This window comes from Massilia sp. PWRC2 (genome assembly GCF_049896725.1).
Lineage (GTDB): Bacteria > Pseudomonadota > Gammaproteobacteria > Burkholderiales > Burkholderiaceae_D > JAFCUW01.
Genome location: NZ_JAFCUW010000010.1, coordinates 57,672 through 114,519, shown reverse-complemented (window position 1 = coordinate 114,519; position 56,848 = coordinate 57,672). Strand labels below are relative to the sequence as shown.

Below are 56,848 nucleotides of genomic sequence, written 5' to 3'. Positions count from 1 at the left end.
TCCGGCCGTCGCCGATGCCGATGCCCACTGGTGGATCGTCCAGCCGGCGCACATCGAAATCGCCCGCACCCACCTGTTGATGAGCGACGCGCGCCGCCTCGGCCTGGCCGAGTCGCATGCGCGCGCGCTGTTCGACAGCGCCCGTCCCTACTTTGAAGAGCTGGGCCACACGCTGGTCTACGGCGACGCCGGCACCTGGTTCATGCGCGCCGACGCCTGGGCCGGGCTGGACACCGCCAGCCCGGACGCCACCGGCGGCATGAACCTGACCGACGCCATGCCGGTGGGCGCCGCCGCGCTGGCCTACCGCAAGCTGCAAAACGAAGTGCAGATGCTGTGGCACAGCCATCCCGCCAATGGCGAACGGGAAGCACGCGGCCTGCCCGTCATCAATGGCTTCTGGCCGTGGGCTGGCGCGAGTGCAGGCAGCGCCGGCAGCGTTGCTTCGCGTGCGCTGGCCAGCGCCAACGCGCCGCCGTGGATGGCGGCCCTGGGCAGCGTCGTCCACGGCAGTGTCGCCGACTGGCTGCAGGCGCCCGAGCGGCCCACCACCTTGGTCGAGGCCAGCCTGATCGGCCCGGCCCTTGGCACCGACTGGGCCGACTGGCTGCAGCAGCTGGCGCGCATCGACCGCGAAGTGCTGGCGCCGACGCTGGCCGCCGTCAAGGGTGGCCTCAAGCTGCAGCTGGTGCTCAGCCACCGCAGCGCGCTACTCGAAGTGGGGGTGAGCGCCCTGTCGCAGCGCCGTTTCTGGCGCCGTCACAGCCTCGACCGGCTGCTGGGCTGAACGCAGCGGCACCATCGGCACATTCCGCACAATCGAAGCACCACCTTTATTTCACTGTCCCTTCACCCGAGCTGCCATGACCCGCATTGCCACCCGTCCCTGTTCTTTCCGCGATTCCGAAATGCTGCGCCAGGGCGGCGTGCACCCGGTGCTGGCGCGCCTGTATGCGGCGCGCGGCCTGCGCGATGCCCGTGAACTGTCGAGTGAATTGTCCGCCCTGATGGCGCCATCCGGACTGCTGCACATCGACGCCGCCGCCGTCTTTCTGGCTGACGCCATCGCGGCCCGTAAAAACATGGTGATCGTCGCCGACTACGACTGCGACGGCGCCACCGCCTGCGCCGTCGCCCTGCGCGGCTTGCGGGCGATGGGCGCCAGCGTCGACTTCATCGTCCCCAACCGCTTCGAATACGGCTATGGCCTGACGCCCGAGATCGTCGCGCTGACCGCGCGCGAAAAAAACCCCGACATCATCATCACCGTCGACAACGGCATCGCCAGCATCGATGGCGTGTTAGAAGCGAACCGGCGCGGCATCGAAGTGGTGGTCACCGACCACCACCTGCCCAGCGACACCCTGCCGGCCGCGCGCGTGATCGTCAACCCGAACCAGCCCGAATGCGGCTTCCCCAGCAAAAACCTGGCGGGCGTCGGCGTGGTATTTTATGTGCTGCTGGCGCTGCGCGCCGAATTGCGCCGCCGCGGCGTGTTCGACGCCGCCAGCCAGCCCAAACTCGACAGCCTGCTCGACCTGGTGGCACTGGGCACGGTGGCCGACGTCGTCAAGCTCGACTCGAATAACCGCATCCTGGTGGCCCAGGGCATCAAGCGCATGCGCGCCGGCCGCATGCACGCAGGGGTGGCGGCGCTGTTCCGGGTGGCCGGCCGCGCGCCGATCAGCGCCTCGCCGTTCGACCTCGGTTTCGCCCTCGGACCGCGCCTGAACGCCGCTGGCCGCCTCGACGACATGTCGCTGGGGATCGAGTGCCTGGTCACCGATGACGAAGGGCGCGCCTGGGCGATCGCCCAGCAGCTCAATGAAATCAACCTCAAGCGCCGCGAAATCGAAGCGGACATGCAGGACACCGCCCTGCTGCACCTCGATGCCTTCGAACCGGCCGACAGCAGCACCATCAGCGTGTTCGATCCCGGCTGGCACCAGGGGGTGATCGGCATCGTCGCCTCGCGCCTGAAAGAAAAATACTTCCGTCCCACCATCACCTTCGCCCCCGGTGTCGACGGCTTTATCAAAGGCTCGGGCCGCTCGATCCCCGGCTTTCACCTGCGCGACGCCCTCGACCTGGTGTCCAAGCGCGCGCCCACGCTGATCGATAAATTTGGCGGCCACGCCATGGCCGCCGGCCTGACCCTGCGCGCCGACGCCTTTGATGCCTTCGCTGCCGCATTCGAGGCGGTCGGCAAGGCATGGCTGACCACCGCCCAGCTTGAACGCGTGATCGAAACCGACGGCCCGCTCGAAGACGCCTATTACACCACCGCCTTCATCGCGCTGATGGATGGCGAAGTGTGGGGCCAGGGCTTTGCGCCGCCCATCTTTTGCGACGAATTCCGGGTCGTCAGCCAGCGCATCTTGAAGGAGCGCCACCTCAAGCTGCTCCTCGAGCGCAACGGCCAGCGTTTCGATGCCATCTGGTTCGGCCATACGGCCGCCGTCAGCGAGCGCGCGCGGGTAGCGTTTCGGCTCGACGCCAATGAATACAATGGCGTGACCAAGGTGCAATTACTGGTCGAACACGCGGAACCGGCCTAAGGACCCGCACCACAGGGGCTTGCAAGCATTTCGATTCAGGAGTATAAATACTCCATTACTGGAGTCATCATGAATCTCGCCTACGCCTATCCGAAGAGCCGTTACGAACCTGCCGTGCTGGTCGACCTCAACAACCGCGCCGAGCGCGAGCGCTTGTCGAAGTCGGCGCTGACCGGCTTTTTCAAGCTGATCGCCGCCTGGCGCCTGCGCGACGAAGACGCCCGCGAGCTGCTCGGCGGGCTGTCATCGTCGACCTTTTACGAGTGGAAAAAAAACCCCGGGCGCGTGCTCGAGGTGGACCGCATCACCCGCATTTCTTACCTGCTGGGCATTTACAAGGCCCTGCACATCCTCTACGGCGACGTGCTGGCCGACGAGTGGCTGACGCTGCCGAACAGCAATCCCGTGTTTGGCGGGCGCACGCCGCTGTCGCAGATGCTCGCCGGCGGCTTGCTGGCCATGCAAACGGTGCGCAAGCTGCTCGACGCCCGCCGCGGAGGTTTGTGATCTTGGCGCTGCCACCGCTGCCCCCCTTGACCCTGCTGCGCCAGCTCGACACTTGCCGCCTGATCCCGTCACGCTTTGCCGACCTCGAAGACTCGGTGCTGGCGCCCTTGTCGAGCGACGACAAGGAGCTGGCCGACCTGTTCGAACTCGATAACGCCACCAATGAACGCCTGCGCGGCGAGTACGGCAGCCTGCCTGGGATCGGCGTCGACGAACTGGTGTTCGGGGTGCCGAATTTCCGCATCGTCAATGCGGCGTACACCTATCCGCGCCCGGAGGGCAGCCGCTTCAATGATGGTGAACGGGGCGCCTGGTACTGCGCCTTCGAGATCGCGACGGCGCTGGCCGAGATCGTGTTTCATAAAACCGTTGAATACCAGGAAATTGGCCGTTTTAATGACAGCGTCAGCTACCAGGTCATGCTGTCGGACTTTAGCGGCACCTTTCACGACCTGCGCGCCGACGCCGCCGCTTTTGCCGCCGCGCTGGCGCCGGACAGCTATATCGCCTCGCAGGCGCTGGCGGCGCAGCTGCTCGAATTGGGCTCGATGGGTATCATCTTCCCCAGTGTGCGGCGATCTGGCGGCACCAACCTGGCCTGCTTTCGGCCAGCCCTGGTGGGCAATGCACGCAAGGGTGGCGCCTACCGTTTAACCTGGAGCGGCGCGCCCGCGCCCCTTATTGAACCACTCTGACTGACTCAAAAAACGCACCATGCTCAATCCCGACAAAGACACTGAACTGCACCACAAGATCAACAGCGAAACGGCGCGCCTGCTGTGGGCCGAGCTGCAGCGCCATTTCGCCCAGGGCACGGTGATTTTTGTCAGCCCCGCGCTCGACCTGATCGACGTCGCCGTGCGCATCTCGCACGACGACAAGGCCAGCATTGCCGCCTGGCTGGCCGCCGGCACCATCGGCAAGGTCAGTGACGAACAGGCGCAGGCCTGGAGCGAGTCCGGCAGCGCGCTGTGGACGTCGATCGTGCACCCGTTTATTTTGGTTCAGCAGGAAAAAGCCCGGCTCAATTGAAGCAGGGCGACTGGCACGCGCAGCGCGGCGCCTGTGGCAACTTTTTACAAGCGCACACTGCGCCTTATCGCCAGCCTGGGGACAGGTGCCGATCCGCACGGCCAATCGCACCAGTCACCCTGCGCACCAGTGCCCTGCCTAACGCGACAAATCAACGCCATACAGGGCAAAGCCGCGGCCAGCACCATCATCGAGCTGCAGCTGCGTCACATTGCTGATCCCCGCCGCCTGCGCCAGCGCCAGTTTGCCGGGCGGCGCGTGAAACACCACCGGTCCGCTGGTTGCCACCCTGGCGAACTGCCAGCTGCGCCGGGCGCCGTCGGCAGCCTTCAGGTGCCCGGCCGCCCTGATCGCAGCAATGAGTACATCGCGGTTGGCGTCGGGCGAGGCCAGCACGGTCTTGCTGCCATCGAGCCCCGGAAAGCCGCCGCCACCGCTGGCGCGGTAATTATTGGTGGCGACGATGAAGCGGTCGTCCGCAGCGACGGCTTTACCCAGGTAGCGCAGGTGAACGATGCGCTGGCCCGGCGGGCGCGTCACATCAATCTCGTAGCGCACGTCGCTACTGGTGAGCATATCGAAGTTATAGCTGGGGAAGGCTGGATTGACCAGCTCCTGCGCCGTCGTGCGCGCCGGGTCGATGGTATTAAAACGGCCAGCCGCATGCTCGAGCCAGGCCAGCAGTCCAGCGCCATCGACCTGCACCGCATACAAGGTGTTCGGATACAGGTACAGGTCGGCCGCATTGTTCAGCGCCAGCGGACCGGCGGCGACATCGGTATAGTCGCCCACCCCCGCCGCGCCGCTCTTGAAGGCCGAGGCCATCGATAGCACCGGCAGCGCCCCGTACTGCGGCAAATTGGCCTTCACATAACGGCTGACGTAATCGCCCTGTGCCAGGTTGACGGCAGCAAGCGCGCTGACGTCGCCGACATCGGCAAAATAGCTCGACATGCGAAACTCGCTCGCACCAATCGGCGTCTTGACGTAAGCGATGGTGGCCGCATGCTCGGCCGCGACCAGCGCCACAACGCCCGCATCGGCGGCCACAAACGATTGGTCGGCGCGCTGGGCGGCGCGCGCTTCGACCGTGGTGCGTGACTTGTCGATCTGCCAGTGGGCGCCGTCCCAGCGCAGCTGCAGGCCGATCACGCCGACATGCTTGCCCCACAGGTTGGCCATGGTGGTGGGTACACCGTGCACCGTGCCGGCCACCTTGTCGACCCCCGGCAGGTTGAACTGCGCCACCGTGCTGGCCGTCTGCGGGAACAGCTGGTGCGAGTGGCCGATCAGCATGGCGTCGATGCCAGCCACCTGCGCCAGGTACCAGTTGGCGTTTTCCATCGACGGCGCATACGGACTGTTATCGAGCCCGCCGTGCGAGATGGCGATGACGATATCGGCGCCGGCGGCGCGCATCTGCGGCACATAGCGGTTGGCCGTTTCGACCACCCCCTCGGTGTACACCTTGCCATCGAGCCAGCGCTTGTCCCACTCGACGATGGTGGGCGGCGCAAAGCCGATGATGCCGACCTTGAGCACCGCGCTGACCGCCTTGCCATCGGCGCCGATGGCGTCGATGCGCTTGTCGATGATGTTGTACGGCGCGAACAGCGGCCGCCGCGTCTTGCTGCTATAAACATTGGCCAGTACCTGCGGGAAGGCGGGCCCGGCGCAGCGCGGCGCGCTACTGTCGACGCCATCGACCTCGAAGTGGCTGCCGGTGACCTGGTTGAGGTAGGCCAGGCCATAATTGAACTCATGGTTGCCGATGCCGCCCCCTTCCATGCCCAAGTGGTTCAAGACCTTGTAGACAGCCAGGGTGTCGCTGCAGGCGAGCGGCTTGACCAGCGCCTGGTAGTCGGCCAGCGCGGTGCCCTGGATGGTGTCGCCATCGTCGAGCAGCAAGGTGTTGGGGAATTCGGCGCGGGCGCTGGCGATCAGGGTGGCGGCGCGATCCAGACCAAACGACTGGTCTTCGGCCAGCTTGTAATAATCGTAACCGACGACGTTGGCATGAACGTCGGTGGTCTCCAGGACAGCCAGGGTGGCGCTGGCGCCGGCCGCCAGCGGCGCCGGTGCGCGCGGCCCGGCGCAGCCGGCCAGCAGCAGGGCCAGCGTCATTGAGGGCAGCCGGGGCAGCCGGGCCGGCGACGGCAGCTGGCAAGTCAAAGCAGTCATGGCAGGGTTCCGCACATTGAAGAAAGCGCTCATCATAAGGCAGCGCCGCCACCCTGGCGAGACTGCCGCAACTATCAGGCAACGCCACCCGCGCTCCGGTATAATGGCATGCTCAATTCATACTACGCAAAGACACCAAGATCATGGAAGCTGAACGCATCAACGCCCTCTCCGCCCTGCTCAACGACCTGACCGGTCGCGAAGCCGAACTTCGGAGGTATCTTTGACTTCGATAAAAAGTCAGAGAAACTAGAGCAAGTCAACGAAGAGCTGGAAGACCCCACCGTCTGGAATGATCCCAAGCGGGCGCAGGATCTCGGCAAAGAGAAAAAAGCCCTCGAGGGCGTGGTGGACACGCTGATCCGCGCCGACGCCGATCTGAAGGATGCACACGACCTGTTCGCCATGGCGCGTGAAGAAGCCGACGACGACACGCTCGAATCGGTGATCGCCGACGCCGATGCGATCCTCAAAATCATCGAAGGCATGGAGTTCCGCCGCATGTTCAGTGGCCAGCTCGACGCCAATAACTGCTTCATCGACATCCAGGCCGGCGCCGGCGGTACCGAAGCGCAGGACTGGGCTTCGATGCTGCTGCGCCAGTACCTGCGCTACTGCGAGCGCAAGGGTTTTAAGGTCGAGATCCTTGAACAGTCCGACGGTGAAGTGGCCGGCATCAAGACCGCCACCCTGAAAGTCGAGGGCGAATACGCCTACGGTCACCTGCGCACCGAAACGGGCGTGCACCGCCTGGTACGCAAGTCGCCGTTCGACTCGGCCAATGGCCGCCATACCTCGTTCACCAGCCTGTTCGTCTATCCGGAAGTGGATGACTCGATCCAGATCGACGTCAACCCGGCCGATATCCGTGTCGATACCTACCGCGCCTCGGGCGCAGGCGGCCAGCACATCAACAAGACCGATTCGGCCGTGCGCATGACGCACGCCCCCACCGGTATCGTGGTGCAGTGCCAGAACGACCGCAGTCAGCACCGCAACCGCGCCGAGGCCATGGAAATGCTCAAGGCCAAGCTGTACGAGCACGAAATGCGCAAGCGCATGAGCGAGCAGCAAAAGCTGGAAGACTCGAAAACCGACGTCGGCTGGGGTCACCAGATCCGCTCCTACGTACTGGACCAGTCGCGCATCAAGGACTTGCGCACCAACTTCGAGACCGGAAACACCAAGGGCGTGCTCGATGGCGACCTTGATGATTTCATCTCGGCGTCCCTCAAGCAGGGCGTCTGATGGCTGCCACTCACGCCACCGACGCCACCGACGCCACTCATGCCTTCATCTTCGACATGGACGGCACCATCGTCGACAACATGGCCTACCACACGCGCTCGTGGATCAGCTTTTTCGAGCAGCGTGGCATGGCCATCGATGGCGAGGCGTTTTTCTGTGCCACGGCCGGTCGCCAGGGCAAGGAGATCATCCGCAGCCACCTCGGTGAACACTTGACCGACGCTGCCGTCACGGCGCTCAACGGCGAAAAAGAAGGTGTCTACCGCGCCCTGTATGGCCCGCACCGGAAAACCGTCGCCGGCTTTGACGCCCTGATCGCGCGCGCGCAGGCCGCCGGCATCAAGCTGGCCGTGGCCACTGCGGCGCCCGTGGCGAATATCGAATTTACCCTCGATGGCCTCGACCTGCGGCGCCATTTCGACGCCGTCGTCGGCGCTGCCGATGTCGCCCGTGGCAAGCCCCATCCGGACGGCTTTTTGCTGGCCGCCGAACGGCTCGGCGTCGCCGCCGGGCACTGCATCGTGTTCGAAGACGCGCCGCTGGGCGTGGAAGCGGCGCGCAACGCCGGCATGCGCTGCGTGGTGCTCACCACCACCCTGCCGGCAGCGGCGTTTGCCGCCTATGACAACGTCATCGCCATTGCCAGCGATTTTGCGGCGCTCGATATGGACGCCCTGTTTTCACTCACACTAAAAAAACCATGACCACGGAACTCCAGGACCAGGCCGCCTCTCCGGCTGACGAAAACAAGATCATCGGCGAGCGCCGCGCCAAGCTGGCCGCCATCCGCGCCAAGGGCATCGCCTTCCCCAACGACTTCCGCCCGCAGCACAAGGCCGCCGCGCTGGCCGCCGAATACGGCAGCCGCACGCGCGAAGAACTCGAAGCGACCCCGGTCGAGGTGGTCGTCGCCGGCCGCATGATGTTAAAACGCGAAGCGGGCAAAAAGGCCGCGTTTGCCACCTTGCAGGACGCTTCCGGCGCGCGCGCCGACGGCCGTATCCAGATTTACGCCACGCTCGACCTGACCGGTGCCGAGGCGATGGAAGCGCTGCACCACTACGACCTCGGCGACATCCTCGGTGTCGAAGGCACGCTGTTTAAAACCAAGACCGATGAACTGACCATCAAGGTGCGCAGCCTGCGCCTGATCACCAAGTCGCTGCGCCCGCTGCCGGACAAATTCCACGGCCTGTCGGACCAGGAAACCAAGTACCGCCAGCGTTACGTCGACATGATCATGAGCGAAGAGACGCGCCGCACCTTCAAGGCGCGCACCGCTGCGCTGTCGTCGATCCGCCGCTTCATGGAAAAGAACGACTTCATGGAAGTGGAAACGCCGATGCTGCACAGCATTCCTGGTGGCGCCGCGGCCAAGCCTTTTATTACGCACCACAATGCGCTCGACATGCAGATGTTCCTGCGCATCGCCCCTGAGCTGTACTTGAAGCGCCTGGTGGTGGGCGGCTTTGACCGCGTGTTCGAAGTGAACCGGAATTTCCGCAATGAGGGTGTGTCGCCGCGCCACAATCCGGAATTTACCATGATGGAGTTTTACGCCGCCTACACGGACTACCAGTGGATCATGAACTTTACGGAAGCGGTGATCCGCCAGGCCGCCGTCGATGCCCACGGCACCGCCGAGCTGACCTACGGCGGCCGCGCGCTCGACCTGTCCAAACCGTTCCACCGCATGACCATCGTCGAGGCGATCAACAAGTACGCCCCCGCCTACAGCAACGAACAACTGCACGACCTTGAATTTTTGAAGGCGGAACTGCTCAAATTTGGCGTCAAGCCGTTTTCAACCTCGGGCCTGGGCGCGCTGCAACTGGCGCTGTTCGAAGAAACCGCCGAAGCGCAGCTGTGGGAACCGACCTTCATCGTCGACTACCCGGCCGAAGTGTCGCCACTGGCACGCGCTTCCGATACGGTGGCCGGCGTCACCGAGCGTTTTGAACTGTTCATCGTCGGCCGCGAAATCGCCAACGGTTTTTCGGAGCTGAACGACGCTGAAGACCAGTCGGCACGCTTTTTGGCGCAGGTCGCGGCCAAGGATGCAGGCGACGAAGAGGCGATGTTTTACGACGCTGATTACATCCGCGCGCTTGAATACGGCATGCCGCCAGCCGGTGGCTGCGGTATCGGCATCGATCGCCTGATCATGCTGATCACCGATTCGCCGAATATTCGTGATGTGATTCTGTTCCCGCACCTGCGCCGCGAAGAGTAACAGTAAGGGGGCAGCTTGCACCTGCGGTGCCAGCGCCCCCATTCAAATCCTGCTGCTTATTGAATTACCTTGTAGCACGGGATGTATTCCTTGCCCGGCAGCTTCATCCGGCTTTGCGCAACGAACGACGCCAGCAGCGCGTCCATCGGCCCCATGATGGCGGCGTCGCCGTGGATCTCGAAGTGGCCGTGCTGTTCGATCGCCCGAATCCCCTCGTCTTTCACATTGCCCGCCACCACGCCGGAAAACGCCCGCCGCAAATTCGCCGCCAGCAGGTGCGTCGGCTGGTCCTTGTGCAGGCTGAGCGAACGCATGTTCGCGTGGTTGGGCTTGAACGGCCGCTGGAATTCTTCGTCGATCTTGAGCAGCCAGTTGAAATAATAGGCGTCGCTGCGCGACTTGCGGAACTCGCGGACTTCCTTGATCGCCGTCTGCATGGTCTGCGCCACCAGCTCCGGATCGTCGACGATGATCTGGTAGCGCTCCTGCGCCGCTTCGCCCAGCGTGGTGCCAATAAAAGCATCGATCTGTCTGAAGTAGTCGCGCGACGATTCGGGCCCGGTGAAAATCAGCGGAAACGGTATCGATGCATTCTCCGGGTGGAGCAGGATGCCGAGGATGTATAAAATCTCTTCGGCCGTACCTGCGCCGCCCGGGAACACGACGATGCCGTGGCCGGTGCGCACGAACGCCTCGAGGCGCTTTTCGATGTCCGGCATGATCACCAGGTCATTAACGATGGGGTTGGGCGATTCAGCAGCGATGATGCCCGGTTCGGAAATGCCCAGGTAGCGGCCATTGCTCAGGCGCTGCTTGGCGTGGCCAATGGTGGCGCCCTTCATCGGCCCCTTCATGGCGCCGGGGCCGCAACCGGTGCAGATGTCGAGGTCGCGCAGGCCCATCTGGTAGCCCACCTCTTTCGAATAGTTGTACTCGACCCGGTTAATCGAATGGCCACCCCAGCACACCACCAGGTTGGGATTGCGCATGGGCCGCAGCACATTGGCGTTGCGCAGGATGTGAAAGACCGCATCGGTGATGCCATCCGAGCGGCTCATGTCGAAACTGGGGCTGTCGGTGATTTCATTGCTGATAAAGACGATATCGCGCAGCACCGCAAACAGGTGCTCGTGGATACCCTTGATCATCTTGCCGTCAACAAAAGCGATCGCCGGCGCCCCCTTGATATCGAGCTTGATGCCGCGCTCGCGCTGGACGATGTGGATATCAAACGATTGATACCGTTCCAGCAGTTCCTTGCCATCGTCGATGGAACTGCCGCAGTTCAGTACCGCCAGCGCGCAGCTGCGGAAGATCTCATACAGGCCGCCCTTGCTGGTATCGAGCAGCTTGGCCACTTCGGCCTTGGAGAGGACTTCGAGCCGGCCGTCCGGCGAAATGAGGGTATCGACAACGTCGTAGTCCATGGGGCCTTCCTTTTTTAATCCTGGTACGGGGCCTCAATATACGATAAATTTTAGGGCCCCGTGGAGGGTTCGTGCGAATGGTGCGTTGCGACAAATATGCGCTATTTAGCACAGTGGCCAAAAGTTCGCTGGCGCTATCGAATTTACATTAGAATGCAGCCGGTATCGAATCTGGGTGGCGGGCGTCATGCTTACCGGCGTGGCCATGCTGCTTTTTTCATATGATTTATCCATTCATAATTTTAAATATTTTGGGGGAACCCCGCATGAGCGGTGCAGCTACATCCGACCAGCCAGTCGTCGTCCCGGAGTTCAAGCAGATCTTGGGTCATCCAAGTCCGCTGTGGATGTTATTCATGACCGAATTCTGGGAGCGCTTCGCGTTCTACGGCATCCGCTGGGCCCTGGTGCTCTACATCGTCACCCAGTTCTATGGTGGCGCTGCAGTCGGCGAAGCCGATGCCAACCTCACTTACGGTTCTTACCTGGCGCTGGTGTATGCAGGCGCCGTCTTCGGCGGCTACGTTGCCGACCGCGTGATCGGTTACCAGCGCTCGATCCTGATCGGCGCCGCCTTCATGGCCGCCGGCCTGTTCGCCATTACCATTCCCGACCCGAATGTGTTCAAGCTGGGCCTGGCCACCATCATCGTTGGTAACGGCCTGTTCAAACCGAACATCTCGACCATGGTCGGCAAGCTGTATGCGATCAATGACACCCGTCGCGATTCCGGCTTTACCATTTTCTACATGGGGATCAATGCGGGCGCCTTTATCTCGCCGATCCTGACCCAGATTCTGGCCCAGCGTTATTTCAACGTCGGCGATGTCCCAGCCTATAAAGTGGTGTTCTTCGCTTCCGGCGTCGGCATGCTCATCAGCCTGGTGTGGTTCGCCATTGGCCGCCGCACCCTCAAGGGCATCGGCGCCCCCGTCGGCGCTGCCCAGAACCCCATGCGCATGCTGATGGTGGTGATCGGCGCCGTGTGCGTGATCCCCGTCATGTACGGTTTGCTCAAGGCCGGTGCCGGCAACCTGCAAATCGTGCTGTCGATCCTGTTCGTGATTTTGGCTGGCATGCTGATGGTCGAAGGTATCCGCGACGGCAAGGTGGCGCGCGACAAGACCATCGCCATGATGATCATCTTCGCTTTCAATATCCTGTTCTGGATGTTCTTCGAGCAGGCGGGCAGCTCGTTCACCTTCCTGGCCGAAAATATCGTCAACCGCGACCTGGGCTTCATGCAGTTTCCCACCGCCTGGTTCCAGAGCGTGAACTCGATCGCCATCATCGCCTGCGCACCGATCGTCGCCTGGGTCTGGGTGGCGCTGGGCCGGCGCAATGCCAACCCCTCGATTCCGCGCAAATTCGGCCTTGGCATCATCTTCAATGCGCTCGCCTTCGGCCTGCTGATCTACGCCCTGTCGGTGCTGGTCGGCGCCGATAACAAGATCCCGTTCTGGACCCTGTTTGCCGTCTACTGCATCCAGTCGGTCGGTGAACTGTGCCTGTCGCCGATCGGCCTGTCGATGGTGACCAAGCTGGCGCCGACCCGCCTGGTCGGCCTGGGCATGGGCGGCTGGTTCCTCTCGACCGGTATCGGCAACAACCTGTCCGGCATTTTTGCCAGCCATGTCAGCGGCGAATCAGGCATGTCGGTGGCGTCGGCGCTGTCGGGTTACACCTTCGGCTTCTGGTCGCTGCTGGCCGGCGGCGTGATTCTACTGGCGCTGGCGCCACTGATCCAGAAGCTGATGCACGGCGTGAAGTAAGCGGACGGCGTCACCATACCAGCAGTAAAAAGAAAAGCAGGCCTGCGAGCCTGCTTTTTTTCGTCCTGGTGTTCGTCCTGGTGTTTTATAGCGATGCCGCCGGTAGCAGTGGGCGCCACGATGGCGTCAACACTTGCCGGCGCGGCGCGCGGCCGTTAAGGTTCGGTTCATTGAGCGCGCCGTATAATCCTCCCCGCTTTCACTTCGCGAGAGACCGTTTTGACCAGATTGCCATCCGCACGACCCGTCCGCCCTGCCCGCCCTGCCGGCTTCATCATCATCGCCGTCCTGCTCGTCGTCGCCATCGTCGCCGCCGTCATCGGCACCGCCGTCGTCCTGTGGTCGAATGTGCCATCGATCGAGGCCGTCACCGACTACCAGCCGAAAATTCCGCTGCGCGTCTACACTGCCGACCATGTCCTGATCGGCGAATTCGGCGAAGAGCACCGCGACTTCGTGGCGGTGGCGAAGATGCCGCCGCTGATGGTCAAGGCGCTGCTGGCCATCGAAGACAAGCGTTTTTTTGACCACGGCGGCATCGACTGGCGGCGCGCGCTGGGCGCCGCCCGCGCCAACCTGCGCGGCGGCTTTCGCCAGGGCGGCTCGACCATCACCATGCAGGTGGCGCGCAATTTCTTCCTCTCGAGCGACAAGCTAATCGCCCGCAAGGCCACCGAAGTGGCGCTGGCCTACAAGATCGAAAGCGCCCTCACCAAAGAGCAGATCCTCGAGCTGTACATGAACCAGATGTACCTAGGCCAGCGTGTCTTCGGCTTTTCCAGCGCCGCCCGCATCTACTTTGGCAAGTCACTCGACCAGCTGTCGGTCGGCGAAATCGCCATGCTCGCCGGCCTGCCGCAAAATCCGGCGCGCCACAATCCGGTGGTCAACCCCAGGGGCGCGCGTGCGCGCCAGCAGGTGGTATTAAAAGCCATGCGCGAGCAGGACATCATCAGCGAGACCGACTATCAAACGGCGCTGGCGGAAAACCTGCACGTCAATGCGAAAGGCCAGCAATTTGACAGCCACGCCGAATATGTCGCCGAACTGGCGCGCCAGACAGTCTACGAACAGTTCAAGGAAGACGCTTACACGCGCGGCTTTGTGGTCACCACCACCATCGTCAGCGCCGACCAGGACGCCGCCTACCGTTCGCTGCGCCGCAACGTGCTGGCGTACGACCAGCGCCACGGCTACCGCGGGCCGGAAGCGCTGCTCGAGTTGCCCGACAATGCCGAGCAGCGCGACGACGCCATCGACGAAGCGCTACAAAAACGGCGCTCGAGCGACGGCCTGCTGCCGGCGGTGGTGCTGGCCGCCTCGCCGAAGCTGGTGCAAGCCATCACGGTCGATGGCGAGACGGTGGAGATCAGCGGCGCCGGCCTGAAATTCGCCGCTGCCGGCCTGGCAGCCAATGCCAGGTCCAGCCTGCGGCTCACGCGCGGCGCGGTGATCCGCGTCAGCCGCGACAATCAAGAAAATCGTAAAGAAAACCTTCAAGAAAGCCGTCACGATAGCCGCGACAACAAAGGCTGGGCCATCGTCCAGCTGCCGCAGGTGGCGGCCGCCTTTGTCGCCATCGATGGCAGCAGCGGCGCCTACCGCGCGCTGGTGGGCGGCTTCGATTTCAATCTGCAGAAATTCAACCACGTCACCCAGGCCTGGCGCCAGCCCGGCTCCGCCTTCAAACCCTTCCTGTACTCGGCCAGCCTGGAACAGGGCTGGTCGCCTGCCACCCAGATTCTCGATGCGCCGCTCGACATGCCGGGCGAGGACGCTGGCAAGACCTGGTCGCCGCAAAACGATGACGGCGTCTTTGATGGCGTCGTCAGCATGCGGCGCGCGCTGGCACTGTCGAAGAACGTGCCCTCGGTGCGGCTGTTACGCACCCTCGGCGTGCCGTATGTACACGACAGCCTGGCCAAATTCGGCTTCGATGCAGCACGCCATCCCAGCAACCTGACGCTGGCACTGGGCACCGGCGCCGTCACCCCGCTGCAGATGGCGGCGGCGTATGCGGTGTTTGCCAACGGCGGCTACCGCGTGCAGCCCTACCTGATCAGCAAGATCGTCGATGGTCGCGGCGCCGTCATTGCCGAAACCGCGCCAGCGGCGCCGGCGCAGCGCGTCATCGATGAGCGCAACGCATTCATCACCGACTCGATGCTGCGCGACGTCACCCGCTACGGTACCGGCGCCGACGCCACCCGCAAACTCGAACGGCGCGATATCGCCGGCAAAACCGGCACCACCAGCGACTCGCTCGACGGCTGGTTTGCCGGCTACGGCGCCAACGTGGTGGCGGTGGCGTGGATGGGCTACGACGATCCCCGTTCGCTGGGCGGGCGTGAATTCGGCGCCACCGTCGCCATGCCGATCTGGATCGACTACATGCGGGTGGCGCTCTCTGGCCGGCCGCAGGAAGAACGGCGCGAGCCGGAAGGGGTGATGCGCCAGGACGACGACTGGATCTACGCCGAATATGCCGGTTCCGAGCAGTTCAAGGGGATTGATCTGGAACTGGCGCCGCCGCCAGCGCCCGCCGCGCCCGACCTGGCGCCCCCGCCAGTGCCACCGGCGCCGCTCGCCCCTGCCGTGCAAAATTGACGTGCTACCAATGCTATTCATTTTGCAGCATGGCGGTTATGATGGAGCCGGCCCGATGTTGAGCGCCTAACAAAATCTCCATGACCGCGTTGCCCCGGCTTGCTGTCAAGACGTACTGTCTTCGCCGCCGCGCCTTGTCCTGAAGGTTTTGTTAGGCGCTCTTGGCTTGCGTGAAAAGCAAGCCGTACGGCCCCTCAATCAACCCTTCATTGGAGCGCTGCGGATGGCGACGGTAAAAACTGCTGGACCGGTGGCGTCGAGCCATACAGCCAGCCTGGCTGACCCTCAAGAAATCACGGTGCGCGGCATCATCCTCGGGGTATTAATCACCCTGGTATTTACCGCCGCCCAGGTCTATCTGGGCTTGAAGGTCGGCCTGACCTTTGCCACCTCGATCCCGGCCGCCGTCATTTCGATGGCCCTGCTGTCGGCCTTCAAGAGCGCCACCATCCAGGAAAACAATATCGTTCAAACCATTGCCTCGGCGGCCGGCACCCTGGCGTCGGTGATTTTTGTGCTGCCCGGCCTGTTGATGATCGGCTGGTGGGCGCACGTACCGTTCTGGCCCACCTTTGGCTGTTGCGCCATCGGCGGTGTGCTCGGCGTGATGTACACCATGCCGCTGCGGCGCGCGCTGGTGTCGCAATCGGATCTGCCTTACCCGGAAGGGGTGGCGGCCGCCGAAGTGCTGAAAGTCGGCATGGCTTCGCGCAGCGGCGCCGCCGAAGGCAAGGCTGGCCTGTGGGCGGTGATCTGGGGCAGCCTGGCGTCCGCGCTGTTTGCCCTGTTTGCCGCCGCCAAGCTGATGGCCGCTGAAGTGTCGATCTACTTTCGCACCGGCGCCGGTGCCACCGGCATAGGCGCATCGAGCTCGCTGGCGCTGATCGGCGCCGGCCACCTGATGGGCATCACGGTCGGTATCGCCATGCTGGCCGGCCTGCTGATCGCCTGGGGCATCCTGGTACCATGGGTGAGCGCCGGGATTCCGGTGGCCGACACCGTCAGCGCTGCCGACCAGGCGCTCGGCGTGTGGAGCCGCCAGGTGCGCATGATGGGCGCCGGCGTGATCGGCGCGGCCGCCATCATCACCCTGGCCAGCCTGGCCAAACCGGTCATCGGCGGCCTGCGCTCGGCGATGGCGGCCGCGCGCCATTCGACCAGCCTCGATGGCGCCCTGCCCCGCTCCGAGCGCGATCTGCCGATCTTCCTGGTTGGCCTGGTCACCCTGATTTCGATGGTGCCGGCGGGCTGGCTGCTGTCCGAATTCCTGCAGGGCGGTCCGCTGGCGACGCTGTCGGTGCCGCTGGTGGCCGTCGGTGTCGGCTACATCCTGATCGCCGGCATGTTCGCCGCCGCTGTCTGCGGTTACATGGCGGGCTTGATCGGCTCGTCCAACTCGCCCGTCTCCGGCATCGCCATTCTGACCATCCTCGGCGCCTCGCTGTCGGTCGGCATGGTCGGCCGGCACCTGATCGGTCCCGATGTGGCGCAGGCGCTGGTGGCGTTCGCCCTGTTCGTCACCACCGTGGTGCTGGCGGTGGCGGTGATCGGCAACGACAATCTGCAAGATCTGAAAACCGGCCAGCTGGTCGACGCCACCCCGTGGAAGCAGCAGGTTGGCCTGATCATCGGCGTGTTTGCCGGTTCGGCGGTGGTGCCACCGGTGCTTGAACTGCTCAACCGCGCCAACGGCTTTGCCGGCGCGCCGAATATCGGCGCCATTTCGGCCACCCCGCTGGCGGCGCCGCAGGCGACCCTGATCTCGACGCTGGCCAAGGGCGTCATCGGTGGCGACCTGCCGTGGTATCTGCTCGGTTACGGCGCGGCCATTGGCATTGCGCTGGTGCTGTTTGACTACCTGCTGAAAAAATTCAGCGCCGGTAAATACAGCCTGCCACCGCTGGGCGTCGGCCTGGCCATCTATCTGCCCAGCGCGGTGACCTTGCCGGTGGTGGTGGGGGCGGTCGGCGGCTACCTGTTCGAGCGCGCCGTCTCCAGCCACAGCTGGGGCGAAGCGGCCAAGCGCATGGGCGTGCTGGTAATGTCCGGCTTTATCGTCGGCGAGAGCCTGTTCAATGTGGGCCTGGCGGCCCTCATCGTTTCCTCCGGCAAGGGCGAACCGCTGGCGATTGCCAATGGCATGAGCGAACACCAGGGCATGCTGGTGGCGCTGCTGCTGGGCGCCGCGCTGGTCGGTGGCCTGTACCGCTGGTCGGCCACCAGCGCCCGCCGCGTCGAACTGTAAGGGCGGCCAGCTGCGCCTGCGCGACCAGCATGGCCTGCCCCTCAATGCATTTTTTTCACGGTTTGTCTCGATGATCAACTGGCTACGCCGATGGTTCAAGGCTGACGAAGGGGCCGCACCGCGGCCGCGCGAGCCGCTGGCCCGGCCGGCCGCGGTGGCGGCGGGGGACGCGCGCACGGCGGTGGCCGCCGCCTTGCCCGCCGCTGTGCCCGCCGCTGTGCCCGCCGCTGTGCCCACCGCTGTGCCCAACCTCTCGCTGCTGTTTTACCAGTGGATCGCAGGCGATCCGGTCGAGCCGGTGCCGGCCGCCACCGAGCGCCGCATGCTCGACGAGCTGGCGCGCCTGATCGAAGCGCCCGGTGACGGCGCCGCGCTGGTGCCGCGCGTGCCCGAAGTTATTCCGCAGCTGCTCAAAAGCCTGCGCGACGACAGCATGTCGGGCGCCGAACTGTCACGCCAGCTGGCGCAGGACGTGGTGCTGGTGGCGGCCGTCATCGGCGAAGCGAACAGCCCGTATTACAGCCCCAGCGCGCCGCTGCGCACCATCGAGTCGGCCGCCATGCTGCTCGGTACCAATGGCATGCGCATGCTGCTGGCGCGGGTCGCTTTCCGCCCCATCATCAATGCCAACAGCGGCCGTTTCGCCCAGTACGGCGCGCCGCTGGTGTGGCGCCAGTCCGAACTGTGCGCGCTGGCAGCGAGTGCGCTGGCGCCGGCTGTCGGCGTCAACCGCTTCGAAGCCTACCTGGCCGGCCTGCTGCACAACATCGGCCTGGTGGTGGCGCTGCGCCTGTTCGACCGCGTCTACAGCGGCGCGGCGCTGCCGCCGTCGGCGCAGTTCTACGCCGAGCTGCGTGCCGACGCGCGCTGCCTGTCGGCGCGCATCGCCACCCAGTGGGACTTCCCGCCGGGCGTGGCCAGCGCCATCCTGGCCGCCGGCGACGCCGCCAACGATGACACGGCGATGGCGCAGGTGCTGGCCAGCGCCGAGCGGCTGGCCATGCTGTGCGTGTTGTTCGATGCCGGCCAGCTCGACCCCGCCAGCGTCGACGCCTTCATTGCCAGCGTCGCCCCCACCGCCATCGAGCGCACCGTACTCGAGCGCCTGCTGGACGACCAACAGAAACGGCGTGCCTGATGGCTTTCGATATCAGCCAGAAGCTGGTGATCGGGGTGGCCTCGTCGGCGCTGTTCGACCTGGCCGGCTCGCACCAGGTGTACCTCGAGCAGGGCGCCGAGCAATACCGCAATTACCAGGAGCAGCACCTCGACGTCCTGCTGGAAAAAGGCGTGGCATTTCCGTTTATCCGGCGCCTGCTCAACATCAACCGCCACTTCCCCCGCCAAAGCCCGGTCGAAGTGGTGCTGTTTTCCCGTAATTCGCCGGAGACGGGCTTGCGCGTGATGCGCTCGATTGCCCATTATGGCCTCGATATTTCGCGCGCCGCCTTCATGACCGGCGCCGCGCCCTACCCTTATCTGGCAGCGTTTAATACGGCGCTGTTCTTGAGCGCCAACGAGGACGACGTCCGTCACGCCATCGCCGCCGGCCACGCGGCCGGGCTGGTGCTGCCGTCGAAGACCGACGACGACGACAGCGACGCCGAGTTGCGGGTGGCCTTCGATTTCGACGGCGTCATCGCCGACGACGAATCGGAGACTGTTTTCAAGCAGGGCGGCCTGGACCAGTTCCACGCTCACGAGACGCTGCACATCGGCCGCCCCCATCAACCGGGTCCGCTGGCGATCCTGTTCCAGCGCCTCGCGCTGATGCAGCGCATGGAAGAGCGCATGCAGCGCAAGGACCCGCATTATCGCAAGCTGCTGCGCATCGCCATCATCACCGCCCGCAGCGCGCCCTCGCACGAGCGGGTGGTGACGACGCTGAAAAGCTGGGGGGTATCGGCCAACGAGACGTTCTTCCTGGGCGGTATGGACAAGGCGCGCGTGCTGTCGGTGTTCAAGCCACATCTGTTTTTCGACGACCAGCTCAGTCACCTGCGCTCTACCCCGGGCGGCACCATCCCCATGGTCCATGTCCCGTTTGGCATCGCCAACCGCGCCGCTGGCCCTGCGAACTGAATGACCCGGGTCAGGGGCGGTTCGCTGCGCGTCAAGCCTGAGCGCTGGCGCGCGGGCGCCCGCCGAATCGGACTATAATGGCAGGCTCTTTCCTCCCAGTAGACGCGCATCCCGCATGCCTTTCGAGCTCTCCACATCCCTGCCGAAACCGGGCAGCCGCTTCGCCCTTCCCACCCTGTATGGTTCCGCCGATGCTTACGCCCTGGCGGTGGCGGCGCTGGCCCTGAAAAAACAACAACGCATGCTCACCGTGGTGGTGGCCAGCGCCAGCGACGGCCAGCGTTTGCTGGGCGAACTGCCATGGTTTGCCAGTGGCCTGGCCTGTCACCTGCTGCCGGACTGGGAAACCCTGCCCTACGATGCCTTTTCGCCGCACCAGGACCTGGTCTCGGAACGACTGGCGACCCTGCACGAAATCCGTAACGGCCACTGCGATGTGTTGATCGTGCCGGCCACCACCGCGCTGGTGCGGCTGGCGCCGCCGTCGTTCCTGGCCGCTTACACCTTCTTTTTCAAGCAGGGCGAAAAGCTCGACGAAGCAGCCCTCAAGGCGCAACTGACGCTGGCCGGCTACAGCCACGTCAGCCAGGTGATGTCGCCCGGCGAATACTCGGTGCGCGGCGGCCTGATCGACCTGTTCCCGATGGGCTCTGCGCTACCTTACCGGCTCGACCTGTTTGGCAACGAGATCGAAACCATCCGCACCTTTGATGCCGACACCCAGCGCTCGCTCTATCCGGTGCGCGAAGTGCGGCTGCTGCCGGGCCGCGAATTTCCCATGGATGAACCGTCGCGCACCAGTTTTAGAAGCCGCTGGCGCGAGCGCTTCGAGGGCGATCCCAGTCGCTCGGTGGTCTACAAGGACATCGGCAGCGGCATCGCCTCGGCCGGCATCGAATACTATCTGCCACTGTTTTTCGAGCAGACCGCCACCCTGTTCGACTACCTGCCCGCGCACACCACGCTGGCCCTGGTGGGCGACATCGACGCCGCCATCAAGCGCTTCTGGAGCGACACACAGTCGCGCTACCGCTTTCTCAAGTCCGACCGCGAGCGGCCGATTCTGCCGCCGGACGAACTGTTCCTCAGCGACGAAGCGTTTTTTACGCTGGCCAAACCGTTGCCGCGCTGGGTCATCAACCGCGAGGGCGACGGCAGCGCGCCGTCGGAACTGTCGGCGCCGATGCCAAATATCGCCGTCAACCGCCGTCTCGACGATCCGCTGACCAATTTGCGGGCGTATCTGCTGGGCCAGCGCGGCCGCGTGATGATTTGCGCCGAATCGAACGGCCGCCGCGAAACGCTGCAGCAGTATTTTAATGAATATGCGCTGACGCTGGTGGCGGTCGAGGGCTTCGAGGGCTTTATGCAATCGTCGGCCAGGCTGTCGCTGGGGGTGGCGCCGCTGCAGGCGGGCTTCGAGCTGTTCGGCCAGGGCGAACAGCAAGAGACGCTGGTGTTCATCACCGAGACCGAACTGTATGCCGGTTCCGGCCGGCGCGTCGGCCACAAGAAGCAGGAGGGCGTGACCCAGGTCGAGTCGATGGTGCGCGACCTGTCGGAGCTGAAAATCGGCGACCCGGTGGTGCACATCAACCATGGCATCGGCCGCTACATGGGCTTGACCAGCATGGACCTGGGCGAAGGCGAGACCGAGTTCCTGCACCTCGAATATGCCAAGGACACCAAGCTGTATGTGCCGGTGTCGCAGCTGCATGTGATCGCCCGCTATTCGGGCGCTTCGCCGGAAGACGCACCACTGCACGCACTCGGCTCGGGCAACTGGGAAAAAGCCAAGCGGCGCGCCGCCGAACAGGTGCGCGACACCGCCGCCGAGCTGCTCAATCTGTACGCCCGCCGCGCCCTGCGCCAGGGCCACGCCTTCGAATATTCGTCGCACGATTACCAGAATTTCGCCGAAAGTTTTGGCTTTGAAGAGACGCCCGACCAGGCCGAGGCGATCACCAACGTCATCAAGGATATGACCAGCGGTAAGCCGATGGACCGCCTGGTGTGCGGCGACGTCGGCTTCGGCAAGACCGAAGTGGCGCTGCGCGCCGCCTTTATCGCGGTCATGGGTGGCAAACAGGTGGCGATCCTGGCGCCCACCACCCTGCTGGCCGAGCAGCACGCGCAGACGTTCGCTGACCGCTTTGCCGACTGGCCGGTACGCATCGCCGAGCTGTCGCGTTTTCGCACCGGTAAAGAGATCAACAACGCCATCAAGGGCATGGCCGACGGCACCCTCGACATCGTCATCGGCACCCACAAGCTGCTGTCGGCCGATGTCCAGTTCACCCGCCTGGGGCTGGTGATCATCGACGAAGAACACCGTTTTGGCGTGCGCCAAAAGGAAGCCTTGAAAGCCCTGCGGGCCGAAGTCGATGTGCTCACCCTGACCGCCACGCCAATCCCGCGCACGCTGGGCATGGCGCTCGAAGGCTTGCGCGATTTTTCCATCATCGCCACCGCGCCGCAAAAGCGGCTGGCGATTAAAACCTTTGTGCGCAGCGAAGATGGTTCGGTGATCCGCGAAGCCTGCCTGCGTGAACTCAAGCGCGGCGGCCAGATCTACTTTTTGCACAACGAAGTCGAGACCATCGGCAATCGCATGGCCATGCTCAGCGAACTGCTGCCGGAAGCGCGCATCGGCATTGCCCACGGCCAGATGCACGAGCGCGAGCTGGAAACGGTGATGCGCGATTTCGTCGCCCAGCGCTACAACATCCTGCTGTGCACCACCATCATCGAGACCGGCATCGACGTGCCGACGGCGAACACCATCATCATGCACCGCGCCGACAAGTTCGGCCTGGCCCAGCTGCACCAGCTGCGCGGCCGCGTCGGCCGTTCGCACCACCAGGCTTATGCCTACCTGCTGGTGCATGACGTCGCGGTGCTGACCAAGCAGGCGCAGCGCCGGTTAGATGCGATCCAGCAGATGGAAGAACTGGGCTCGGGCTTTTTCCTTGCCATGCACGACCTGGAAATTCGCGGCGCCGGCGAAGTGCTCGGCGAGAACCAGTCGGGCGAAATGCTCGAAGTGGGTTTTCAGATGTACTCGGACATGCTGCAGGAGGCAATCCGCTCGCTCAAGGCAGGCAAGGAGCCGGATCTGGCGGCGCCGCTGGCGACCACCACTGAAATCAACCTGCATGTGCCGGCACTGCTGCCGGTCGACTTTTGCGGCGACGTCAACGAGCGCCTGTCGATCTACAAGCGGCTGGCCAATTGCGCCACCCTGGAAAAGGTCGACGACATGCAGGAAGAGTTGATCGACCGCTTCGGCAAACTGCCCGACCCGGTCAAGGCCCTGATCGAAACGCACCGCCTGCGCATTGTTGCCAAGTCGGTCGGCATCGTCAAGATCGACGCCCATGGCGAAGCGGCCAGCCTGCAGTTCATGGTCAACCCGCCGATTGATTCGCTGCGCATCATCACCCTGATCCAGAAGAACCGCCACATCAAGCTGGCCGGCCAGGACAAGCTGCGCATCACCGCCAGCATGCCCGACCTGGCGGCACGCGTCACCCAGGTCAAACAGACCATCAAACAACTGCTGGCTTAAGCTGAAGGGACAATGACGATGACGATGAAACTGGTGTTACAGGGTCCGCAAGCCTCGCTCGGGCTGTTGCACACGATCGCCGCCCTGGCCGCGCCGCACAGCGTGCACGTGCTGTCGGCACACGCGCTGCGCTGCGCTAACGTGACCTGCGACAGCGCCACCCGCGCAGCGGTGCAGCAGGCGGCGCAGGCGGCCTGCGTTGACGCCACCTTCATCGATAGCGCCGCCACCCTGCGTGACTACAGCCTGCTGGCGATGGACATGGATTCGACCCTGATCACCATCGAGTGCATCGATGAAATCGCCGACATGCAGGGCTTGAAGCCACAGGTGGCGGCCATTACGGAAGCGGCCATGCGCGGCGAGATCGGTTTTGCCGACAGCCTGCGCCAGCGCGTGGCGCTGCTCAAAGGGCTCGATGCCGCCGCCCTGCACCGCGTCTATGACGAGCGATTGCAACTCTCGCCCGGCGCCGACGCCCTGCTGGCGGCGGTCAAGGCGGCCAATATCAAGACCTTGCTGGTATCGGGCGGTTTTACCTTTTTTACCGACCACCTGCGCGCGCGCCTGGGGCTTGACTACAGCAACGCCAACAGCCTGGAAATCATCGACGGTAAACTCACCGGCCAGGTGGCCGGCGCCATCGTCGACGCCGAAGCCAAGCGCGATACCGTCAAGCTGGTGTGCGAGCAGCTGGGCATTGCTCCGTCGCAGGCGATCGTCATGGGCGATGGCGCCAACGATTTGCAGATGATGGCCATCGCCGGCCTGTCGGTGGCGTTTCGCGCCAAGCCGGTGGTGCAGCGGCAGGCGGCGGTCGCCCTCAACTTCAGCGGGCTCGATGGCGTGCTGCACATCCTGCGCTAAGCTTCATCCTGTTGGGGTAGCAAACTGGCGCCGCCTGCCAGCGCGCGCTCGTCCTTGAGCGCCACACCCGAGCTGCCCATACGGCGTGCGCCGTCCATCAGGTACAGCAGCGCCGCGGCTGCCGCGGCATACGGCAAGCCTTCCGGGCGCACATTCGAGATGCAGTTACGGCGCTCGTCGGTCAGCCCGACGCGCGGCGCCCAGGTCAGGTAGATACCCAGGCTGTCGGCTGCACTCAGGCCGGGCCGCTCGCCAATCAACACCACTACCAGCTGCGCCCCGAGCGCGCTGGCGATGTCGTCGCCCAGCGCCACCCGCGCCTGTTCGGCAATTACCAGCGGCGCCACTGTCATTGCCGTCAGCGCTGGCCACAGCAGTTCGAGCAGGGGCGCCGCGTGGCGCGCGATCGCTGGCGCCGACAGGCCGTCGGCCAGCACCACGCACAGATCAAACGGGCCGTGACTGGCACCGAGGCGCGCGCGTGAAACAGGATCAAGCTGGCGCCCCAGGTCGGGCCGGCGCAGATAGGTGGGGCGGTCGGCTGCCATGCTGTGCACCCGCACGCTGGCAGCGGGCAGGCGCGCGGCCAGTGCATCGACGTCGAGCGCCACGTGAACGGCGTCGCGCGCCTGCGCATGCGCCAGCTGAAACGCCAGCTGCGGCGCGGTTGGCATCGATACCCCGGCGTGGCCCTGGGCGATGCGCGCCGCCGTCAGCCGGCGCAAGCCTTGCCAAGGATCGGCAGCGCCCATGGCGCCAGCGGGCGCGGGCGGCGCGCTCATGATGCCAGCGTGCGCGCGGCCTGCGCCAGCAGGGGCGGCATGGCGCCCAGCCGCACCCCATCGGCGCCCGTGAAAATGCCCATCTGGCGCAGCCAGGCGTCGAACTCTGGGGCCGCTTTCAGGCCCAGCAGGCGGCGTATGTAGAGAGCGTCGTGAAACGAGGTGCTCTGGTAATTGAGCATGATGTCGTCCGACCCCGCCACCCCCATCACAAAGGTGCAGCCAGCGGTGGCCAGCAGCGTGAGCAGGGTGTCCATGTCGTCCTGGTCGGCCTCGGCGTGGTTGGTGTAGCAGACATCGATGCCCATGGGCAGACCCATCAGCTTGCCGCAAAAATGGTCTTCCAGGCCGGCGCGGATGATCTGCTTGCCGTCGTACAGGTATTCGGGGCCGATAAACCCCACCACCGAATTGACTAACAGCGGCGCGAATGCGCGCGCCACCGCGTAGGCGCGCGCTTCGCAGGTCTGCTGGTCGAGCCCATGGTGGGCATTGGCTGACAGGCAGCTGCCCTGCCCCGTTTCAAAATACATGACGTTGTTGCCGACGGTGCCGCGGCCGAGCGCCAGCGCTGCCGCCTGCGCTTCTTTCAGCAGGGCGAGGTCGATGCCGAAGCTGCGGTTGGCCGCCTCGGTGCCGGCGATCGACTGGAATACCAGGTCGACCGGCGCGCCGCGCTCGATGGCGGCAAGCGTATTGGTGACGTGGGTGAGCACGCACGACTGGGTGGGAATGGCATAGCGGGCAATCAGTTCATCGAGCATGTGCAGCAGGCGCACCTGCTGGGGCAGATTGTCGGCGGCCGGGTTGATGCCGATGCAGGCGTCGCCGCTGCCGTAGCGCAGGCCATCGAGGATGGCAGCGCCGATGCCGGCAGCGCCATCTTGCGGGTGGTTCGGTTGCAGGCGGGTTGACAGCCGGCCCGGCAAACCAATGGTGTTGCGAAAACTGCTGGTGCGCTGGCAGCGCGAGGCTACCAGAATCAAATCCTGGTTGCGCATCAGCCGGCACACCGCGGCCGCCATTTCCGGCGTGACGCCAGCGGCGATGACGTTCAAGGCCAGCGCGCTGTCGGCCGCCGCCTCGCTCAACAACCAGTCGCGCAGGCCGCCCACGGTCAGGTGGCTGATGGCGGCGAAGGCGGCGCGCTGGTGGCCATCGATGATCAGGCGGGTCACTTCGTCGGCTTCGTACGGGATCAGCGCTTCATTGAGGAACACCGTCAGCGGCAGGTCGGCCAGCGCCATTTGCGCGGCCACCCGCTCGGCGGCGCTGGCCGCGCCGAGGCCGGCGAGCAGATCGCCCGAACGGGGCGGGCTGGCCTTGGCCAGCAGCGTGCGCAGGCTGTCGAAGCGGTAGACGACGGCGCCGACGGTATGGGCGTATGCAGACATATCAAGCCTGCAGCGCGCGCCGCATCAGCGCCACCGGCACCGGCACCGACAGCGGCAATTCATACGGTTCGACCAGCGCGAAGCCCAGCTTGCGGTACAGCGGCACGCCGGGCATGGTGGCCACCAGTTGCAGCGAACGGAAACCGGCAGCGGCGGCGGCCTGCTCGCAGTGCGCCATCAGTTGCGAGGCGAGGCCGCGCCGCGCATGTGCCGGATCGACAAAAAAGGCGCGGATATGGGCGCTTTCGGTGGCCGCATCGAGCAGCCGTTCGGGCGCCGTCTTGTGCTTGTCGCCGCCGCAACCGGTCGAGCGCATGCCCCAGCCGCCGCAGGCGAGCAAGGCGCCATCCTGCTCGATCACAAAATAGCTGCCATCGGCGATCAACTGGCTGTCGACGCCGAACACTTCGGTGGTGACAGCGTCGAGCTGGGCCGGCGTGTAAAATCCGCCCGACAGCGCGCGCGCCGAGCGTTCGATCAGCGCCTCCAGTCGGTCAATATCGGCCACGGTGGCCAGCCGCAGCACGCGCTCAGTCATGTTGCAGCCCCCCTTGCGAGTGTAACAAGCTGTAATCCGGGTAGGACATTTCTGATATTTCCCTTAGTATTTATATCATAGTGCCCACATTGCGCGAGGACCCCATGAAAAGCTTAACCATTGTAATCACGATTGTTGCCGCTGCTGCCGCTACCTTGACCGGCTGCGCCTACGATGCGCCGCGCGCCGCCTATGGCAGCGTGTACGCACCACCGGCCAACTCCGCCGACTGGCACGTGGTGTCGGTCACCCCGGTGGCACCTGGCACGGGCGACCGCCTGGCGGCGGCGTCGGGCACCGGCAGCGCCACCGTGTATTCGTCGGCGCCCATCGTCACCCAGCCTGTTTATGTGCAGCAACCTGTGTACGTGCAGCAGCCCGTCTACTACCCGGCACCGGTTTATTATGCGCCGGCGCCGTACTATTATCCGCCCGTTTCGATTGGCCTCGACCTCGGTTTTGGCCGGAGCTGGGGCGGCCATCATGGCGGGCGCAACTGGGGCGGTATCGGCATCGGTACGCGCTTCGGCCGCTGATCGCGCACGGCGGGAGCGCAAACAACCGCACCTCACTGTAAGGCCGCAAGCGATTGCGGCCTTTTTGTTTGGCGCGGCCCCCGTATAACCGTAAGTACCTGATGTTCCTACGCCTTCTTTCTTACCGCCGCCTTACAAGAAAAATTGTTGCAACGCGTCACATCTAACGATTGCTGTTACCAAAATGCTCCCATACAATCGATCATCGATGGACGGCGACGCCCACGTAAGGCAGTCATAAAATTACATCATGGAGACAGCAAATGAATTTCAAGTTGAAGACGCTGGTAGCAGCAATAGCACTCGGTGTGTCGATGTCGGCCATCGCCGCCGACCCCATCAAGATTGGCGTCGCCGGTCCTTTCACGGGCGGCTCCGCGCCCATGGGCGTGTCGATGCGCGACGGCGCCAAGCTGGCCGCCGCTGAAATCAATGCCAAGGGTGGCGTACTCGGTCGCCAGATCCAGCTGATCGAGCGCGACGATGAAGCAGCGCCACCGCGCGGCGTGCAGGTCGCCCAGGAACTGATCAACAAGGAACGCGTCGTCGCCACCGTCGGCTACATCAATACGGGCGTCGCCCTGGCCTCGCAGCGCTTCTACCAGGAAGCAAAAATTCCGGTGATGAACAACGTCGCCACCGGCTCCATCATCACCCAGCAATTCGCCAAGGAGCCGGCCAACTACATTTTCCGTAACGCCGCCAGCGACCAGATCCAGTCGGAAATGATCATCCAGGAAGCCGTTGAGCGCCGCAAGTTCAAGAAGCTGGCAATCCTGGCCGACTCCACCAACTACGGCCAGCTCGGCCGTGAAGACCTGGAAAAAGCCCTCGACAAGCGCGGCATGAAGCCAGTCGCTACCGAAAAATACAACATCAAGGACGTCGACATGACGGCCCAGCTGCTCAAGGCCAAGCAAGCCGGCGCCGAAGCAGTGCTGACTTATGGTATCGGCCCGGAGCTGGCACAGATTGCCAATGGCATGGAAAAGCTGGGCTGGAAAGTGCCGCTGATCGGGTCCTGGACCCTGTCGATGGGTAACTTCATCGACAACGCCGGCAAAAACGGCGACGGCACCCGCATGCCGCAAACCTTCATCCAGGACCCCACCACGGCCAAGCGCAAGAGCTTCATCGACGCTTACGTGAAAGCCTACAACCCACCGAACGGCCGCATGCCGTCGCCCGTGTCGGCCGCCCAGGGTTACGACTCGATCTACCTGCTGGCCGCCGCCATCAAGCAGGCCGGCGCCACGGATGGTCCGAAGATCCTGGCCGCGCTGGAGAACCTCAACGAGAAGGTCGATGGTGTCGTCACTTCTTACGCCAAGCCATTTAGCAAGGATGACCACGAAGCAATCGACTTCAAGAACACCGTGTTCGGTGAAGTCAAAGGCGGACACGTCGTACTGGCCAAGTAATTCTGCATTCCCGTAGCTGTTCGCTGTCATTCTGGCCAGCCTTGAGGATTCAAGCCTGGCCATTTTCTTGTTGACCGGCGGCGCCTGCCCCTTGCGCCGCCCACTGGACCACATCATGGATATCCTGCTACAGATTGTCTTTTCCGGCATCGCTCTCGGCATGATTTACGCCGTCATCGCCTTCGGCTACCAGCTCACCTTCGCCACTTCCGGCACCCTCAATTTCGGCCAGGGCGAAGCGCTCATGTTAGGCGCCCTGGTGGGCCTGTCGCTGGTCGGTTCGATCCACGGCGGCCCTTACCTCAGTTATCTGTTGATGATCCCGGTGGTGCTGGTGTTCGGTGGCCTGCAGGGCATGTTTGTCGAATGGATCGGCGTGCGCCCGGCCATCAAGATCAAGTCGGAATTTGGCTGGATCATGTCGACCATCGCGCTGGCCATCATCTTTAAAAACGTCGCTGAAAATATCTGGGGCAAGGACGATCTGACCTTTCCCTCGCCGCTGCCGACCACCCCGATCAACGTGCTCGGTGCGAACGTGCAGCCGATGCAGATCGCCGTCATCGTCGGCGCGCTGGCCATCATGCTGGCGGTCGAACTGTTCAACCGCAAGTCGATCTACGGCAAGGCCGTGGTCGCCACCTCGAACGACCGCGACGCCGCCGGGCTGATGGGCATTAACACCAGCATGGTGATCACCTTTTCGTACGCCCTGTCGTCGGCCACCGCCGCCTTTGCCGGCGTGCTGGTAGCACCGCTGACGCTGACCGGCGCCACCATGGGCGCCTCGCTGGGCTTGAAAGCGTTCGCCGTGGCGATCATCGGCGGGTTGACCTCGGGCATGGGCGCCATCGTCGGCGGCCTGATCCTGGGCATCGCCGAAACTGCCACTGGTTACTATATTTCGACCGGCTACAAGGAAGTACCGGGCCTGGTGCTGCTGCTGCTGGTCCTGGCGATCAAGCCGGCCGGCCTGTTCGGCAAAACCGCGATCAAGAAGGTCTGAAGGCACCCCATGAACAAGAAGATTTTTGCAGCCTCCATTGTCGGCATCATTGCGCTCATTGCGTTTCCGATCCTCATTCCCAATCCGTACTACATCCACCTGGCCGAGACCATCCTGATCTACGCCATTTTGCTGTTCGGCCTCGATATCGTGGTCGGCTACACGGGCCAGGTGTCGCTCGGCCACGCCGGCCTGTTTGGCATCGGCGCCTACATCACCGGCGTGCTGGTGTTTAAGCTCGGTGTGCCGTGGCCGCTGGCCATGCTCGGCTCGATCGGCGGCGCTGCCCTGTTCGGCGCCATTCTGGCGCTGCCAGCCCTGCGCGTGACCGGGCCCTACCTGGCGATGGTAACGCTGGCCTTCGGTACCATCATCCAGATCTTGATCAACGAGATGACCTTCATTACCGAAGGGCCGATGGGGATCAAGATTTCCAAGCCCATCCTGTTTGGCACCAAGCTGACCGAAGTCGGTTATTTCTATCTGGTCGCCGGGCTGATGGTGGTGTCGCTGATCGTCGTCCACCGCATCCTCAAATCGAACCTGGGGCGCGCCTTTGAAGCCCTGCGCGACAGCCCGATTGCCTCGGACTGCATGGGCGTATCGGTGTACCGCTACAAGGTGTATGCGTTCGTCATCAGCGCCGGTCTGGCTGGTCTGGCCGGTTCGCTGTTTGCCTACTCGGAAGAATACATCTCGCCGCAAACCTTCAATTTTGAACTGACCATCCTGTTCCTGCTGGCAGTGATCATGGGCGGCCGCAAGACCCGCTCGGGCGCGTTGATTGGCGCACTGATCGTGGTGATTTTGCCGAGCCTGCTGGCTGACATTGAACTGTTCCGCAAGATTGCCGTGTTCTTCGCCGCCGTCGCCGTGATCAGTGCCGTCTATCTGCTGGCGCGCCAGAAAAGCACGCCGCGCAAGGTGGGCATTCCCGTCGTCGCCACCGTCGCCATGGCGTATTTTTCGTACCGGCTCGACAACATGACCGACTGGCGCCTGACCATTTTTGGCTTGATGACGCTGTTCGTCGTCTACTACCTGCAAGACGGCATCGTCGGCTTTTTCCGCTCGCTGGTCGGGCGCGCCGGTGCGCACGACACCAGCCTGTCGGTGGCCTCTGCCGGCGCCGACGCCTTCGCTGCCAGTGCCCCCAAAACGACTGGCGCCACCCTGTTGCAGGTCGACCAGGTGCTGATGCAGTTCGGCGGCTTGAAAGCGCTCAACCGTGTCGACCTGAACGTTGCCCCGCGCACCGTGCACGGCCTGATCGGCCCGAACGGCTCGGGCAAGAGCACCATGATGAATGTGCTGACGGGGATTTATCAGCCCACCGACGGCAAGGTGTCCTTCGATGGCGAAGTCATCACCGGCCGCACGCCGTCGCAGATCGCCCTCGGCGGCGTTGCCCGCACCTTCCAGAACGTCCAGCTGTTCGGCGAAATGACGGCCACCGAAAACGTGCTGGTGGGATTGCACCACACCTTCGATTCGAACGTTGCCGACGTCATGCTGCAAACGCCACGCTACCGCCGCGAAGAAAAGGCGGCACGCCAGCGCGCCGCTTCGATCCTCGAGTTCGTCGGCCTGGCCGATCTGGCCAATGAAGAAGCCCGCAATCTGCCCTACGGCAAACAGCGCCTGCTGGAAATCGGCCGCGCGCTGGGCCTCAATCCTCGCCTGCTGCTGCTTGATGAACCGGCTGCCGGCCTGACCGCGCCCGACATCAAGGAACTGATGGCGATCATCCGCAAGATTCGCGAGCATGGCATCACCATCATCCTGATCGAGCACCACATGGACGTCGTCATGGCTATCTGCGACACCGTCACCGTGCTCGACTTCGGCCAGAAGATCGCCGAGGGCAGCCCCAGCCTGGTACAGAGCGATCCGAAAGTGATCGAAGCCTACCTGGGTGGCAGCGCCGACGACGGCGCCCCTCCTGCTGCAGCGCACTAACAAGGACTAGCATGTTATCGATACAAAATCTGCACGCCGCCTACGGCAAGGTACAAGTGCTGCACGGGATTTCACTGGACGTCCCCAAGGGCAAGCTGGTCACGCTGATCGGCTCGAACGGCGCCGGCAAGACCACCACCATGCGCGCCATTTCCGGCATGATCCGGCCGACGTCGGGCAAGGTCAGCCTGGGCGGGCGCGACATCACCGGCCTCGAATCGCACAAGATCGCCCGCTGCGGCCTGGCCCACTCGCCCGAGGGCCGCCGCGTGTTTCCCACCATGAGCGTGACCGACAACCTGCTGCTGGGCGCTTTCCCCCGTTTCACCGGTTCGCGCCCCAAGGGTGACATCAAGCTGGACCTGGAAAAAGCGCTCGAGTTGTTTCCCCGTTTAAAAGAGCGCCAGCACCAGCTGGCCGGTACCCTGTCGGGCGGCGAGCAGCAAATGCTGGCCATGGCGCGCGCCGTCATGCTCAATCCCGAAGTGATCCTGCTCGATGAACCCTCGATGGGGCTGGCGCCGATCCTGGTCGAAGAAGTCTTTCGCATCATCACCCGCCTGAAAAGCGAGGGCGTGACGATGCTGCTGGTCGAGCAGTTCGCCGCCGCTGCCCTGAACGTGGCGGACTACGGCTATGTGCTGGAAAACGGCCGCATCTCGGTGCACGGCCCCGCCGAAAGTTTAAAAACCGACCCGAAAGTGGTGGCAGCCTACCTGGGTGGCGGCTCGCACTGAGCCGGCCATGACAGCTTCCCTGGGGCGGCGCGACTACCTGGCCGCCCTCGTCGTGGTGCTCATCTGGGGCACCAACTTTATCGCCATGAAATTCGCCCTGCGCGAGCTGACGCCGTTTCAGCTGGGCGCGGGGCGCTACCTGTTCGCCCTGCTGCCGCTGATCCTGGTGGTCAGGCCACCGCAACTGCCGTGGCGCTTCGTCGCCGCGTATGGCTTGCTGCAGGGAGTCGGCCAGTTCGGCCTGCTGTTCCTGGGCCTGCAGGTGGGCATGTCGGCGGCGCTGGCGTCGGTGCTGCTGCAGACCCAGGTGTTTTTCACGGCACTGTTTGGCTTCGTGCTGCTCAGCGAGCGCGCCTCCACCGCGCTGCTTTGGGGGCTGGCCTTCGCGGCGCTCGGCATCGCCTGCTTTTCCCTCAATTATCTGGCGCCCGGTGCCGACGCCGGCGCCACCACCCCGCTCGGCTTTGTACTGGTGCTGCTGTCGGCCGCCATGTGGGCCGGCTCGAACATCGTGGTGCGCCGCGCGCAGCAGTGCAGCGCCGACTTTCAGGTGGTCCCCTTCATGGTGTGGAGCGCGCTGGTGCCGGTGCTACCGTTTATTTTGCTGTCGCTGGCGTTCGACGATGCCGCCACGCGCTGGCGGCCGCTGGCCGCCTCCTGGAGCACCTGGGCCTCGCTCGCTTATCTGGGCTGGTTTGCCACCATCCTCGCTTATGCCTTGTGGACGGGACTGTTAAAACGCCATCCGGTCAACCGGGTGGCGCCGTTCAGCCTGGCGGTGCCGGTGGTGGGCATCAGCTCCGGCATGCTGGTGCTGGGCGACAAAATTACTGGCTGGCAGTGGGCCGGCACGGCGCTGGTGGTCGCTTCGCTGGTGGTGGTGATGCTCGGACCGCGCCTGCTGGCACGGCGCAGCGCTGCGCCGTGATGGACAGATCCGCTGCACGTAACGGCATGACAACTCCGTTGTCGCCGTACAACTGAAGCCACGCACATTGGCGCAAGCTTTCCGGAATACCATTGCCGGGCAAATGTTTTTCGTGGGAGACTGATCCTCACCCGGCTGACGCGTCCGGGTTCAACCAAAGGCCGCCATGCAGCTCGACCCCCTGTATCTTCCTCCTCCGCGCCTGCTGGCCCAGCGGGCCATGGCCCTGGCGCTGCTCGATGCCATCCTCTGTCCCGAAGTCGAATACCGCTACTTTAGCTACGACCCTGCATTTGCCGCCGGCCAGCATGTAGCGGCCATGCGCAACGGTGAAGGCGACCACTGGTATCTGCACCTGTCGGGCGCCGGCGCCATCATCAAGGGGCACGTGCACGCGCTGCCACGCGCCGATGCGCGCGCCATGGCGCTGCAAGCCCAGCGCATGGTGCCGGGAGAGTTTGCCGCGCTGCTGCATGACGCCACTTTCATGATGGACACCGTCAGCTTTTGCTACTGGCAGCGGCTCGAGGACGCCGTCTGGTGCCAGCTGGCGCACCCCGATGCGCGCCAGCAGCACCGGTACGACGGCTCGCAGGATTACCTGTCGATCCTGCTGGCCCCGGCCAGCTGCTACTACGAATACGCCACCGATTACTTTGAATGCGAGCCGCCGCTGGCCAGCATCGAACATCTGTACGCACACGCACCGCTGACGGCGGCAATCGTGCGCTCGCTCAATCCGCAGATGAGCCTGGCCGACGCCCTGGCGGCGGCAGCGCGCATCGGCTATCCGGGCTTGCCGCGGCGCCCCGATAGTGCCGGCGTGCCGCTGGCGGCGATCCGCATCAATGCGGCGTGCTCGGGTGGCGCTGCGGCCTGATCAGTCGCCAACCCGGCAGGGAGCTGCCGTCAACGTGACAAGCATGCTCATCGAACAAGTACAGGCGCTGGCGATGGCGCTCACTGAGAGCGAGCAGACCGCGCACGCGCCTGGCGCAGCGCATGCGCCGAATATCAGGCTCAGGTAGACAACACTGGCCCCGCCGGCAGGGCTGAGCAAGTGGCGATCTCGGCCTCCAGCTGGCGCAGTTCGGCCTGCAGGCGCGCCCACAGGGGCAACAAGGCGGCCAGCTCGTCAGCGTCGCTCAAGGGCGCTAGCCGGGCCGTCTGTTGCTCGAGCAGTACGCAGATCGCTGCACTGCGTTCGGCGCCGATGGTGGCCAGCAGGCCGCGCAAGCGGTGGGCCAGGCGCACCACCTCGCCGCGCGCGCCAGCGGCCAGCGCTTGCGTCATCGCGCTGCAGTCGCCGTGCAGCTGGCGCGCGGCCATCGCCAGCAAGGTGTGAAACAGCTGCACATCGCCATCGAGCCGCTCGAGGGCGCCATCGACATCGAGCACCGCCGCCGGGCCGGCGGCCGCTGGCGTAACGGCGCCAGCGCTGTGCCGGCCCAGTTTGGCGGCGATCTCGGCCAGCAGTTGCGGCAGGCGAAACGGCTTGGCGATGAAGCCGTCCATGCCCGCCTGGCGCCAGCGCTGGCCTTCATCGGCGGCACTGGCGGCCGAAACGGCAATCACCGGCAGCGGCGCCCGCGCGCCACCACCGTGCTCCCACTGGCGCAGGCGGCGCACCGTCTCGAAGCCATCCATCAGCGGCATGTGACAATCCATCAACACCAGGTCGACCGCTGGCCCGCCGTCGCCACCGCTGCCGCACAGCAGTGCAAGGGCAACTTGACCATCGGCAGCGCTGCTGACGCGGTAGCCGTGATGGCTGAGCGCCGCCTCCAGCAGACGCAGGTTGACCGGCTGGTCATCGACCACCAGGATGTGAAACTGCGGCGTCGAATGGCGGGGCTTCATGGTAATAAGTGTAGCGCAGGACTATTGCCACAACACATTTTTATTACTAGTAGGTAAAATAAATTGACGTTTCTCGGTAACAATTTCGGGCGTCAGCGCGGACCGGCGCCACCGCTGATGGGGCGGCTCGCTAGCGAACGCACGGTCGGCGCCAGTCGATTTACAATCGGCTGATCCAATTCACACCGAGGAATTCTGCCCGTGACTGATCTTGTCCACATCGTCTGCCCCCATTGCGATACCGTCAACCGCGTCGCCCGTTCTCGCCTGGCCGAAGGTCCCGCTTGCGGCAAGTGCGGCCAGCCGCTGTTTCAGGGCCGCCCGCTCGACCTGGCCAGCGCCCGTTTTGGCCGCCACCTCGAACGCAGCGAGCTGCCCCTGCTGGTGGACTTTTGGGCGCCGTGGTGCGGCCCGTGCAAGATGATGACACCGGCCTTCCAGCAGGCCGCCGCCCAGCTCGAGCCGGCGCTGCGCCTGCTCAAGGTCGACACCGAACAGGCGCACGACCTGGCGGCGCGTTTCAATATCCGCTCGATTCCCACGCTGGCGCTGTTTTACCAGGGGCGCGAAGTGGCGCGCCACACTGGCGCCCTCGACAGCCGCGCGATTGTCGACTGGGCACGCACACATCTGCCGGCGCGGCAATCAGACTGAGGATCTAGCCCGTCGTATTATAATTATCACATCAACAATGGAGGACTGAACATGTCGCAAACGCTAGTGCTCGATCATGGTCTCGAAGATGCCAAAAATTTCGCCCGCATCATGTATGTGGCCCACGCCGTCATCTTTTTATGTTCACTGGGCTCGCTCTCGCTGGTACCGCTGATCTTCAATTACCTCAAGCGCCCCAGCACCGCGGGCAGCTTCGTCTATAGCCATCACACCTGGATGATCCGCACCTTCTGGTTTTCGCTGCTGTGGTTTGTGGTGGGCGGCGCGCTGTTCGTCACCTTTATCGGCATCCCGTTCGCGTTCGCCGTCTGGGGCATCGCCTGGGTCTGGTATCTGTACCGGGTGATTCGCGGATTTGTTGATCTGAACAACAATAATGCGATGCCAGTATAGCGCCCTAGCCTCGCAGCGGAAAATTACTGTGCAGCAATGGTAAAGATGCTGGCATACTGTTGGCTAGGTCATTTACCCCATTGAGAGCACAGATGAAAACTGTTCAGCAAGAAGTCGACGAACGCAGCAACTTGACAGGTACCAACAAATTCGAGTTGCTGCTGTTTCGCCTCGGGGCTGACAAGAACGGCGACCGCAACGAGCTGTTCGGTATCAACGTTTTCAAGATCCGTGAAATTGTCGCCATGCCCGAGGTGACGGCGATTGCCGGCGCGGTCGATCACGTGCTTGGCGTGGTCAATCTGCGCGGCGCCATCATCCAGGTGCTGGACTTGCCGGCGATTGCAGGCTGCGTCCCGAAAACCGGCCTGAACATCATGCTGGTGACGGAGTTCGCCCGTACCACCCAGGCCTTTGCCGTCGAATCGGTGGAAGAAATTGTCCGGCTCGACTGGAGCGCGGTGATGTCGGCCGAGCGCAGCACCGGTACCGGCGGCCTGGTCACCAGCATCGCCCGCCTGGAAGACGACGCCAACGGGCCGCGCCTGGCCCAGGTACTCGATCTGGAAACCATCCTGCGCAATATGAACCCGACCGACCGGCCCGACGTCAACGCCGCCACCATCGGTGCGCAAATCAAGATCAAGCCCGGTTCGGTGATTCTTGCCGCCGACGACTCGGTGGTGGCGCGCGCGCTGATCGAGCAGGGTCTCGATGCCATGGGCCTGCCCTTCATCATGACCAAGACCGGCAAGGAAGCGTGGGACCAGCTGCACGCGATTGCCACCCAGGCCGAGGCCGACGGCCACAGCATCTACGACCGCGTGGCGCTGGTGCTGACCGATCTGGAAATGCCGGAAATGGACGGTTTTACCCTGACCCGCTCGATCAAGAAAAGCCCCCGTTTCAAGGATCTGCCGGTGCTGATCCACTCGTCGCTGTCGGGCACCACCAACGAAGAGCACGTCAAGTCGGTGGGCGCCGACGCGTATGTGGCGAAATTTAACGCTGACGAGCTGGCAGCGGCCTTGCGCACGGTGCTTAAAGGCTAAGTACTTTGCCCCTGCCGACCAGGCGCGCTGTCTTCGACGGCGCGCTTTTTTTTAGTTTGTTCGCTTTTTTTGAATTCTCGCGGCCGTTTCAGGCAGCGCACTGCAACAGCCGATCGCAGCACCGCCGCGTGCTGTGCTGATCGCTGGCGTCCACACTTCGCCGGCCAGCGAACTGTTGCACTGTCTGCGATGGCAGGCAGATCGCGGCAGACACTATCATGCCGCTATTACCCGCCACCGTCCTCAGCGCCGCCAGGTGCGGCGCGAATGGTCGATATCGTTCTTCGTTTCCGCAGACTCAAAAGGGAAATCTCGGTCTGCAAATGATGAAACAATTCACCATCTTGCACAGTCACCCTTGGTCGTCGCTGGATACCTTTGCCTGACGAAGTTAAAACCGCTGAGACAGTCGGCATTGCCGCCGCTATGAACGCTTCTTTGTCGTGTTATTGCTCAATAGTGCGTTGAAAGGTAAAACACTAACCACTCCCTGAATTCACAAAGTGCTTCATGGAAATATAAGTGTGATAATCTGTGATTTTTGCTTGCTTAGAAACACTAAAACCATCAGCCTTTATTTTTCGTCAGTGATCAGCCATGAACCTCAGCCGTAAGCTCCCTGTTTGTTTCGCGGCCGTCGCCATTGCCGTCGCCGCTGCCGGCCTGTTCGGCCTGTCGCAACTGAACAATTCCATCAGCATCTATCGTAGCGCCGTCACCAATTACAGTCAGGCGCAGGAAGTTGAAACCATTCTGTCGACTTTCAAGACGCAGGTCCAGGAATGGAAAAACACGCTGCTACGTGGAAAAAACGACAGCGACCGGGCAAAATATTGGAAAGCGTTTGCAGACAGCGAAAGCGAAGTGGCGGCGCAAACAGCGGCGTTGACGGCGAAGATCGCGCCAGGCGAGGCGCGCAATCTTCTGGCGCAGTTTGCTCAGGCGCACGCGCAAATGGGCAACGATTATCGCAGAGGTTACGCCGCGTTCACGGACGCAGACTTCGAAGCGACGGTTGGCGACGCCGCAGTCAAGGGCAAGGACCGCAGTCCCACCGAGCTGCTGAACAAGGCACGCAAGCAGATTGTCTCGACGACAGAAACAAGCGTTGCACAGGCGGCAGCGAGCAGCCAGCGGGCCACAATGCTCAGTCTGATCGCCATGCTCATTGGTGCGAGCGGCGCCGTGGCAGCCGGCGTGATCGTGTCGCGCTCGATCGTCCAGCCGCTCAAACATGCGGTCGACGTGGCGCAGTCAGTGGCGTCAGGCGACCTCAGCACTGACATTACCGCCACTTCCGACGATGAAACAGGACAATTGCTTACCGCCCTGGGTGCGATGAATGCCAGCCTGAAGACGATTGTGGCCAAGGTACGGGCTGGCGCCGAAACGATTTCGATTGCATCAGATGAAATTGCGCAGGGAAATCTCGATTTGTCGTCGCGCACCGAGCAGCAGGCCAGTGCACTCGAGGAGACGGCTTCGTCGATGGAAGAGCTGACGTCGACTGTGCGCATGAATGCAAATAACGCCAATCAGGCGAACCAGATGGCGATCAGCGCGCGCGACTGCGCCGTGCAGGGGGAAAATGTCGTCAAGCGGGCAGTCGATACGATGGCGCTGATCAGTGAGTCGTCGAAACAGATTGCCGACATCATCGGCGTGATCGACGGCATCGCGTTTCAGACGAATATCCTGGCCCTCAATGCCGCCGTCGAGGCCGCGCGCGCTGGCGAACAGGGGCGCGGCTTTGCCGTCGTCGCGTCTGAAGTGCGTCATCTGGCGCAGCGTTCGGCCAGCGCGGCCAAGGAAATCAAGGCACTTATCGGCGGGTCGGTGTCACGCGTCGAGGCAGGTAGTTTGCTAGTGAGCGAGACGGGGGCGACGATGATGCAGATCATCGTCAGCGTCAAGCGTGTGACGGAAATCATGACGGAGATTAACGCCGCGACGGCCGAGCAGAGCGCAGGCATCGAGCAGGTGAACATGGCGGTCATTGAGATGGACACCACCACGCAGCGCAACGCCGCCCTGGTGGAAGAAGCCGCTGCAGCCGCGCAGGCGCTGCGCGAACAGACGACAGCGCTGACGCATGTGGTTAGCATCTTTAAACTGGAACCTGTGGCGGCATCTGGCCAGTTGACACCGAGCAGCAGAGGCGGGCCATCTGAGGCGCGGCGCCCGCTACCTTGTTGACCGGACACACGACCGAACCACGCTCTGATGCAATCCCATGCAGCGCGTCGAGGCTCAAGAGGTACAGCAATGCTTGCCGACCTTGAGCGGGCGGTAATGGCAGGCAGGCTGATGGACATGCATGTTCGCTCCTTTCAAGTCGATGAAGATGCAGCGCATTTTGGTGCCACCCTGTACGTCAGGCTCAAGCAAAAAAATAGTAGCGTGATGGGATGCGCGCTGTGATCAGCGACTTGAAGCACGCAAGCCGGTGCGACGCCGGCGCCATGCCTGCGCAGGCGCGAACACACTAGAAAAAGCAAGCGCACCGGCCTGCCGCCGGTGGCGCATGCAGCGCGGCAGGGACCGTTACAGCCGGCCCAGCGCCTGTTCAATATCAGCGATCAAATCCTGCGGCGCTTCCAGGCCAATATTAAAGCGCACCAGCACGCCCTGGTCCGGCCAGTCGCGCCGCATGGCCTGTATGCGGTACGGCATCACCAGGCTGTTGGCGCCACCCCAGCTATAACCAATGCCGAACAGCTGCAAGGCGTCGACAAAGCGGTCGGTTTGCGCTTCGCCGTAGGACGGCTGGAACAGCACGGAAAACAGGCCGCCGGCACCGCTAAAATCGCGCTGCCAGGTGGCGTGGCCAGGGCAGTCCTCGAAGGCCGGGTGCAGCACCCTGGCAATTTCCGGGCGCCCCTTGAGCCAGCGCGCCACCTGGCGGGCGCCGGCGTCGTGCGCCTCGAAGCGCAGCTTCATGGTGGGCAGGCCGCGCATGACCAGATAGGCATCGTCGGCGCTCACGCCCATTCCCAGGCGCATGTGGGCCATGCCGATCCGTTCGATCAGCGCCTGCTCACGCGTGATGACGGCGCCCATCAGCACGTCCGAGCCACCCGACTGGTACTTGGTCAGCGCATGCATGATGATGTCGACGCCCAGCTCGAAACCGCGCAGGGCCAGACCGGCCGACCATGTATTGTCGAGGGCGACGAGGACGCCACGCGCGTGCGCGGCCTGGCAGATGGCGGGCAGATCGGGCACTTCCATCGATACCGAGCCGGGCGCCTCCGTCCAGATCAGCTTGGTGTTCGGCTCAATCAAGGCGGCAATGCCGGCGCCGATCATCGGATCGTAATAGCGGGCGCTGATGCCAAAATCGCGCGTGAGCCAGTTGCCCAGTTCGCGATTCGGGTTGTAGACATTATCGGGTAACAGCACGTCGTCGCCCGTTGCCAGCAAGGCAAAATCGACCATGGCAATTGCCGCCAGTCCGCTCGGCGCCAGCAGGCAGCAGCTGCCGCCTTCGATGGCCGCCAGCTTCGCTTCCAGGGTGAACGTGGTGGGGGTGCCGTGCAGGCCGTAGGTGTATGACTGCTTGTCTTTCCAGGTGCCGGCGCGCATCGCGGCGACATCCTTGAACAGCACGGTCGACGCATGGTGGATCGGCACCGGATAGGCGTTGAAACCGGCCGGCGCCGTGTAATCGCTGTGGACCAGACCGGTCTGCACGGAGCGGCTCATCAGACCACCTTGGCCCACAGATCGTGGGCATCGGCGGCGCTGACGACGACATCGGCAAATTCGCCCACCTGCAGTTTTTTGCCCGGCACCAGCGACTTCTTGATATGGACGACGCCATCGATTTCCGGCGCGTCGGCAGCCGAGCGGCCGATCGCTTCGCGGCCATTGACTTCATCGATGAGCACGCGCACGGTGCGCCCCACCTTCGCCTGCAGGCGCTGGGCGGAGATTTCTTCCTGCAGCAGCATGACACGCGCGCGGCGCTCTTCACGCAACTGTTCCGGTACCGGATTGTCCAGCAGGTTGGCGGTGGCGCCCGCCACGGGCGAGTAAGCAAAGCAGCCCAGGCGATCGATCTGCGCTTCCTTCAGGAATTCCAGCAGGTACTCGAATTCTTCTTCCGTCTCGCCGGGAAAGCCGGCAATGAAGGTCGAGCGGATCGTCAGGTCCGGATTCATGGCGCGCCAGGCCTGGATGCGGTCGAGGTTTTTCTCGCCACTGGCTGGCCGCTTCATGCGGCGCAGCACTTCCGGGTGCGCGTGTTGCATGGGGATGTCGAGGTAGGGCAGCACGTGACCGCCACTCATCATGGGGATGATCTGGTCAACGTGCGGATACGGGTAGACGTAGTGCAGGCGAATCCAGGCGCCGTACTGGGCGGCCAGCTGGCCGAGTGCTTCGGTCAGCTGCGTCATGTGGGTTTTGACGGGACGGCCATTCCAGAAGCCCGAGCGGAACTTGACGTCGACGCCGTAGGCACTGGTGTCTTGCGAAATGACCAGCAATTCCTTGACGCCCGCCTTGAACAGGTTTTCCGCTTCCATCATCAGGTCGGCGATGGGGCGCGAGACCAGGTCACCGCGCATCGAGGGAATGATGCAAAAGCTGCAGCGATGGTTGCAGCCTTCGGAAATTTTCAGGTAGGCGTAATGCTTGGGGGTGAGCTTGACGCCCTGCGCCGGCACCAGGTCGAAAAACGGCTCGTGCGGTTTGGGCAGGTGCAGGTGCACCGAATCCATCACTTCGCCCAGCGCATGCGGCCCCGTCACGGCCAGCACCTTCGGGTGGATCTTCATGATGATGTCGTCGCCGGCCGCATCCTTTTTGGCACCGAGGCAACCGGTGACGATGACTTTGCCGTTTTCAGCGAGCGCTTCGCCGATGGCGTCGAGCGACTCTTGCACGGCCGCATCGATGAAGCCACAGGTATTGACGATCACCAGGTCGGCGCCATCGTAGGACTTGGCCGTTTCATAGCCTTCGGCGCGCAGCTGGGTGAGGATCTGTTCCGAGTCGACCAGCGCTTTCGGGCAACCGAGCGACACAAACCCCACTTTCGGGGCAACCCCGGGGGCAACGATGATGGGCGAAGGAATGCGGATGGCAGACTGGGCGGGGGCAGCAGCCGTGTTGGCAAGCGGGACAGCGGGGATGCGACGAAGTTCGGTCATGGCGGGGAGCGGTATTCTGGCGGGCAATCTGCCATTGTACCGCGAGCGGCGCCGCGCGGCAAAGCGCGCTGACCATTGAGCACGGCCGCCGTCAGCGGCTCCCCTGCACCACTATTTTTTATCGGTGGGCGGCACCGGTGGCACGGGCGGCACCGGGAAGGGAAACGCGCCAAAGATCGACTTGCTCTGGTTTTGCATCTGCTCTTGCATTTGCACGAACAGGTTTTTGCTTTGCTCGATGTAGTTGTTCATCATCCCCTGCATCATCGGGCCCTGCACATTCATGAACTGCGACCACATTTCCGGGCTAAACGGTTTCGCGTCGAGGCCACCGGCGCCTGCGGTAAATTTGTGCTGGATGTCGGTGAAGGCCTGGACGTTCTTTTCCAGATACGAGCCCATCATGCCCTGCATCGCATGGCCGTAATAGCGGATGATTTGCGACAGCACCGCGCTGGTGAACATGGGAGCGCCAGCCGCTTCTTCTTCCAGGATAATTTGCAGCAAAATACTGCGCGTCAAGTCTTCGTTCGACTTGGCATCGATGACGGTAAATTCATCGGCGTCGAGCACCAGCTGCTTGACGTCGGTGAGGGTGATATAAGAACTTGTCTGGGTGTCGTACAGGCGACGGTTCGGATACTTTTTGATCAGGCGTTCACTGTTTTTTTTACCACTACTCATCGCGAATTCCACTTATTGCGCCGCAGCGCATGCTGAACATAAAACGGCAACTGCCGCCTCCACAGCCAGCCCGCCTCTTCATGTCTCCAATGTGGGCGGGTATGGCAGACCATCAAAATACCATGTTGTGTCTGCTGATGCAGTAATTATTGCAATGCAACCAAACTGTAAATACAAAGCAACAACACTTGTCTTAGCAGCCACCCTGGCGCGTTTGTTTAATCGGCCCTGACCTTCACATAACGGCCCGGTGCCGGCTCGATGGGGGCGAAGCGCGCATTGCCCAAAGCGGTACGGGCGGGCACGCGGTCGCCGCCGTTCTCGGCGAGAAATATTGCCCACTCGCCCCACCAGCTGCCTTTGTGTTCGGTGGCGCCAGCCAGCCAGGCGTCGTAGCTGGCGGGGGCCGCCGCCTGGGCACGGCCTTTTCCTTTGGCACTTCTGGTGGCCGGCTTTGCCGCGGGCACGGCGGGCACGGCGGCCGGCGCCGTCCAGTAACTGCGCTTGCCCTTCGACGCGGGATTGATGACGCCGGCGATGTGGCCGGAGGCGCCCAGCACGAAGCGGTTGCGCGCAGGATGGCCAGGATTGAGCAAACCAAGCGATTTATAGGCGGCCGCCGGTGGCACGATGTGGTCTTCCTTCGAGCCATAAATGAACACCGGGGCGGCGATGGCGCCCAGGTCGACGGCGGCACCAGCGGTGGTCAGCCCGCCCGGCACCCGTAAACGGTTTTCCAGGTACATATTGCGCAAATAAAAACAGAACATGGGGCCGGGCAGATTGGTGCTGTCCGAATTCCAGTACAGCAGGTCGAACGGCGGCGGCTCATTGCCTTTCAAATAGTTCGACTGCACGTAATTCCACACCAGGTCGTTCGGCCGCAGCGATGAAAAAGTGGTGGCCAAGTCGCGTCCCGGCATCAGCCCGCCCTTCGCCAGCGCGCGCTCGCGCTGTGCCACCTGCTGCTCATCGATGAAGACGTCGAGCACGCCCGTGTCTTCGAAGTCGAGCAAGGTGGTCAACAGGGTCAGGCTGGCCGCCGGCTGTTCGCCGCGCGCGGCCAGTACCGCCAGCGCACTGGCCATGATGGTGCCGCCGACGCAAAAGCCGAACGCATTGACCTTGTCGCTGCCGCTGATGTCTTGCGTCACCTTGAGCGCTTCGATGGCGCCCCGCTCGACGTAATCGTCCCAGCTGATGCCGGCCAGTGCCTGGTCCGGATTACGCCACGACACCAAGAACACCGTATTGCCCTGCTCGACGGCATAGCGCACCACCGAATTTTCCGGCTGCAAATCGAGGATGTAAAATTTATTGATGCACGGTGGCACCATCAACAGGGGCACGCGGTGCACCTGCCCCGTCAGCGGGGTGTACTGAATCAGCTGAAACAGCGGATTTTCATAGACCACCTGCCCTGCCGTGGTGGCAACATTGCGGCCTACTTCGAAAGCCGACTCGTCGGACAGCGAGATGCGGCCCTTCTGCATGTCGGCCAGCATGTTTTTGAGGCCCCGGGTGAGCGATTCGCCCTTGCTGTCGATCAGCTTTTGCTGCGCTTCCGGATTGGTTGCCAGAAAATTGGCGGGTGACAGCGCATCGACCATTTGCTGGACGGCGAAGCGGATTTTCTGCTGCTCACGGTGCGGTGCGGCGACGGCGTCGGCCATGGCGGTGAGAAATTCGGCATTTAGCAGGTAGCTGGCAGCGCTGAAGGCGGCCAGCGGATTGGCGCGCCATTCGGGGGCGGCGAAGCGGCGGTCATGCAGCTCCGGGGTTTTCATGGTGGCCAGGTCTTGCCACAGCTGGGCCGCTCGCTGCAGATAGCTCACGCGCAAGCCTTCGAGGGTGGCGGCATCGATCTGGGCTGCCGCATCGACCAGCGCACTGGTCATCGGCAAGGCCGGTGGCGCCATTTCGCTGAGCCATTTTTGCCACGCTGCAGGGTCGGTCAAGTGCGCCATGGGATTGCTGGCCAGGGACTGCGCATCGGTTTGGTTCATCGTTCCATCCATTGGTTACAATTGTGGTTTCGCGGTTTCTGCCGGAGGGAAGCGTATGTGGATTGTTGCCCTCGCCTGGGTGTATGTCGTCGGACTAATGGCCCTCACCGAAACCTCGGTGGTGGCCGGCATCATGACGTTTCTGGCCTACTGCCTGCTGCCTTTGTCGATTCTTTTTTATATCACCGGTTCGAAGGCACGGCAAGAGCGAAAGCGCCGTGCGGCCGAGGCCAGCAAACAAACGCCGCCGTAAACCTCTATTGCGCGGCCTTGCGCCAGATCAGACTGGCCAGGCGCCCGGTCACGCCGTCGCGCCGGTACGAATAAAAGCGGCCGGCGTCGCTGGCCGTGCAGTCATTGCCACCGGCGACGTCGTCGATGCCGTCGTGCGCCAGCAGCAGGCGCGCCAGCGCGTTCATGTCGGCCAGATATTTACCGGGCCGCCCCGGATAGGCCGCAAATGCTGCCGCCACCAGTTGTGGTTCGACCGCATCCATCATGAAGCGTTCCATGACGGCGACACCCACCTCAAAACGATGTTTGCCAATTGCCGGCCCCAGCCAGGCGGTGATGTCGCCAGCCCCGGCGGCGCGCATGGCGGCCACGGTGGCGCCCAGCACGCCGTCGGCCAGCCCGCGCCAGCCGGCATGGGCGGCGCCCACCACCTTGCCGTCGAGATCGGCAAACAGCACGGGCAGGCAGTCGGCCGTCATGACGGCGCAGACCACACTTGCGGTGGTGGCATAACTGGCGTCGGCCACCCGCACGGGCTGGTCTGGCCCGACGCTGGCGGCATCGACCACGGCGACACCATGCACCTGCGAAATCCAGGCCGGCTGAGCGGGCAGGCTGGCCGCCAGCAGCGCGCGGTTAGCCAGCACGGTCGCTTCCACGTCGCCGACATGACGGCCCAGATTGAGGCCGCCCCGACCGCTGCCGTCGCCGTACGGCCCGCTACTCAATCCGCCACGCCGGGTGGTGGCCAGCGCGCCGACGCTGGCCGGCAAACGCGGCCAGTCAGGGATGATCATTGGCGGGATGACGGCCGCCATTTAAGGGCCCGCACTGGCGTCCGTGCCGGGCTCGGCGATCCCCGCAGTGGCGATCAGTCCAGCAAAATCGTCGGCCAGCGGCACAATCCATTCGAGTGCCTCGCCGGTGGCCGGATGGACCAGGCCCAGGCGGCGCGCCTGCAGTGCCTGGCGCGGAAATACCGGGGTCAGGTGGCGCTTGCCATACACGGCGTCGCCCACCAGCGCAAAGCCAATCGATTCCATGTGCACACGGATCTGGTGGGTGCGACCCGTTTCGAGCTGGCACTGGACCAGGCTGACGGGACGGCGATCGAGCAAGCCGCTGTCGAGGCGCTGAAAATGGGTGATGGCGGGCTTGGCCGAAAAATTGTTCGACACCGCCATCTTGACGCGGTCCTTGGGGTGGCGCGCGATGGGTGCATCGATGGTGCTGCCCAGCGGCGGCGTACCCCAGACCAGCGCAAAATATTCGCGCTTGACGCTGCGCGCCTGCAGCTGACGCACCAGGTCGGTCTGGGCCGCCAGCGTTTTGCCGACCACCATCAAACCGCTGGTGTCCTTGTCGAGCCGGTGGACGATGCCGGCGCGCGGCACATTGGCCAGCTGCGGCGCATGGTGCAGCAAGCCATTGAGCAGGGTTCCCGACCAGTTGCCGGCGCCCGGGTGGACCACCAGGCCTGCCGGCTTGTTCACTACCAGGATGTGTTCATCTTCATAGACGATGGTCAGCGGAATGTCTTCCGGCGTGTAAGCGGTGTCTTCCGGCGCACTTTGCGGGTGGACCACCACCGTTTCGTCGCCGTAAGAGGTGTCCTTGCCGCGCGCGGCCTTGCCGTCGACCAGCACATGGCCGCCGTCGAACCAGGTTTGCAGGCGGCTGCGCGAAAACTGCGGGACGTGGCCGGCGATCACCTTGTCGAGGCGCTGACCGCAGGACTCGGCCGTCAGCTGCAAGTTGATGGGCTCGAGGTCGACGCCTTCGCCAAAATCGCTTACGATCTCGTCGTCGTACTCGGCATCACCGATCGCATCGGGTGGTTCGTTTTGTAAATCCGCCAGTTTCGGCGTTGAAGTTAAAGTCACATCAGTCCCATCGGCTATAATCAGCCTTTCGTTGAATCTCGGTATAAGTCTTGCAAAATCGTATGCAAAAAAAATTATCTCTGTTGCTTGCTTCCTGTGTCCTGTTCAGTCTGTCCGCGTGCGGCCTGTTTCCAGATAAGGCCGACGAGACCAAAAACTGGTCGGTGACGAAATTATACGCCGAGGCGCGCGAGGAGATGAACGGCCAGCACTACGACGCCGCCATCAAGTTGTGGGAAAAGCTCGAATCGAACTATCCGTTCGGCGTCTACGCCACCCAGGCGCAAATGGAAATTGCCTACGCCTATTACAAGACGCAAGACCAGGCGCAGGCGCTGGCCACCATCGAGCGCTTCATCAAGGCGCACCCGAACCACCCGCAGGCCGATTATATGTACTACCTGCGCGGCCTGGTCAGTTTCAATGACCAGATCGGTTTCCTGAGCAGCATTTATTCGCAAGACCCGACCGAGCGCGACCCGAAAGCGACGCGCGAATCGTTTGCCGCCTTCAAGGCGCTGGTCGACCGCTTCCCGGACAGCAAATATACGCCCGATGCCATCGACCGCATGAAATACCTGGTCAATGCGATGGCATCCTACGAAGTGCACGTCGCCAATTATTACTATCGCCGCGGTGCTTACCTCGCTTCGCTCAACCGGGCTGAAGGCGCGGTCACCGACTTCCGCGATGCCCCGGCCCGCGAAGAGGCACTGTTCCTGATGATCCGCTGCTACGACAAGATGGGCAATCTCGACCTGCGCGACGATGCCCAGCGCGTGTTCGTCAAGAACTACCCAAACAGCAAGTACTTGAAGCCCGAAGGCGAAAAAAGTTTCTTTAACTTTTTCTCGCGCAAGAGTAGCTAGAGCCACCAAAGCAGCCAGAGCCACTCAAGCAGCTAAAGACACTCAAGCAGCTAGAGCCACTCAACCAGCGAAAGCCACTACAGCAGCGAACTTCCTGTGACTGCGACTAACGGCAGCGCCCCGTCAAGGAGCGCTGCCGTTTTCACGTCCACTCACACCAGTTTGCGACGAAACACCCATGACGTGGCCGTCGACACCGCCGGCGCATAGGCATAGCCCTCGACCTTGAACCTTTTCAGCTGGTCGGCATCCGTGAGTGCCTTGTCGGCGGCGTAGCGGGCCATTAGCCCACGGGCCCGCTTGGCATAAAACGAAATTATTTTGTACTTGCCGTCTTTCCATTCCTCGAACACGGGGTGGATCACCGGCAGCGCCAGCCGCGCTGGCTGCACCGCATGAAAATATTCTTGCGAAGCCAGATTAACCAGTGTGCGGGCGCCGGCGTCCGCCGCGGCCTCATTGAGGCGGTCGGTGACGGCGTCGCCCCAGAAGTGCACGAGGTCGCGCGCGCCCTCGGTGGGCAGGCGGGTGCCCATTTCCAGCCGGTGCGGGTGAATCAGGTCGAGCGGGCGCAGCACGCCGTACAGGCCAGATAAAATGCGCAGGCGCTGCTGGGTCCAGGCCAGCGCCTTCGGCTTGAGCGACGGCGCGTCGAGGCCGCCGTAGACGTCGCCATTGAACGCCAGCGCGGCCTGGCGCGCGCCGGCGGTGTCGACGCGCCAGTCGGCATAGCGGCCCACATTGAGGGCGGCCAGCTTGTCGGACAGGCTCATCAGTTCGGCGATCTGGCCGGGGCCGTAACCGCGCAACACCTCGATCAGCTGGGCAGAACGGGCCAGCATGGCCGGGGTGGACGACAGTGTGGTTTTGACGGGACTTTCAAAGTCGAGAGATTTTGCAGGCGACAACACAATCAACATAAGATAGAAACTTTTCAGACATAAAGAATTGCCCACATGATACCTGTCCCAGCCAAACGCATCGTCATCGACACCAATGTCTGCCTCGATCTGCTGGTGTTCCACGATGCGCGCTGGTCCAGCCTGCTCGCCGCGCTCGACAGCGGCGCCGTCGAAGCGGTCACCCGCGCCGACTGCCGCGACGAGTACAACATCGTGCTGCACTACCGCCACCTGCCCCTCGACGAAGCGAGCCGTGCGGTTGCCGCCGCCCGCTTCGACGCCCTGATCACGGTGCTCGCACCCAGCGCGCTCGAGGTGCGCCTGCCCATCTGCACCGACCGCGATGACCAGAAATTTTTGGAGATTGCGCGCGATAGCGGCGCCGCGGTGCTCATCACCAAGGACAAGGCCTTGCTGAAACTGGCGCGCAAGACTGCTGCGCTGGGGCTGTTTAAAATTATGCTGCCAGAGGCGTGGGTCGAGCTGCAGCTGGCTGATGAGGTGGCCTAAATACATGCTGGCGCGGTGAAGCATGCATGCGACAGTCACCCTGCGGTGCCAGTCGCCCGTCGCGCTGGAAGGGCGGGCATGCAGGGCCACCCGCATCAGATTGCAGTATGACCCCTTACCACGTCGACTGGCGCATGACCATCACCGACTGCCCGGTGCCGATCGTTGGCATCACCCGGATCGGCAAGCCGCCGCCGGCAATGGCGCCGCTGCGCTGAACGACGAGCCGCACAGGCTCACCGCCCCCAAGCGCCCGGATCGCCTCGCCCCCCATCCCCACATCGGCCACATGCGCGGCAGCGGCGCTCTGGTGGCGCACGCCAGCGATGTCGCGATCTACCGGTTGCTGGCCAGGAAAATAGAAATCCTGTACGCCAAGCGTGCGGCTGCGCAGTGGCCGCCTTGACGCTACAAACTTAGGCAAGCTCTTAGCGCCCGAGTTTTTCCATTTCCTCTGTTCTCCCCTACTTGCCAGCGCGACGACAGAGAGCTGATACGCCTTCTTCGAACCGATTCTGAGCCTGTCAACCTTGGCGGCGCAGCGCCACTATGGCTGCTTGACAGGGCTGCCCGAATGCGCGCAGCGCTGCACTGGGACAATGGTCTCACTACAACTGAGCGAACACATTCATGAACACCGTTTCTCTCCTGCTCTCTGCCTTCATCCTGTCGATCACCGGGCTGTTTGTATTCATCTGGTCACTGCGCAAGCGTTTATTCGACCCGTCGGCGGCCGCCGCCCACGTCATCTTTTCGCATGGCGAAATCGGCATCGGCGAGGAACCGGCCGCAACGAAGGCGCAACAGACCAGTCTGGCGCGCCACGGCCAGGACCCGGACCAGCCAATACCCGCCCTGCCGGCAGAGCAGCGCACTGCGCAGGAGCGCGACTTGCTGCAGCGGGTTGAAGAAGACCGTTCGTCCGCCTTCGTGGTCTTCCTGTTCCTGTCCTGCGCGGTAGTGTGGCTGATCGTCGCCTCGCTGGCCGGCCTGACCAGTTCGATCAAGCTGCACCAGCCGGACTTCCTTGTCCAGCAAGCCTGGCTGACCTTTGGCCGGTTGCGCACCATTCATCTGAACGCCGTCGCCTACGGCTGGGCGCCGATGGCGGCACTGGGCATCGCCTTGTGGTTACTGCCGCGTCTGCTGAAAACACCGCTGGTCGGCGGCAAAGCCGCCATCATCGGTTGCATGTTGTGGACCGCCGGGCTGATCGCGGGCCTCGGCTGTATTGCGGCTGGCCTCAACGATGGCATGGAATGGCTGGAAATCCCGTGGCAGGTCGATCTCTTGCTGGTGGCCGGTGGCGCGCTGATCGGCCTGCCTTTGGTGTACACCCTGCAGGCGCGCACCGTCGACCACCTGTATGTGTCGATCTGGTACATGGGCGCCGCCCTGTTCTGGTTTCCCATCCTGTTCTTGATCGCCAATTTATCGGCCGTCCACATCGGGGTCGAACAAGCCACCATGAACTGGTGGTTTGGCCACAATGTGTTGGGTCTTTTTTACACGCCGATGGCGCTTGCATCGGTTTATTATTTTCTTCCGAAAATCATCGGCCGGCCGATTCAGTCCTACAACCTGTCCCTGCTGGGTTTTTGGACACTGGCGTTTTTTTATGGACAGGTGGGCGGCCATCACCTGGTGGGCGGGCCGGTGCCCGGCTGGCTGATCACCTTGTCGGTGGTGCAAAGCGTGATGATGCTGGTGCCGGTGGTGGCGTTTTCGATCAACCAGCACATGACCATGCGCGGGCATTTTGGCAAGCTGGTGTATTCGCCGACGCTGCGTTTTATTGTTCTCGGTGGAATGATGTACACGCTCAGTTCGATCCAGGGAACGGTCGAAGCGCTACGCAGCGTCAACACCGTGACCCACTTCACCCACTTTACGGTGGCGCATGCCCATCTTGGCCTGTACGGCTTTTTTACGATGGTCATGTTTGGGGCGATTTATTTCGTCATGCCCCGCGTGATGTCATGGGAGTGGCCCTACCCCGGCCTGATCGCCGCGCACTTCTGGCTGGTCGTCACCGGTTTTTCGATGTATTTTATTGGCTTGAGCATCGGCGGCTGGCTGCAGGGGCGCGCCATGCTCGACGCCAGCAGGCCATTTATCGAGTCGGTCATCGTCACCATGCCTTACCTGCAAAGCCGCTCGCTCGGCGGCGCCATCATGACGCTGGGCCACCTGGTATTCGCGGTGCACTTTGCCGCCATGGCCTTGCGTTACGGACCGGCACGCACCGGTGCGGCGCTGATCCATACCCGCCGCCTGCCTGCCGCCATCGCCGGAGCATAAATGGAAGACGAACTCAAACTGCTCGGTGGCGCCATGGTAACACTGGCATTGGCGACAGCGGCCCTGGTGATCGTACCGTTTTTGCAGCTCAAGGCGGTGGCCGCACCGGCGGGCTTAAAACCCTACAGCGCTGCGCAACTGCGCGGACGCAACGTGTATATCCAGAATGGCTGCATCTATTGCCACTCGCAACAGCCGCGCGACAAGGCGCAAGCCCCCGACGACCAGCGTGGCTGGGGCCGCGCCTCGGTCGCCGCCGACTACACCTACGACAAGCCGCATTTGCTGGGGACCATGCGCACCGGACCGGACTTGTTCAATATTGGCGCCCGCCAGCCCAGCGCCGACTGGCACCTGGCCCATCTGTTTCAGCCACGCGCTTACACGCAAGCGTCGATCATGCCGGCCTACCCCTTCCTGTTCGACCTGAAAAGCGCGGCAGAGCCGGGTGACCGGGTGGTGCACATGCCGGACGGCTTTACGCCAGCGGACAAGGTGATCGTGGCGAAAGCAGAGGTGCTCGATCTGGTCATCTATTTGCAGGGGCTCGATCACACCTATCCGGTGCGCGAGGCGCCCCGCCCCGCGGGCGCTGACAACGATAACAACGGCAACAACGTCAACAACGGCACCAACAAATGAGGCGAGAACATAACGATGACTGAACAACGCGACAACCAGGTGCGCTCGCGTGAATATCCCGACCCCCACGAAATGAACAAACCGGTGCCGCCGGCGGTCATCGCCATCGTCGCCGGCTTGCTGCTGTGGGCGGTATCGTATATCGTCAGCACCGGGCGCGATGACGATCCCACGCTGGGCGACCGCCGCACCGTGGCCACGCTCGAAGGCAAGGTCAAGGGCGCCGTGTCGACCGCCAACGGCGCTGACCTGTACGCGGCCAACTGCGTCGCCTGCCACCAGGCCAGCGGCGCCGGTCTGGCGGGGGCCTTTCCGCCGCTGGCAGGCTCGGAATGGGTTGCCGGTCCGGACAACATACTGGCCAATATCCTGTTACATGGCATTACCGGCCGGCTGACGGTCAGGGGCGCCACCTACAACGGCGCCATGCCATCGTTCAAAGACAAATTTGACGACCGTGAAATTGCTGCCGTTCTGAGCCATATCCGCGCCAATTTCGGCAACACTGCACCGCAAGTGAGCGCCAACGTGGTCCAGCGCGAACGCGCAGCGAGCAAGGCGCGGACAACGCCGTGGAATGGTGATGATGAGCTCGCCAAACTCAAATAAGGCAAACAGCGCAGGCGGCGCAGCCCGCAAGGAGACGCTCGCCGCGCTGCTGCTGGTGAGCAGCGCTGGCATCGCTGCACTCTACGATGCCACGCTGGGCTTGCGGGTGGTGGCGACCGAAGAGGGGCGCCGCCTGCAATTGCGCGAGCATCCCATCGCGCTGCCACCGACTTTGCTGTCCATGCCAAAGCCGACGGCGCTGCTCGAGAATCTGCGGCAAGATTGCCGGGTCGCCATCGTCACGTTCATGTACAGCCGCTGCAACGCCGTCTGTTCTGCACTGGGCAGCCAGTACCAGCAGATGCAGTCGCAGATCATCGCCCATGGACTGCAGCATAAAGTCCGCCTGCTCAGCGTCAGCTTTGACCCACGCGATAGCGCGCCAGTGTTACTGGCCTACGCGCGGCAGCAGCATGCGCAGAGCGCCGTCTGGCAGTTTGCCAGCGTTGCCGACGCCACACAGCGCCAGCGCCTGCTGTCATCGATGGGCATCGTCGTCGTGCCGGCCCCGCTGGGCGAATTTGTCCACAACGCGGCCTTCCACATCGTCGATCCGGGCGGCCGCCTTGGTCGCATCGTCGACCTTGACGAGCCGGACGCTGCGCTGCGCTATGCGCTGGCAACGGCGCACGCCTGGTGACGCACCGGCGCACGCGACGTCTGGGGGTGGGCGCCCTGTGCTTGCTGGCCAGTGCCCTTGCACACCGATGGCTGGAGGGGGCGATGCTCAGCCATATGTTGCTGCAGCTGCCAGCGATCACCGTCGCCGGCTCGCTGCTGTGTGGTAACGCACCCTGCCTGCGACGGCTGGCGCCATTCGACGCCCACGGCTTGAGTGTGTTGAGCGCAGCGCTGTTCGCCAGCGCCTACTGGATGATCCCGCGCGCGCTTGAACTGAGTCTCACCAGCAGCCTGTCGGAGTCACTCAAATTCGCCACCCTGTTCGCGCTGGGCGCGGCGCTACCGGGGGCCATCGAACGCGCCAATGTCATCATCGAGCTGTTTTTCATGGGAAACTTTTGCGCGATGACCGCCATTGTCGGCCTGCTCTACCAGGACCAGCCCAGGCAATTGTGCAATGCCTACCTGCCCGATGACCAATCGATGACGGGAAGCGCCCTGGTCATCGCAGCGTGCGCGCTGGCGCTGCGCTGGTGCGTGCAGCAAGTGCGTGCAGCAAGTGCGCCAGCTGCCGATGGCCAGGCGCTTAACTGACTGCAACCGCGTTGCCCCTGCGCTGCATGATCTCCCCCAATACCTTCAGCGCCGCCTCGGTGCGCAGGTCGCCCGGATGGCCCAGATTGATGCGCAGGTGATGGCTGTAGCGGTGATCGGCCGAAAACAGCTGGCCCGGCGCAATGCCAATCCCCCGCTGCACTGCCTGGCGGTGCAGCGACAGCGCATTGATGTGGGCCGGCAGCTCCACCCAGACAAAGTAACCGCCCTGAGGACGGGTCACCTTGGTTTCGGCGGGAAAGTATTGCTCGATCGCCCGTAGCGCTGCCGCCTGCTGGCGCGCCAGCGCGTGGCGCAGCGATCGCAGATGGCGCTCGAAGCTGCGCTCCTGCAGGAAGTCGAGGATCGCCAGTTGCGAAGGCAAGGCCGTCGACAACGAACTCATCATTTTATGCCGCGCCAGCGCTGCTGCAAAGCGTCCCGCAGCGACCCAGCCGATGCGGTAGCCCGGCGCCAGCGACTTCGAAAACGAGCCGCAGTGCAAGACCCAGCCATCGCGATCCCATGCCTTCGCTGGCGGCGGGCGGCGCGCACCGTGGTGCAATTCGCCGTAGACATCGTCCTCGATCAGCGCAATCTGCCGCGCCGTCAGTAGCGCAACGAGCTGCGCCTTCGCGTCGTCGGCCATGGTGCACCCCAGCGGATTCTGGAACGTCGGCATGAACCAGCAAGCCTTGACCGGATGGGCATCGAGCACGCGCCGCAGCGAGTCGAGTTCGACGCCGGTGCGTGGATGCGTGGCCACCTCGACCGCACGCAAGCCACGCCGCTCGAGCGCCTGCAGCGCACCATAGAACGCCGGCGTTTCGATGGCAACCACGTCACCGGGTTGCGTGGTCACCTCCAGCGCCAGATTGAGCGCTTCCATGGCACCGCTGGTGATCACCAGTTCCGCCGGCGCCACATCCATTCCCAGCATGCCGTAGCGCATCGACAGGCGCCGTCGCAGCGCCAGATTGCCCACCGCGAGATCGTCCACGGTGTGCCACGGATCCATGCGCCGTAGCGCCCGTCCCATGCTTACCGCCAATTGATCCAACGGAAATAGTTCAGGCGAGGGGAATGCCGACCCCAGCGGTACCAGCTCACGCTGTCGGGCTTGCGACAAGATGTGGAACACCAGCGAAGAATAATCGACCGGCATGGCATGCGCCTGCGCGATGGCGGCACGCCGCCCGGCCGCTGCCAGGGGCGCCTTGGCGCTGACGTAATAGCCGGAGCGGTTGCGCGCCTCGACGTAGCCCTGTTTTTCCAGCAGATAATAGGCGGAAAACACGGTCGATGCGCTGACCCCGCGCTGGCGTTTGACCTCGCGTACCGATGGCAGGCGGTCGCCCGGTTTGAGGTGCCCGGCGTCGATCCGCTGGGCCAGTTCATCGGCATATTCCTTGTAGCGGATCACCCCTCCCCCCCCTCTCGTGCCGATCGCCTGACACGCTCGTTTTCGGCCATTCTGACTCTGGACATCGATCAAGATTAACATAAGAGCCATATTGCATCAATGACCAAACTTGACCGCCACGCTGTTGCCCAGACGCTGCCGCGGTGCTGTCCGCCGTGATACGCCTGCGCGCAGGCGATTCTGAGCCTGTCGGCCGCCCCGGCAATTCGCTACAGTGCGGCCATCTGCCTTCACCTGAGACGCTTTTTTTGATGCCTATGCCACCGATCCTGCGCACCGCCGAGGGCCTCACCCTCCACCTCCACGACTGGCCCTGCGCCGCCCCGCGCGGCACGCTGCTGCTGGTGCACGGCCTGGGCGAGCATGGCCAGCGCTACCATGAACTGGCCGCTGCTCTGAACAGCTGGGGCTGGAGTGTGATCGGCTACGATCACCGTGGCCATGGCCGCAGCGACGGCGCGCGCGGGCGCATCGACCATGACGACGCCCTGCTGGCCGATCTGGCCGTCGTCATCGACGCGGTGCGCGCGCGCTGCGCCAGTCCGCTGGTGCTGCTCGGCCACAGCATGGGCGGGCTGATCGCCGCCCGCTTCGTCGCCGAAGCGCTGCGGCCGCCGCCGCAGCAGGCAACATGGTCGCGCGCCGTCGATGCGCTGGCGCTGTCGTCGCCGGCGCTGGCCGCCGACACCAGCGCCGTGCAAAAAATCATGCTGGCCACCCTCGGCCTGTTGGCGCCGAATTTCAGCATGGGCAATGGCCTGAAACCTGAATGGGTCTCGCGCGAGAGCGCCGCCGTCAAGGCCTAC

Annotated in this window: 49 protein-coding genes and 1 pseudogene (2 of these 50 only partly in view); 36 read left to right on the top strand and 14 right to left on the bottom strand. The window is 63.5% G+C overall.

Going from position 1 to position 56,848, the window contains the following annotated elements; genetic code table 11:
* The 5 genes from ACP7BZ_RS18770 to ACP7BZ_RS18750 all read left to right on the top strand — a co-directional run.
* Window positions 1-787: the 3' portion of a hypothetical protein gene (locus ACP7BZ_RS18770; RefSeq protein ID WP_426115946.1), read on the top strand. 272 nt of this gene lie to the left of the window's left edge; the window shows 787 of its 1,059 coding nt (coding positions 273-1,059); its start codon lies off the left edge, out of view; its stop codon occupies window positions 785-787.
* Window positions 788-863: 76 nt separating this feature from the next.
* Entirely contained in the window at window positions 864-2,558 is a 1,695-nt protein-coding gene (gene recJ, locus ACP7BZ_RS18765; protein WP_426115944.1) for a single-stranded-DNA-specific exonuclease RecJ, read from the top strand.
* A 69-nt stretch (window positions 2,559-2,627) separates the two neighbouring features.
* Window positions 2,628-3,065: an MbcA/ParS/Xre antitoxin family protein gene (locus tag ACP7BZ_RS18760; RefSeq protein WP_426115942.1), complete on the top strand. Its 438-nt coding sequence runs from the start codon at window positions 2,628-2,630 to the stop codon at window positions 3,063-3,065.
* A gap of 8 nt (window positions 3,066-3,073) precedes the next feature.
* Entirely contained in the window at window positions 3,074-3,760 is a 687-nt protein-coding gene (locus ACP7BZ_RS18755; RefSeq protein ID WP_426116099.1) for an RES family NAD+ phosphorylase, read from the top strand.
* A 19-nt stretch (window positions 3,761-3,779) separates the two neighbouring features.
* A complete protein-coding gene (locus ACP7BZ_RS18750) occupies window positions 3,780-4,097 on the top strand; it encodes a DUF2288 domain-containing protein (RefSeq protein ID WP_426115940.1) in 318 nt (105 codons plus the stop codon).
* 138 nt (window positions 4,098-4,235) lie between these two features.
* Here the strand turns inward: ACP7BZ_RS18750 and ACP7BZ_RS18745 are convergent, their stop codons facing one another.
* Window positions 4,236-6,278 (bottom strand): bifunctional 2',3'-cyclic-nucleotide 2'-phosphodiesterase/3'-nucleotidase, encoded by a 2,043-nt coding sequence (locus ACP7BZ_RS18745; RefSeq protein ID WP_426115938.1) that lies wholly within the window; start codon window positions 6,276-6,278, stop codon window positions 4,236-4,238.
* Between the two features lie 143 nt (window positions 6,279-6,421).
* Here ACP7BZ_RS18745 and prfB point away from each other — a divergent pair.
* The 3 genes from prfB (at window position 6,422) to lysS (ending at window position 9,759) form a co-directional block, all read left to right on the top strand.
* A protein-coding gene (gene prfB, locus ACP7BZ_RS18740) for a peptide chain release factor 2 (RefSeq protein ID WP_426115936.1) occupies window positions 6,422-7,526 on the top strand; the annotation gives its coding sequence in 2 pieces (ribosomal slippage) (window positions 6,422-6,502 and window positions 6,504-7,526; 1,104 coding nt in all).
* Window positions 7,526-8,230, top strand: a complete 705-nt coding sequence (locus ACP7BZ_RS18735; RefSeq protein ID WP_426115934.1) for an HAD family hydrolase — start codon at window positions 7,526-7,528, stop codon at window positions 8,228-8,230. The genes prfB and ACP7BZ_RS18735 overlap by 1 nt, the downstream gene beginning before the upstream one ends.
* A complete protein-coding gene (gene lysS / locus ACP7BZ_RS18730) occupies window positions 8,227-9,759 on the top strand; it encodes a lysine--tRNA ligase (protein WP_426115932.1) in 1,533 nt (510 codons plus the stop codon). Before ACP7BZ_RS18735 ends, lysS begins: the two co-directional genes overlap by 4 nt.
* 56 nt (window positions 9,760-9,815) lie before the next feature.
* Here the strand turns inward: lysS and ppnN are convergent, their stop codons facing one another.
* Window positions 9,816-11,186, bottom strand: coding sequence for a nucleotide 5'-monophosphate nucleosidase PpnN (ppnN, locus tag ACP7BZ_RS18725; protein ID WP_426115930.1), 1,371 nt, complete (start codon window positions 11,184-11,186; stop codon window positions 9,816-9,818).
* A gap of 266 nt (window positions 11,187-11,452) precedes the next feature.
* On the opposite strand from ppnN, the gene ACP7BZ_RS18720 reads away from it, so the two are divergent.
* The 7 genes from ACP7BZ_RS18720 to serB all read left to right on the top strand — a co-directional run bounded on the left by ACP7BZ_RS18720 (window position 11,453) and on the right by serB (window position 24,327).
* Complete coding sequence (locus ACP7BZ_RS18720) at window positions 11,453-12,958, top strand: peptide MFS transporter (protein ID WP_426115928.1); 1,506 nt, start codon at window positions 11,453-11,455, stop codon at window positions 12,956-12,958.
* 219 nt (window positions 12,959-13,177) lie between these two features.
* On the top strand, window positions 13,178-15,565 hold the full coding sequence (locus ACP7BZ_RS18715; protein WP_426115926.1) for a penicillin-binding protein 1A: 2,388 nt from the start codon (window positions 13,178-13,180) through the stop codon (window positions 15,563-15,565).
* A 223-nt stretch (window positions 15,566-15,788) separates the two neighbouring features.
* Complete coding sequence (locus ACP7BZ_RS18710; RefSeq protein WP_426115924.1) at window positions 15,789-17,810, top strand: OPT family oligopeptide transporter; 2,022 nt, start codon at window positions 15,789-15,791, stop codon at window positions 17,808-17,810.
* Window positions 17,811-17,880: 70 nt separating this feature from the next.
* Window positions 17,881-18,948 carry an HDOD domain-containing protein gene (locus tag ACP7BZ_RS18705; RefSeq protein WP_426115922.1) on the top strand — a complete coding sequence of 356 codons (1,068 nt, stop codon included), beginning with the start codon at window positions 17,881-17,883 and terminating at the stop codon, window positions 18,946-18,948.
* Entirely contained in the window at window positions 18,948-19,892 is a 945-nt protein-coding gene (locus ACP7BZ_RS18700; protein ID WP_426115920.1) for a 5'-nucleotidase, read from the top strand. Before ACP7BZ_RS18705 ends, ACP7BZ_RS18700 begins: the two co-directional genes overlap by 1 nt.
* Before the next feature lie 115 nt (window positions 19,893-20,007).
* On the top strand, window positions 20,008-23,460 hold the full coding sequence (gene mfd / locus ACP7BZ_RS18695) for a transcription-repair coupling factor (RefSeq protein ID WP_426115918.1): 3,453 nt from the start codon (window positions 20,008-20,010) through the stop codon (window positions 23,458-23,460).
* 24 nt (window positions 23,461-23,484) lie between these two features.
* A complete protein-coding gene (serB, locus tag ACP7BZ_RS18690; RefSeq protein WP_426116097.1) occupies window positions 23,485-24,327 on the top strand; it encodes a phosphoserine phosphatase SerB in 843 nt (280 codons plus the stop codon).
* Here the strand turns inward: serB and eutC are convergent.
* The 3 genes from eutC to ACP7BZ_RS18675 are packed head-to-tail and all read right to left on the bottom strand — an operon-like array spanning window position 24,324 to window position 27,041.
* Entirely contained in the window at window positions 24,324-25,109 is a 786-nt protein-coding gene (eutC, locus tag ACP7BZ_RS18685; protein WP_426115916.1) for an ethanolamine ammonia-lyase subunit EutC, read from the bottom strand. The two genes, serB and eutC, sit on opposite strands and share 4 nt — an antisense overlap.
* Window positions 25,106-26,503, bottom strand: a complete 1,398-nt coding sequence (locus ACP7BZ_RS18680) for an ethanolamine ammonia-lyase subunit EutB (protein WP_426115914.1) — start codon at window positions 26,501-26,503, stop codon at window positions 25,106-25,108. Before ACP7BZ_RS18680 ends, eutC begins: the two co-directional genes overlap by 4 nt.
* 1 nt (window position 26,504) lies before the next feature.
* Window positions 26,505-27,041, bottom strand: coding sequence for a GNAT family N-acetyltransferase (locus tag ACP7BZ_RS18675; protein ID WP_426115912.1), 537 nt, complete (start codon window positions 27,039-27,041; stop codon window positions 26,505-26,507).
* A gap of 104 nt (window positions 27,042-27,145) precedes the next feature.
* On the opposite strand from ACP7BZ_RS18675, the gene ACP7BZ_RS18670 reads away from it, so the two are divergent.
* From ACP7BZ_RS18670 to ACP7BZ_RS18640, 7 genes are all read left to right on the top strand, one after another.
* A complete protein-coding gene (locus ACP7BZ_RS18670; protein ID WP_426115910.1) occupies window positions 27,146-27,577 on the top strand; it encodes a hypothetical protein in 432 nt (143 codons plus the stop codon).
* A gap of 263 nt (window positions 27,578-27,840) precedes the next feature.
* The gene (locus ACP7BZ_RS18665; RefSeq protein ID WP_426115908.1) at window positions 27,841-28,998 is read left to right on the top strand and encodes an ABC transporter substrate-binding protein; all 1,158 of its coding nucleotides are present in this window, start codon (window positions 27,841-27,843) and stop codon (window positions 28,996-28,998) included.
* 115 nt (window positions 28,999-29,113) lie between these two features.
* Entirely contained in the window at window positions 29,114-30,004 is an 891-nt protein-coding gene (locus tag ACP7BZ_RS18660; protein ID WP_426115906.1) for a branched-chain amino acid ABC transporter permease, read from the top strand.
* Window positions 30,005-30,013: 9 nt separating this feature from the next.
* Window positions 30,014-31,963: an ABC transporter permease subunit gene (locus ACP7BZ_RS18655; RefSeq protein WP_426115904.1), complete on the top strand. Its 1,950-nt coding sequence runs from the start codon at window positions 30,014-30,016 to the stop codon at window positions 31,961-31,963.
* A gap of 11 nt (window positions 31,964-31,974) precedes the next feature.
* Complete coding sequence (locus ACP7BZ_RS18650; RefSeq protein ID WP_426115902.1) at window positions 31,975-32,700, top strand: ABC transporter ATP-binding protein; 726 nt, start codon at window positions 31,975-31,977, stop codon at window positions 32,698-32,700.
* A gap of 7 nt (window positions 32,701-32,707) precedes the next feature.
* Window positions 32,708-33,628 (top strand): EamA family transporter, encoded by a 921-nt coding sequence (locus ACP7BZ_RS18645; RefSeq protein WP_426115900.1) that lies wholly within the window; start codon window positions 32,708-32,710, stop codon window positions 33,626-33,628.
* Between the two features lie 166 nt (window positions 33,629-33,794).
* Window positions 33,795-34,508, top strand: a complete 714-nt coding sequence (locus ACP7BZ_RS18640) for a hypothetical protein (protein WP_426115898.1) — start codon at window positions 33,795-33,797, stop codon at window positions 34,506-34,508.
* Between the two features lie 140 nt (window positions 34,509-34,648).
* Here ACP7BZ_RS18640 and ACP7BZ_RS18635 read toward each other — a convergent pair whose 3' ends face one another.
* Window positions 34,649-35,488 (bottom strand): response regulator, encoded by an 840-nt coding sequence (locus tag ACP7BZ_RS18635; RefSeq protein WP_426115896.1) that lies wholly within the window; start codon window positions 35,486-35,488, stop codon window positions 34,649-34,651.
* Window positions 35,489-35,689: 201 nt separating this feature from the next.
* Here ACP7BZ_RS18635 and trxC point away from each other — a divergent pair, with 201 nt between their 5' ends.
* The 5 genes from trxC (at window position 35,690) to ACP7BZ_RS18610 (ending at window position 40,029) form a co-directional block, all read left to right on the top strand.
* On the top strand, window positions 35,690-36,142 hold the full coding sequence (gene trxC / locus ACP7BZ_RS18630) for a thioredoxin TrxC (RefSeq protein ID WP_426115894.1): 453 nt from the start codon (window positions 35,690-35,692) through the stop codon (window positions 36,140-36,142).
* A gap of 51 nt (window positions 36,143-36,193) precedes the next feature.
* Window positions 36,194-36,556, top strand: coding sequence for a DUF4870 family protein (locus tag ACP7BZ_RS18625; RefSeq protein WP_426115892.1), 363 nt, complete (start codon window positions 36,194-36,196; stop codon window positions 36,554-36,556).
* 92 nt (window positions 36,557-36,648) lie between these two features.
* Complete coding sequence (locus tag ACP7BZ_RS18620; protein ID WP_426115890.1) at window positions 36,649-37,608, top strand: chemotaxis protein; 960 nt, start codon at window positions 36,649-36,651, stop codon at window positions 37,606-37,608.
* 597 nt (window positions 37,609-38,205) lie between these two features.
* Window positions 38,206-39,804 carry a methyl-accepting chemotaxis protein gene (locus tag ACP7BZ_RS18615; RefSeq protein WP_426115888.1) on the top strand — a complete coding sequence of 533 codons (1,599 nt, stop codon included), beginning with the start codon at window positions 38,206-38,208 and terminating at the stop codon, window positions 39,802-39,804.
* A 69-nt stretch (window positions 39,805-39,873) separates the two neighbouring features.
* Window positions 39,874-40,029 carry a hypothetical protein gene (locus ACP7BZ_RS18610; protein ID WP_426115886.1) on the top strand — a complete coding sequence of 52 codons (156 nt, stop codon included), beginning with the start codon at window positions 39,874-39,876 and terminating at the stop codon, window positions 40,027-40,029.
* A 123-nt stretch (window positions 40,030-40,152) separates the two neighbouring features.
* Here ACP7BZ_RS18610 and ACP7BZ_RS18605 read toward each other — a convergent pair whose 3' ends face one another.
* The 4 genes from ACP7BZ_RS18605 to ACP7BZ_RS18590 all read right to left on the bottom strand — a co-directional run bounded on the left by ACP7BZ_RS18605 (window position 40,153) and on the right by ACP7BZ_RS18590 (window position 45,454).
* Window positions 40,153-41,313: a cystathionine beta-lyase gene (locus tag ACP7BZ_RS18605; protein WP_426115884.1), complete on the bottom strand. Its 1,161-nt coding sequence runs from the start codon at window positions 41,311-41,313 to the stop codon at window positions 40,153-40,155.
* On the bottom strand, window positions 41,313-42,764 hold the full coding sequence (gene rimO / locus ACP7BZ_RS18600) for a 30S ribosomal protein S12 methylthiotransferase RimO (protein ID WP_426115882.1): 1,452 nt from the start codon (window positions 42,762-42,764) through the stop codon (window positions 41,313-41,315). The genes ACP7BZ_RS18605 and rimO overlap by 1 nt, the downstream gene beginning before the upstream one ends.
* A 111-nt stretch (window positions 42,765-42,875) precedes the next feature.
* Window positions 42,876-43,448, bottom strand: a complete 573-nt coding sequence (gene phaR / locus ACP7BZ_RS18595) for a polyhydroxyalkanoate synthesis repressor PhaR (protein WP_426115880.1) — start codon at window positions 43,446-43,448, stop codon at window positions 42,876-42,878.
* Window positions 43,449-43,666: 218 nt separating this feature from the next.
* Window positions 43,667-45,454, bottom strand: a complete 1,788-nt coding sequence (locus ACP7BZ_RS18590; RefSeq protein ID WP_426115878.1) for an alpha/beta fold hydrolase — start codon at window positions 45,452-45,454, stop codon at window positions 43,667-43,669.
* Window positions 45,455-45,509: 55 nt separating this feature from the next.
* Here ACP7BZ_RS18590 and ACP7BZ_RS18585 point away from each other — a divergent pair, with 55 nt between their 5' ends.
* The gene (locus tag ACP7BZ_RS18585; RefSeq protein WP_426115876.1) at window positions 45,510-45,707 is read left to right on the top strand and encodes a hypothetical protein; all 198 of its coding nucleotides are present in this window, start codon (window positions 45,510-45,512) and stop codon (window positions 45,705-45,707) included.
* A 4-nt stretch (window positions 45,708-45,711) separates the two neighbouring features.
* Here ACP7BZ_RS18585 and pgeF read toward each other — a convergent pair whose 3' ends face one another.
* Together pgeF and ACP7BZ_RS18575 are read right to left on the bottom strand one after the other, a co-directional pair.
* Window positions 45,712-46,506, bottom strand: a complete 795-nt coding sequence (pgeF, locus tag ACP7BZ_RS18580; RefSeq protein ID WP_426115875.1) for a peptidoglycan editing factor PgeF — start codon at window positions 46,504-46,506, stop codon at window positions 45,712-45,714.
* A complete protein-coding gene (locus ACP7BZ_RS18575; RefSeq protein WP_426115873.1) occupies window positions 46,507-47,571 on the bottom strand; it encodes an RluA family pseudouridine synthase in 1,065 nt (354 codons plus the stop codon).
* A gap of 62 nt (window positions 47,572-47,633) precedes the next feature.
* On the opposite strand from ACP7BZ_RS18575, the gene ACP7BZ_RS18570 reads away from it, so the two are divergent.
* A complete protein-coding gene (locus ACP7BZ_RS18570; protein ID WP_426115871.1) occupies window positions 47,634-48,440 on the top strand; it encodes an outer membrane protein assembly factor BamD in 807 nt (268 codons plus the stop codon).
* Between the two features lie 152 nt (window positions 48,441-48,592).
* Here ACP7BZ_RS18570 and yaaA read toward each other — a convergent pair whose 3' ends face one another.
* Window positions 48,593-49,360: a peroxide stress protein YaaA gene (gene yaaA / locus ACP7BZ_RS18565; RefSeq protein WP_426115869.1), complete on the bottom strand. Its 768-nt coding sequence runs from the start codon at window positions 49,358-49,360 to the stop codon at window positions 48,593-48,595.
* Window positions 49,361-49,396: 36 nt separating this feature from the next.
* Here yaaA and ACP7BZ_RS18560 point away from each other — a divergent pair, with 36 nt between their 5' ends.
* From ACP7BZ_RS18560 to ACP7BZ_RS18535, 6 genes are all read left to right on the top strand, one after another.
* Complete coding sequence (locus ACP7BZ_RS18560) at window positions 49,397-49,852, top strand: putative toxin-antitoxin system toxin component, PIN family (RefSeq protein WP_426115867.1); 456 nt, start codon at window positions 49,397-49,399, stop codon at window positions 49,850-49,852.
* A gap of 630 nt (window positions 49,853-50,482) precedes the next feature.
* Entirely contained in the window at window positions 50,483-52,153 is a 1,671-nt protein-coding gene (locus ACP7BZ_RS18555; protein ID WP_426115865.1) for a cbb3-type cytochrome c oxidase subunit I, read from the top strand.
* Entirely contained in the window at window positions 52,154-52,795 is a 642-nt protein-coding gene (locus ACP7BZ_RS18550; protein WP_426115863.1) for a cbb3-type cytochrome c oxidase subunit II, read from the top strand.
* Between the two features lie 15 nt (window positions 52,796-52,810).
* On the top strand, window positions 52,811-53,404 hold the full coding sequence (locus ACP7BZ_RS18545) for a c-type cytochrome (RefSeq protein ID WP_426115861.1): 594 nt from the start codon (window positions 52,811-52,813) through the stop codon (window positions 53,402-53,404).
* Complete coding sequence (locus ACP7BZ_RS18540; RefSeq protein WP_426115859.1) at window positions 53,382-54,044, top strand: SCO family protein; 663 nt, start codon at window positions 53,382-53,384, stop codon at window positions 54,042-54,044. Before ACP7BZ_RS18545 ends, ACP7BZ_RS18540 begins: the two co-directional genes overlap by 23 nt.
* 83 nt (window positions 54,045-54,127) lie before the next feature.
* Complete coding sequence (locus tag ACP7BZ_RS18535; RefSeq protein WP_426115858.1) at window positions 54,128-54,619, top strand: hypothetical protein; 492 nt, start codon at window positions 54,128-54,130, stop codon at window positions 54,617-54,619.
* Here the strand turns inward: ACP7BZ_RS18535 and ACP7BZ_RS18530 are convergent.
* Window positions 54,612-56,042, bottom strand: a complete 1,431-nt coding sequence (locus tag ACP7BZ_RS18530) for a PLP-dependent aminotransferase family protein (protein ID WP_426115856.1) — start codon at window positions 56,040-56,042, stop codon at window positions 54,612-54,614. The genes ACP7BZ_RS18535 and ACP7BZ_RS18530 overlap by 8 nt on opposite strands.
* Window positions 56,043-56,293: 251 nt before the next feature.
* Between ACP7BZ_RS18530 and ACP7BZ_RS18525 the strand changes: the two are divergent.
* Window positions 56,294-56,848: pseudogene (locus tag ACP7BZ_RS18525) on the top strand (lysophospholipase); it runs 294 nt beyond the window's last position.

What these genes read in the sequence shown, in the direction of transcription:
- recJ (WP_426115944.1), top strand. Translation starts at nt 864, where the DNA reads ATGACCCGCATTGCCACCCGTCCCTGTTCTTTCCGCGATTCCGAAATG.
- ACP7BZ_RS18760 (WP_426115942.1), top strand. Translation starts at nt 2,628, where the DNA reads ATGAATCTCGCCTACGCCTATCCGAAGAGCCGTTACGAACCTGCCGTG.
- ACP7BZ_RS18750 (WP_426115940.1), top strand. Translation starts at nt 3,780, where the DNA reads ATGCTCAATCCCGACAAAGACACTGAACTGCACCACAAGATCAACAGC.
- ACP7BZ_RS18745 (WP_426115938.1), bottom strand. Translation starts at nt 6,278, where the DNA reads ATGACTGCTTTGACTTGCCAGCTGCCGTCGCCGGCCCGGCTGCCCCGG.
- ACP7BZ_RS18735 (WP_426115934.1), top strand. Translation starts at nt 7,526, where the DNA reads ATGGCTGCCACTCACGCCACCGACGCCACCGACGCCACTCATGCCTTC.
- lysS (WP_426115932.1), top strand. Translation starts at nt 8,227, where the DNA reads ATGACCACGGAACTCCAGGACCAGGCCGCCTCTCCGGCTGACGAAAAC.
- ppnN (WP_426115930.1), bottom strand. Translation starts at nt 11,186, where the DNA reads ATGGACTACGACGTTGTCGATACCCTCATTTCGCCGGACGGCCGGCTC.
- ACP7BZ_RS18720 (WP_426115928.1), top strand. Translation starts at nt 11,453, where the DNA reads ATGAGCGGTGCAGCTACATCCGACCAGCCAGTCGTCGTCCCGGAGTTC.
- ACP7BZ_RS18710 (WP_426115924.1), top strand. Translation starts at nt 15,789, where the DNA reads ATGGCGACGGTAAAAACTGCTGGACCGGTGGCGTCGAGCCATACAGCC.
- ACP7BZ_RS18705 (WP_426115922.1), top strand. Translation starts at nt 17,881, where the DNA reads ATGATCAACTGGCTACGCCGATGGTTCAAGGCTGACGAAGGGGCCGCA.
- ACP7BZ_RS18700 (WP_426115920.1), top strand. Translation starts at nt 18,948, where the DNA reads ATGGCTTTCGATATCAGCCAGAAGCTGGTGATCGGGGTGGCCTCGTCG.
- mfd (WP_426115918.1), top strand. Translation starts at nt 20,008, where the DNA reads ATGCCTTTCGAGCTCTCCACATCCCTGCCGAAACCGGGCAGCCGCTTC.
- serB (WP_426116097.1), top strand. Translation starts at nt 23,485, where the DNA reads ATGAAACTGGTGTTACAGGGTCCGCAAGCCTCGCTCGGGCTGTTGCAC.
- eutC (WP_426115916.1), bottom strand. Translation starts at nt 25,109, where the DNA reads ATGAGCGCGCCGCCCGCGCCCGCTGGCGCCATGGGCGCTGCCGATCCT.
- ACP7BZ_RS18680 (WP_426115914.1), bottom strand. Translation starts at nt 26,503, where the DNA reads ATGTCTGCATACGCCCATACCGTCGGCGCCGTCGTCTACCGCTTCGAC.
- ACP7BZ_RS18675 (WP_426115912.1), bottom strand. Translation starts at nt 27,041, where the DNA reads ATGACTGAGCGCGTGCTGCGGCTGGCCACCGTGGCCGATATTGACCGA.
- ACP7BZ_RS18670 (WP_426115910.1), top strand. Translation starts at nt 27,146, where the DNA reads ATGAAAAGCTTAACCATTGTAATCACGATTGTTGCCGCTGCTGCCGCT.
- ACP7BZ_RS18665 (WP_426115908.1), top strand. Translation starts at nt 27,841, where the DNA reads ATGAATTTCAAGTTGAAGACGCTGGTAGCAGCAATAGCACTCGGTGTG.
- ACP7BZ_RS18660 (WP_426115906.1), top strand. Translation starts at nt 29,114, where the DNA reads ATGGATATCCTGCTACAGATTGTCTTTTCCGGCATCGCTCTCGGCATG.
- ACP7BZ_RS18655 (WP_426115904.1), top strand. Translation starts at nt 30,014, where the DNA reads ATGAACAAGAAGATTTTTGCAGCCTCCATTGTCGGCATCATTGCGCTC.
- ACP7BZ_RS18650 (WP_426115902.1), top strand. Translation starts at nt 31,975, where the DNA reads ATGTTATCGATACAAAATCTGCACGCCGCCTACGGCAAGGTACAAGTG.
- ACP7BZ_RS18645 (WP_426115900.1), top strand. Translation starts at nt 32,708, where the DNA reads ATGACAGCTTCCCTGGGGCGGCGCGACTACCTGGCCGCCCTCGTCGTG.
- ACP7BZ_RS18640 (WP_426115898.1), top strand. Translation starts at nt 33,795, where the DNA reads ATGCAGCTCGACCCCCTGTATCTTCCTCCTCCGCGCCTGCTGGCCCAG.
- ACP7BZ_RS18635 (WP_426115896.1), bottom strand. Translation starts at nt 35,488, where the DNA reads ATGAAGCCCCGCCATTCGACGCCGCAGTTTCACATCCTGGTGGTCGAT.
- ACP7BZ_RS18625 (WP_426115892.1), top strand. Translation starts at nt 36,194, where the DNA reads ATGTCGCAAACGCTAGTGCTCGATCATGGTCTCGAAGATGCCAAAAAT.
- ACP7BZ_RS18620 (WP_426115890.1), top strand. Translation starts at nt 36,649, where the DNA reads ATGAAAACTGTTCAGCAAGAAGTCGACGAACGCAGCAACTTGACAGGT.
- ACP7BZ_RS18615 (WP_426115888.1), top strand. Translation starts at nt 38,206, where the DNA reads ATGAACCTCAGCCGTAAGCTCCCTGTTTGTTTCGCGGCCGTCGCCATT.
- ACP7BZ_RS18610 (WP_426115886.1), top strand. Translation starts at nt 39,874, where the DNA reads ATGCTTGCCGACCTTGAGCGGGCGGTAATGGCAGGCAGGCTGATGGAC.
- ACP7BZ_RS18605 (WP_426115884.1), bottom strand. Translation starts at nt 41,313, where the DNA reads ATGAGCCGCTCCGTGCAGACCGGTCTGGTCCACAGCGATTACACGGCG.
- rimO (WP_426115882.1), bottom strand. Translation starts at nt 42,764, where the DNA reads ATGACCGAACTTCGTCGCATCCCCGCTGTCCCGCTTGCCAACACGGCT.
- phaR (WP_426115880.1), bottom strand. Translation starts at nt 43,448, where the DNA reads ATGAGTAGTGGTAAAAAAAACAGTGAACGCCTGATCAAAAAGTATCCG.
- ACP7BZ_RS18590 (WP_426115878.1), bottom strand. Translation starts at nt 45,454, where the DNA reads ATGAACCAAACCGATGCGCAGTCCCTGGCCAGCAATCCCATGGCGCAC.
- ACP7BZ_RS18585 (WP_426115876.1), top strand. Translation starts at nt 45,510, where the DNA reads ATGTGGATTGTTGCCCTCGCCTGGGTGTATGTCGTCGGACTAATGGCC.
- pgeF (WP_426115875.1), bottom strand. Translation starts at nt 46,506, where the DNA reads ATGGCGGCCGTCATCCCGCCAATGATCATCCCTGACTGGCCGCGTTTG.
- ACP7BZ_RS18570 (WP_426115871.1), top strand. Translation starts at nt 47,634, where the DNA reads ATGCAAAAAAAATTATCTCTGTTGCTTGCTTCCTGTGTCCTGTTCAGT.
- yaaA (WP_426115869.1), bottom strand. Translation starts at nt 49,360, where the DNA reads ATGTTGATTGTGTTGTCGCCTGCAAAATCTCTCGACTTTGAAAGTCCC.
- ACP7BZ_RS18560 (WP_426115867.1), top strand. Translation starts at nt 49,397, where the DNA reads ATGATACCTGTCCCAGCCAAACGCATCGTCATCGACACCAATGTCTGC.
- ACP7BZ_RS18555 (WP_426115865.1), top strand. Translation starts at nt 50,483, where the DNA reads ATGAACACCGTTTCTCTCCTGCTCTCTGCCTTCATCCTGTCGATCACC.
- ACP7BZ_RS18550 (WP_426115863.1), top strand. Translation starts at nt 52,154, where the DNA reads ATGGAAGACGAACTCAAACTGCTCGGTGGCGCCATGGTAACACTGGCA.
- ACP7BZ_RS18545 (WP_426115861.1), top strand. Translation starts at nt 52,811, where the DNA reads ATGACTGAACAACGCGACAACCAGGTGCGCTCGCGTGAATATCCCGAC.
- ACP7BZ_RS18540 (WP_426115859.1), top strand. Translation starts at nt 53,382, where the DNA reads ATGAGCTCGCCAAACTCAAATAAGGCAAACAGCGCAGGCGGCGCAGCC.
- ACP7BZ_RS18535 (WP_426115858.1), top strand. Translation starts at nt 54,128, where the DNA reads ATGCTCAGCCATATGTTGCTGCAGCTGCCAGCGATCACCGTCGCCGGC.